Source organism: Pseudoalteromonas sp. SG45-2, assembly GCF_014164115.1.
GTDB classification, from domain to species: Bacteria; Pseudomonadota; Gammaproteobacteria; order Enterobacterales; family Alteromonadaceae; genus Pseudoalteromonas; species Pseudoalteromonas distincta.
Genome location: NZ_JACJEO010000004.1, coordinates 83012 through 140682, shown reverse-complemented (window position 1 = coordinate 140682; position 57671 = coordinate 83012). Strand labels below are relative to the sequence as shown.

The 57671-nt window shown below is 40.2% G+C and carries 41 protein-coding genes (1 of these 41 cut by a window edge); 22 read left to right on the top strand and 19 right to left on the bottom strand.

Annotated features, from left to right (window positions below):
- Nucleotides 1-709: the 3' portion of an outer membrane protein transport protein gene (locus H5116_RS03815; protein ID WP_182715598.1), read on the top strand. It extends 560 nt beyond the left edge of the window; only the last 709 of its 1269 coding nucleotides appear in the window; its start codon lies off the left edge, out of view; the stop codon is at nt 707-709.
- A gap of 113 nt (nt 710-822) precedes the next feature.
- Here the strand turns inward: H5116_RS03815 and H5116_RS03810 are convergent, their stop codons facing one another.
- From H5116_RS03810 to pepA, 3 genes are all read right to left on the bottom strand, one after another.
- Nucleotides 823-3678, bottom strand: a complete 2856-nt coding sequence (locus H5116_RS03810) for a valine--tRNA ligase (protein ID WP_182693182.1) — start codon at nt 3676-3678, stop codon at nt 823-825.
- 53 nt (nt 3679-3731) lie between these two features.
- Nucleotides 3732-4178, bottom strand: coding sequence for a DNA polymerase III subunit chi (locus H5116_RS03805; RefSeq protein WP_002962020.1), 447 nt, complete (start codon nt 4176-4178; stop codon nt 3732-3734).
- Between the two features lie 149 nt (nt 4179-4327).
- Nucleotides 4328-5839, bottom strand: a complete 1512-nt coding sequence (pepA, locus tag H5116_RS03800; RefSeq protein ID WP_024595639.1) for a leucyl aminopeptidase — start codon at nt 5837-5839, stop codon at nt 4328-4330.
- Nucleotides 5840-6148: 309 nt separating this feature from the next.
- On the opposite strand from pepA, the gene lptF reads away from it, so the two are divergent.
- Nucleotides 6149-7261, top strand: a complete 1113-nt coding sequence (lptF, locus tag H5116_RS03795; protein ID WP_002962016.1) for an LPS export ABC transporter permease LptF — start codon at nt 6149-6151, stop codon at nt 7259-7261.
- Complete coding sequence (lptG, locus tag H5116_RS03790) at nt 7258-8325, top strand: LPS export ABC transporter permease LptG (protein ID WP_182715597.1); 1068 nt, start codon at nt 7258-7260, stop codon at nt 8323-8325. Before lptF ends, lptG begins: the two co-directional genes overlap by 4 nt.
- A gap of 80 nt (nt 8326-8405) precedes the next feature.
- Here the strand turns inward: lptG and H5116_RS03785 are convergent, their stop codons facing one another.
- The 3 genes from H5116_RS03785 to H5116_RS03775 form a co-directional block, all read right to left on the bottom strand.
- Nucleotides 8406-8906: an RDD family protein gene (locus tag H5116_RS03785; protein ID WP_002962012.1), complete on the bottom strand. Its 501-nt coding sequence runs from the start codon at nt 8904-8906 to the stop codon at nt 8406-8408.
- Between the two features lie 170 nt (nt 8907-9076).
- Nucleotides 9077-9841, bottom strand: coding sequence for a DUF6515 family protein (locus H5116_RS03780; protein ID WP_182715596.1), 765 nt, complete (start codon nt 9839-9841; stop codon nt 9077-9079).
- A gap of 245 nt (nt 9842-10086) precedes the next feature.
- Nucleotides 10087-11226, bottom strand: a complete 1140-nt coding sequence (locus tag H5116_RS03775) for an alkene reductase (protein WP_182715595.1) — start codon at nt 11224-11226, stop codon at nt 10087-10089.
- An 80-nt stretch (nt 11227-11306) separates the two neighbouring features.
- On the opposite strand from H5116_RS03775, the gene H5116_RS03770 reads away from it, so the two are divergent.
- From H5116_RS03770 to H5116_RS03740, 7 genes are all read left to right on the top strand, one after another.
- A complete protein-coding gene (locus H5116_RS03770) occupies nt 11307-12224 on the top strand; it encodes a LysR family transcriptional regulator (RefSeq protein WP_220487425.1) in 918 nt (305 codons plus the stop codon).
- A 133-nt stretch (nt 12225-12357) separates the two neighbouring features.
- Complete coding sequence (locus tag H5116_RS03765; RefSeq protein WP_182715594.1) at nt 12358-13719, top strand: TolC family protein; 1362 nt, start codon at nt 12358-12360, stop codon at nt 13717-13719.
- The gene (locus H5116_RS03760) at nt 13716-14858 is read left to right on the top strand and encodes an efflux RND transporter periplasmic adaptor subunit (RefSeq protein ID WP_182715593.1); all 1143 of its coding nucleotides are present in this window, start codon (nt 13716-13718) and stop codon (nt 14856-14858) included. The genes H5116_RS03765 and H5116_RS03760 overlap by 4 nt, the downstream gene beginning before the upstream one ends.
- A 2-nt stretch (nt 14859-14860) precedes the next feature.
- On the top strand, nt 14861-18049 hold the full coding sequence (locus H5116_RS03755; RefSeq protein ID WP_182715592.1) for an efflux RND transporter permease subunit: 3189 nt from the start codon (nt 14861-14863) through the stop codon (nt 18047-18049).
- The gene (locus H5116_RS03750; RefSeq protein WP_182715591.1) at nt 18049-18732 is read left to right on the top strand and encodes a response regulator transcription factor; all 684 of its coding nucleotides are present in this window, start codon (nt 18049-18051) and stop codon (nt 18730-18732) included. The genes H5116_RS03755 and H5116_RS03750 overlap by 1 nt, the downstream gene beginning before the upstream one ends.
- Complete coding sequence (locus H5116_RS03745) at nt 18729-20021, top strand: HAMP domain-containing sensor histidine kinase (RefSeq protein WP_182715590.1); 1293 nt, start codon at nt 18729-18731, stop codon at nt 20019-20021. The genes H5116_RS03750 and H5116_RS03745 overlap by 4 nt, the downstream gene beginning before the upstream one ends.
- A 449-nt stretch (nt 20022-20470) precedes the next feature.
- On the top strand, nt 20471-21904 hold the full coding sequence (locus H5116_RS03740) for a DUF2971 domain-containing protein (RefSeq protein WP_182715589.1): 1434 nt from the start codon (nt 20471-20473) through the stop codon (nt 21902-21904).
- A 166-nt stretch (nt 21905-22070) separates the two neighbouring features.
- Here H5116_RS03740 and H5116_RS03735 read toward each other — a convergent pair whose 3' ends face one another.
- The 3 genes from H5116_RS03735 to H5116_RS03725 all read right to left on the bottom strand — a co-directional run bounded on the left by H5116_RS03735 (nt 22071) and on the right by H5116_RS03725 (nt 25449).
- Complete coding sequence (locus H5116_RS03735) at nt 22071-22304, bottom strand: hypothetical protein (RefSeq protein ID WP_182715588.1); 234 nt, start codon at nt 22302-22304, stop codon at nt 22071-22073.
- Between the two features lie 216 nt (nt 22305-22520).
- Complete coding sequence (locus H5116_RS03730) at nt 22521-23378, bottom strand: MBL fold metallo-hydrolase (RefSeq protein WP_024596687.1); 858 nt, start codon at nt 23376-23378, stop codon at nt 22521-22523.
- Nucleotides 23379-23565: 187 nt separating this feature from the next.
- Nucleotides 23566-25449 (bottom strand): propionyl-CoA synthetase, encoded by a 1884-nt coding sequence (locus H5116_RS03725; RefSeq protein ID WP_182715587.1) that lies wholly within the window; start codon nt 25447-25449, stop codon nt 23566-23568.
- Nucleotides 25450-25635: 186 nt separating this feature from the next.
- Here H5116_RS03725 and H5116_RS03720 point away from each other — a divergent pair, with 186 nt between their 5' ends.
- Entirely contained in the window at nt 25636-26037 is a 402-nt protein-coding gene (locus H5116_RS03720) for an NUDIX hydrolase (RefSeq protein WP_182715629.1), read from the top strand.
- Here the strand turns inward: H5116_RS03720 and H5116_RS03715 are convergent, their stop codons facing one another.
- The 6 genes from H5116_RS03715 to H5116_RS03690 all read right to left on the bottom strand — a co-directional run bounded on the left by H5116_RS03715 (nt 26038) and on the right by H5116_RS03690 (nt 31621).
- Nucleotides 26038-27135 carry a polysaccharide lyase family 7 protein gene (locus H5116_RS03715; protein WP_182696150.1) on the bottom strand — a complete coding sequence of 366 codons (1098 nt, stop codon included), beginning with the start codon at nt 27133-27135 and terminating at the stop codon, nt 26038-26040.
- A 252-nt stretch (nt 27136-27387) separates the two neighbouring features.
- A complete protein-coding gene (locus tag H5116_RS03710; RefSeq protein ID WP_024596684.1) occupies nt 27388-28152 on the bottom strand; it encodes an ABC transporter substrate-binding protein in 765 nt (254 codons plus the stop codon).
- Between the two features lie 206 nt (nt 28153-28358).
- Entirely contained in the window at nt 28359-30197 is a 1839-nt protein-coding gene (locus tag H5116_RS03705) for a DUF4105 domain-containing protein (RefSeq protein ID WP_024596683.1), read from the bottom strand.
- A gap of 79 nt (nt 30198-30276) precedes the next feature.
- Nucleotides 30277-30759, bottom strand: a complete 483-nt coding sequence (locus H5116_RS03700; RefSeq protein WP_002962856.1) for a DUF3015 domain-containing protein — start codon at nt 30757-30759, stop codon at nt 30277-30279.
- A gap of 170 nt (nt 30760-30929) precedes the next feature.
- Entirely contained in the window at nt 30930-31319 is a 390-nt protein-coding gene (locus H5116_RS03695; RefSeq protein WP_002962855.1) for a hypothetical protein, read from the bottom strand.
- The gene (locus H5116_RS03690) at nt 31316-31621 is read right to left on the bottom strand and encodes a hypothetical protein (RefSeq protein ID WP_182715628.1); all 306 of its coding nucleotides are present in this window, start codon (nt 31619-31621) and stop codon (nt 31316-31318) included. The genes H5116_RS03695 and H5116_RS03690 overlap by 4 nt, the downstream gene beginning before the upstream one ends.
- A gap of 273 nt (nt 31622-31894) precedes the next feature.
- On the opposite strand from H5116_RS03690, the gene H5116_RS03685 reads away from it, so the two are divergent.
- The 3 genes from H5116_RS03685 (at nt 31895) to H5116_RS20275 (ending at nt 33166) form a co-directional block, all read left to right on the top strand.
- Nucleotides 31895-32314, top strand: a complete 420-nt coding sequence (locus H5116_RS03685; protein WP_010554617.1) for a VOC family protein — start codon at nt 31895-31897, stop codon at nt 32312-32314.
- A gap of 437 nt (nt 32315-32751) precedes the next feature.
- Nucleotides 32752-32949, top strand: a complete 198-nt coding sequence (locus H5116_RS20280) for a hypothetical protein (RefSeq protein ID WP_240915878.1) — start codon at nt 32752-32754, stop codon at nt 32947-32949.
- Nucleotides 32950-33007: 58 nt separating this feature from the next.
- On the top strand, nt 33008-33166 hold the full coding sequence (locus H5116_RS20275; RefSeq protein ID WP_240915877.1) for a hypothetical protein: 159 nt from the start codon (nt 33008-33010) through the stop codon (nt 33164-33166).
- 2 nt (nt 33167-33168) lie between these two features.
- Here H5116_RS20275 and H5116_RS03675 read toward each other — a convergent pair whose 3' ends face one another.
- Nucleotides 33169-34773 carry a diguanylate cyclase gene (locus H5116_RS03675; protein ID WP_182715586.1) on the bottom strand — a complete coding sequence of 535 codons (1605 nt, stop codon included), beginning with the start codon at nt 34771-34773 and terminating at the stop codon, nt 33169-33171.
- Between the two features lie 75 nt (nt 34774-34848).
- On the bottom strand, nt 34849-35745 hold the full coding sequence (locus H5116_RS03670) for an AraC family transcriptional regulator (protein ID WP_182696153.1): 897 nt from the start codon (nt 35743-35745) through the stop codon (nt 34849-34851).
- Nucleotides 35746-35930: 185 nt separating this feature from the next.
- Between H5116_RS03670 and H5116_RS03665 the strand changes: the two genes are divergently transcribed.
- Nucleotides 35931-37076 carry an iron-containing alcohol dehydrogenase gene (locus tag H5116_RS03665; protein WP_002962851.1) on the top strand — a complete coding sequence of 382 codons (1146 nt, stop codon included), beginning with the start codon at nt 35931-35933 and terminating at the stop codon, nt 37074-37076.
- A 483-nt stretch (nt 37077-37559) separates the two neighbouring features.
- A complete protein-coding gene (locus H5116_RS03660) occupies nt 37560-38006 on the top strand; it encodes a DoxX family protein (protein ID WP_182715585.1) in 447 nt (148 codons plus the stop codon).
- Nucleotides 38007-38058: 52 nt separating this feature from the next.
- Here H5116_RS03660 and H5116_RS03655 read toward each other — a convergent pair whose 3' ends face one another.
- Nucleotides 38059-41145, bottom strand: coding sequence for a beta-galactosidase (locus H5116_RS03655; protein ID WP_182715584.1), 3087 nt, complete (start codon nt 41143-41145; stop codon nt 38059-38061).
- A gap of 112 nt (nt 41146-41257) precedes the next feature.
- Between H5116_RS03655 and H5116_RS03650 the strand changes: the two genes are divergently transcribed.
- The 5 genes from H5116_RS03650 to H5116_RS03630 all read left to right on the top strand — a co-directional run bounded on the left by H5116_RS03650 (nt 41258) and on the right by H5116_RS03630 (nt 48278).
- Complete coding sequence (locus H5116_RS03650) at nt 41258-42076, top strand: AraC family transcriptional regulator (RefSeq protein WP_024595140.1); 819 nt, start codon at nt 41258-41260, stop codon at nt 42074-42076.
- Nucleotides 42077-42157: 81 nt separating this feature from the next.
- Nucleotides 42158-42466 carry a hypothetical protein gene (locus H5116_RS03645; protein ID WP_182693098.1) on the top strand — a complete coding sequence of 103 codons (309 nt, stop codon included), beginning with the start codon at nt 42158-42160 and terminating at the stop codon, nt 42464-42466.
- A gap of 150 nt (nt 42467-42616) precedes the next feature.
- Nucleotides 42617-43879 (top strand): TolC family protein, encoded by a 1263-nt coding sequence (locus tag H5116_RS03640; RefSeq protein WP_182715583.1) that lies wholly within the window; start codon nt 42617-42619, stop codon nt 43877-43879.
- Nucleotides 43876-45123, top strand: coding sequence for an efflux RND transporter periplasmic adaptor subunit (locus H5116_RS03635; protein WP_182715582.1), 1248 nt, complete (start codon nt 43876-43878; stop codon nt 45121-45123). The genes H5116_RS03640 and H5116_RS03635 overlap by 4 nt, the downstream gene beginning before the upstream one ends.
- An 8-nt stretch (nt 45124-45131) precedes the next feature.
- Nucleotides 45132-48278, top strand: coding sequence for an efflux RND transporter permease subunit (locus tag H5116_RS03630; protein WP_182715581.1), 3147 nt, complete (start codon nt 45132-45134; stop codon nt 48276-48278).
- Nucleotides 48279-48365: 87 nt separating this feature from the next.
- Here the strand turns inward: H5116_RS03630 and H5116_RS03625 are convergent, their stop codons facing one another.
- Entirely contained in the window at nt 48366-49616 is a 1251-nt protein-coding gene (locus tag H5116_RS03625; protein ID WP_182715580.1) for a TMEM143 family protein, read from the bottom strand.
- 355 nt (nt 49617-49971) lie between these two features.
- On the opposite strand from H5116_RS03625, the gene H5116_RS03620 reads away from it, so the two are divergent.
- On the top strand, nt 49972-57671 hold a 7700-nt coding region (locus tag H5116_RS03620), incomplete at its 3' end, for an Ig-like domain-containing protein (RefSeq protein WP_182715579.1).

Below are 57671 nucleotides of genomic sequence, written 5' to 3'. Positions count from 1 at the left end.
TGCAAGCGGTATTGATTTTGGTGCTGATGCTGTAAACCTTCAAGGTGATGATACTGGTTTTGGTTTAAACGTTGGTTTAATGTACCAGCTAGATGATAACAGCCGTTTTGGTTTTAACTATCGTAGCGAAACAGACATCACATTTGATGGTGACTTCTCAAACGATCTACCAGCAGCTATTGGTGGTACAGGCGGCGCTAAGCTACCAGGAGCTGTTGATCTAACACTACCAGCTATTGCTGAGTTTTCTGGCTCACATCAGTTAGGTGATAAGTTAGGCCTACATTACAGTGTATTATGGACAGGTTGGAGCAGCTTTGAATCACTAGAAGCACAAGTAACGTTACCAACTGGTGATAAGTTTGTTGCGTTTGAAAAGCAAGAGCAGTTTGATGACTCTTTCAGATACTCTGTAGGTGCTGATTACCAATACAACGAAGATTTACTACTTCGTGCCGGTGTTGCATTTGATGAGTCTCCAGTATCACAAACGCACCTATCAATCTCTATTCCTGATACCGATCGCTTTTGGTTCTCGTTTGGCGGTAACTACACAATTGATCAAAACTCTAACGTTGATCTTGGTGTAAGTATCATCCGTGGTAAAACACAAACGTTCACAGAAGCTGATGACTCGGGCAGCCAGTGGGGCTTCGAATCTAAAGGCCACGCGGTATTACTTGGCGCTCAGTATAACTACAAGTTTTAATGTAGAAGTGTCTCGTGGTTAATCACAGGGCACAAAAAAGCCGCTCACTTTAATTAAAGTGAGCGGCTTTTTTAATGCATATTAAATAGTGTTAATAGGCATTTTATGAAAGCTTATAAGCTTTCTATTTTAGTTTTTTGCTCAAGTAGCTTAGTTTTAGCATCGCTAAACTCAGCCAGTTTTGCATTTTCTTTAGCAAGTACCGCTTCAGGTGCGTTATTAACAAACTTTTCGTTAGCGAGTTTGTTTTGCACTTGTGCTAGGCCTTTTTCTGCTTTTTCGAGTTGCTTATTAATACGTGAAAGCTCGGCTTCTACATCAATTAAGCCCGCCATTGGGATCATGATCTCAAGGTTGCCAACATAAGACGTTGCACATGCAGGTGCGTCGTCTTTGTTTTCAAGCATTGTAAACTCTTCAATTTTTGCAAGTGATGCTAAAAATGATTTGTTTTCTTCAATACGGCGCACGTCGTCGCTTGATGCATTAGCAAGTAATACGCTAAGCGGTTTACTTGGGCTAATATCCATTTCACCACGAATGTTACGAATAGCTAAAATGAATTGTTTAACCCACTCTAAGTCGTCCATCGCTTTAGCATCAACGCTTGCTTCATTATATACAGGGAACGGCTGAACCATAATGCTGGTGTTTGTTGTTTCAAGGCCTGCAAGAGGTGCAACACGTTGCCAAATCGTTTCAGTGATGTACGGCATCATTGGGTGCATTAAACGCAGTAAGCTTTCAAGTACGGTAATAAGTGTATTACGTGTACCACGTTGCTGCGCTTCATTACCTTTAAATAATACCGGCTTAGTTAGCTCTAAGTACCAATCACAGAACTGGTTCCAAGTGAATTCGTAAAGCGTGTTAGCAGCTAAGTCAAAGCGGTAGTTATCAAGGTGCTCAGTGTATGTTTTAACTGTTGACTCAAATTGACCTAAAATCCAGCGGTCAGCTAATGAAAGCTCTTTTTGTGCATCGTTTGCAAAACCACAGTCTTGCTCTTCTGTATTCATTAATACGTAACGGCTCGCGTTCCATAATTTATTACAGAAGTTACGGTAACCTTCAAGGCGGTTCATGTCCCAGTTAATATCACGACCGGTAGATGCCATTGCAGCAAGTGTAAAGCGAAGGGCGTCGGTGCCGTGTGCCTCAATACCGCCTGCAAATACTTTACGCGTATCTTTTTCAATTTTAGCGGCAAGTTTTGGCTGCATCATGTTACCAGTACGTTTTTGTACTAGGTCTTCAAGTTCAATGCCGTCAATCATGTCTAGTGGGTCAAGTACGTTACCTTTTGACTTAGACATTTTATCGCCATTGTCATCACGTATTAAGCCCGTTACATACACGGTTTTAAACGGAACTTGTGGTTTGCCATTTTCGTCTTTCACAAAGTGCAGCGTCATCATAATCATGCGCGCAACCCAGAAGAAAATAATATCAAAACCAGTTACCAGCACGTCAGACGGATGGAAGGTTTTTAAATCATCGGTATTTTCAGGCCAACCTTGTGTAGAGAAAGTCCAAAGTGCTGACGAGAACCACGTATCAAGTACGTCTTCGTCTTGGCTTAGTGTTACGTTATCTGCAATGTTGTTTTCACGGCGTACTTCAGCTTCGTCGCGACCAACAAATACATTGCCTTCACTGTCGTACCAAGCTGGAATGCGGTGACCCCACCAAAGCTGGCGTGAAATACACCAATCTTGTACGTCGTTCATCCACGAGAAGTACATGTTTTCGTATTGCTTAGGTACAAATTGAATGTCGCCGTTTTTAACAGCGTCTTTTGCAGGTTCAGCAAGTGGTGCAACACGTACATACCATTGGTCGGTAAGCAGTGGCTCAATTACCACACCAGAGCGATCGCCGTAAGGAACAGTTAAACCATGGTCTTCAATTTTTTCAAGTAAACCTAGTTCTTCAAATTCTGCCACAATTGCTTTACGCGCTGCAAAACGATCTAGGCCGTGCAAGCGCTCAGGTATTGGTGCATCAAACTCAAGCTCTTTACCGTCAAAGGTGTATGTTTCACCTTGGGTAAGAATAGCGGCGTCTTTATCGAAAATGTTGATCATAGGCATTTGATGACGCTTGCCCACTTCGTTATCGTTAAAGTCGTGCGCTGGGGTTATTTTTACACAGCCCGTGCCTTTATCTTTATCGGCGTGTTCGTCAGCAACAATTTTAATACGACGATTAACGATGGGTAATAAAATCTCTTTACCGATTAAATCTGTGTAGCGCTCATCATCAGGATTTACTGCAACACCTGAGTCACCCAACATGGTTTCAGGACGTGTTGTTGCTACTACTATGTAGTCTTTTCCGTCTTGTGTTGTAACGCCATCAGCTAATGGGTAACGTAAGTTCCACATGTGGCCTTGCTTGTCTTTGTTTTCAACTTCAAGATCAGAAATAGCCGTGTGTAATTTTGGATCCCAGTTTACTAGGCGCTTGCCTCGGTAAATTAGGTTTTCTTTATGGAGGCGTACAAACACTTCTTTAACAGCTTCAGATAAACCATCATCCATGGTAAAGCGTTCACGATCCCAATCAACCGATGCGCCAAGGCGACGAAGCTGCTTAGTGATAGTACCGCCAGATTCTTTTTTCCATTCCCAGATTTTATTAATAAAATCTTCGCGGCCTAAATCGTGGCGTGTTTTGCCTTCTTCGGCATGCAGTTTACGCTCAACCAACATTTGCGTTGCAATACCTGCGTGGTCAGTACCTACTTGCCATAATGTGTTGTTACCTTGCATACGTTTAAAACGCGTTAGGGTATCCATTATTGTATCTTGGAAGGCGTGGCCCATGTGTAAGCTACCAGTGACATTTGGCGGCGGGATCATAATTGAATATGGTACGCCTTGGCCAGATGGCTTAAAGTAGCCTTTTTGTTCCCAGTCTTGATATAGAGACTGTTCAATATCTTGCGGATTGTAGGTTTTATCCATTACACAGAACCTTAAATAAGTACTTAAATTAGTTGGTTAGTTTGCCTGATTGGCTAGCTATTAATATCTTGCGTGGTGAGATTGGCACCGAGTTGGCGTAGCTTTTTAAAACGCTCGCGGGCTGCTTGCTTAGCAGCTGGTTCTACGGGTACAAAATCAAAAACTTGGTTAAACCGACGAATATAATCCGGTAACTGAGTAGCCAAGTTAATTAAAACTTTACGATTGCCAACAGGTGGCGTAATACCAATTTCTACAGGTGCGCCGCCTTTAGGGCCTTCACCTTGTAAATTATGTGGCACAAAACTATCTGGATCGAATGCCCAAATTATTTCATCAATGGCACAGGCTGCTTCGTTATCGTTAACACAAATAAACACACGCTGCCCATTTCGATACTGATCGGCCGCAATTTGAGCTGCCAATGCAAAATGATCGTCAGCCTTCGCTTTAGACTCATCTTGTTGCTTTAGAACGAAAAATTTAGCGTTCATGTTCATTGTATCGGGGTTTCCCATGGCATTGAATGTATACCAAATTGATATACACAAATTAAGAGGCAGATTTTGCCATATAACGGGGTTTGCTTCAATTAATACACAAATAAATAAGGCGCCAAATGGCGCCTTATAAATAGCTAAATAGATTATTAATCGTGCGTAGCTTCGCTTACACCCGCTCGATTTAATAAATACTGAGTAAGCATAGGAACAGGACGGCCCGTTGCGCCTTTTTTAGCGCCACTGCGCCACGCTGTACCGGCAACATCTAAATGTGCCCAATTATACTTTTTAGTAAATTTAGATAAGAAACATGCCGCAGTAATAGTACCCGCAGAGCGTCCACCTAAGTTCGTAAAGTCAGCAAATGGGCTTTCTAGTTGATCTTGATAGTCATCCCATAACGGTAACTGCCATGCACGGTCGCCACTTTGCTCAGACGCTTTTAATAAATCGTGTGCAAGTGGGTTATGGTTTGATAGTAAACCAGTAGCATGCGCGCCAAGGGCTACAATACACGCGCCAGTTAGCGTTGCTACGTCAATAACCGTATCTGGGTTAAATCGTTCAACATATGTTAGTGCGTCGCATAATACTAAGCGGCCTTCAGCGTCGGTGTTTAACACTTCAACTGTTTGCCCTGACATTGTTGTTAAAATATCACCTGGGCGATACGCATTTGAGCCAGGCATGTTTTCACAACCCGCTAAAACACCAATAACGTTAATCGGCAATTGCATTTGTGCAAGTGCACGCATTGCGCCAATAACGCCTGCTGCTCCGCCCATGTCGTATTTCATTTCGTCCATGCCTTCGCCTGGTTTTAATGAAATACCGCCTGAATCAAACGTTAGACCTTTACCAACAAGTACAATAGGGGCTTGGTCATCAGCGGCGCCTTTGTAGTTAATAATCGACATAATCGATTCGTTATCACTACCTCGGCCAACAGCTAGGTAAGAATTCATACCAAGTTCTGCCATTTGCTTTTCGTCAATAAGATCAACAGTGATGTTGTCAAAATCAGTTGCCAGCTCTTGTGCTTGTTCACCTAAGTACACAGGGTTACAAATATTTGGTGGCATATTAGCTACGTCTTTACATAGCTTACTACCTGCAGCAATGGCTAAACCATGCTCAATAGCGCTTTCGCCAATAGTTAGTTCGCGTCGTGTTGGTACGTTAAACACCATTTTGCGAAGTGGACGGCGAGGGTCTACTTTTTTACTTTTCAGTTGGTTAAACGTATATAAGCAGTCTTGCGTTGTCTCAACTGCCTGACGTACTTTCCAGTAGGTGTCGCGACCTTTAACGTGTTGCTCTGTTAAAAAGCAGACTGCTTCCATAGAGCCCGTTTCGTTTAAGGTATTAATAGTTTTAGAAATGATTTGTTTATATTGCTTATCATCAAGCTCACGCTCTTTACCACAACCAACAAGCAATATGCGCTCGCTTAATACATTAGGTACATGATGCAATAATAAAACTTGGCCTGGCTTACCTTCTAAATCGCCACGGCGAAGTAAATTAGAGATATAACCATCACTAATTTTATCGAGTTGTTCACCAATGGGGGATAACCTACGTGGCTCGTAAACGCCAACCACAATACATGCGCTGCGCTGTTTTTCTGGGCTACCACTTTTTACGTTAAATTCCATTGTTACTCCTGGTTTTGAGTCGTTTAAGTTACTAAGTTGGGGCTAAAAAAGTATTTTCTAGTCTTATCTACGTAACTTATGTAAGGATAATTCTTATTTTAGCTGATTTTGTTAGACTCTTACTGTGTAATTGAACTTTATATGCTTAAGGGCTACTAATGCAACATTATATCGTGCACTTAGGTAGGATAATTAATTTTGATGGCTTATAATAATAGCCTATTTGCCGGTATTAATTGGGTAAAATAGCTATTTAACTATTCAATTCTCACTATCGTAGTGAAATTCCATGTTTAACAGGGGCGAGCATTGCTAATTTTCCGTTATTTGACCGCTGAGGTTTTAAAATCGCAGGTCGCCGTATTTTTAACTTTGATGACAATATTTTTGTCACAAAAGTTAGTTGGTATTTTAGGTGATGCCTCTGAAGGCAGCATTCCTGCTAAATTAGTGCTATCGATGATTGCACTAAAACTTCCACAATTAGCCTCGCTAATACTTCCGCTGAGTATATTTTTAGGCATTATTTTAGCATACAGCCGTATTTATGCCGATAGCGAAATGACCGTACTTAAAGCCTGTGGCGTAAGTGAATGGTATGTTGTGCGCGTAACACTTATATCAAGTGTAGGGCTTGCTATATTAGCCGCAGCACTGACTATGTATATTGCGCCGTGGGCAAGCGAGCAAGAGTATCAATTAAAAGAACAAGCCAAAGCCGATGCGGGGCTATCCGCACTCAGAGCTGGGCGGTTCCAAGAAACCGGTAACGAAAAAGCCGTGGTGTTTATTCATAATATTGAAAAGGGTGGCAAAGAGCTCAATAAGGTATTTGTTGCACAGTTACCCGATAGCGAAAAAGGCAACCTAGCGCGCTTAGTATATGCAGAGCAAGGTGTTGTGGTTGAAGCCGTAAATGGTGAGCAACAGCTCGTGCTTACTGATGGAAAGCGCTACGAAACAGATGGCACAACGCCTGCACTTAACTTAACAGAATTTGATGGTTACAGCGTACAAATACGAGAACAAGAAATAGAGCATCAACGCCGTAAATTAGAGGCTGTGCCTACTAATCAATTACTCGCCATTAATACTCCTGAATCTATTGCTCAATGGCAGTGGCGACTCGCTATTCCATTATCAATTCCGTTACTTACCTTACTGGCAGTACCGCTAAGTGTGGTTAATCCTCGCCAAGGTAAATTTGCAAAACTAGTGCCTGCTATAAGCTTGTACTTAGGCTATTTTATTTTACTAAATGCCGCTAAATTTGCAGTTGAAGATGGCAAAATTCCGCCTTCAATTGGCTTGTGGTGGATTCATCTAAGTGCCTTGTTTATAGGTGGATTATTAATTATAAAAGGGCGGCCGTTGGGCGCTTGGCTTAAAGCCGTTGTAACTAAGCGGGAGTTAGGCTCATGATGAAAACGCTTGATTGGTATTTAGGCCGCAGTATTTTACAAACTACCGGCTTTGCATTGTTGGTACTTGTTGGTATTAGCACCTTAATTAAGTTTATCGACCAGCTAAAGTCGGTAGGGCGTGGCAGTTACGATTTAATGACCGCAATGCTTTACACGCTTTACACAATACCTGGCGATTTAGTGGTGTTTTTTCCGATGGCTGCGCTAATTGGTGGCTTAACGGGTTTGGGGGCACTTGCCTCAAACAGTGAGCTGGTAGTGATGCAAGCGGCTGGTATGTCGCGCTTACAAATAATTGGCTCTGTAATGAAAACGGCTATATTTATGGCTGTATGCATGATGGCACTTGGCGAATGGGGTGCACCTGAAGCGCAATTACACGCCAAAGAAATGCGTAACCAAGCAATACATGGCGGCGATGTATTTAACACACAAAAAGGTGTATGGGCTAAAGACGGCAGCAATTTTATTAATATTGAAGATGTTGACGAAAACGGCAGGCTCAATGGGGTACACATGTACCACTTTGACAAATCGTTAGAGCTTACCCAAATCACTAAAGCAAAAGATGCACTGAGCCGAAAAGATGGCTGGCTACTTCGTGACGTAAATAAGGTTATTATTACTAGCGAAAAAACCACAACAGAGCAATTACCTGAAGAGTTTTATTCTTCGCAATTGACCGCTGAAAAGTTAGGAGTTGTGTCGGTAAAACCAGAGTCACTTTCATTTACTGGGCTTTGGTCGTATTTAACTTACTTAGAGCAAAACGAACAAGACACTAGTACCTACGAGCTTGCACTGTGGCGTAAGCTTATGCAGCCTGTATCTGTAGCGGTAATGCTGCTGGTGGCGCTCTCGTTTATATTTGGCCCACTGCGTACCGTTACTATGGGCGCACGTATTATTATGGGTGTTGTAACGGGGATCGTGTTTCACTTAACTAATGAAATATTTGGCCCTGTAGTTATGGTTTACCAAATACCTGCCATTATAGGGGCGGTATTACCTAGTATTATATTTATAGGCTTTGCGACATATTTGATGAATAAACGGGTATAGAGTACCTATTCAAAGCATTAAAAAGGGTGACCAGTGGTCACCCTTTTTGCTTTTTAATTACCAGTTTTGGAAAGCAGGTATTAATCAAGCTCACTATAAATACGTCTGTTTTCTTCTTTAGTAAGCGCAATAACTTCTGTTTTAGAGATGTAGTCTTGTAGTGCTTTTTTGTTTTTAAAATCGACTAACACCACCAAATTACCTAAACCGAGTAAAGCGCTAACGCTGCGGATAATTGATTGCGGCCAGCTAATTAAATTACCTTCAAGAGTTTGTACTTTTAAACGCCATGCACGCATGCCAATGGTTTGCCCGCTTTTAGTCCAAAAGTAGCCAAAAAATACTAAGCTAACAATAATTAAAAGAGCGGTACGAATACCCGAAAGAAGATTTGAATTTTGAATAAATGCAGATACATCCTCTGCGCCATTTAAACTAATTACATCGAGAGAAATAAGCCCCTGTACTGCAAATAAATACAGCACTACAGTTAACATCGCAAACGCAATAATGGCTAACGTATCGTAGACCAACGACGCAAAACGGCGCCAAAAACCAGCACGTGGAAACTCACCCGACATAAATACACTCTCACTATTAATATGCGAGCTAGTTTAACAAAAAAGCTTACAAATACTAAGACATGTTAATGTTTAGAGAGAATTGATTTTATTGCTGTAAATTACTACCTACGGAGGGGAATGAAAAAGACCCTACTATTTACAGTAAGGCCTTTTAATTTATAGCGAGTTTAACCTAGCTTAATGGCAAGGTATTTTATGTCGTCACCACTTATTTGCGGTAAAAAATAAATATCGCCGTATTTAAAATACTGCTGTGAGTTAATTATTACGGCCTGTGCAGCCTGAGGCAATGAATCGTAAGTTTGGCCCAAGCTATAGTCATTCACATTACCCACTTTTACTGCCTGATTAAGGCGAGTTGATGGCTCATCAACAACCGTATAACCATCATTATCCGCAATGTAGTACACATTTTGATAAGTGTAGTAAGTCGTATTATGGTGTTTAAAATGCCTGTAATTTCTTGGTAGCGTATTTATACGCAGGCCTCTAGGTGGTTTAACAACATGGTAGCCTCTTTTAGCTTTACGGTAATAAAGGCCGTCGTTAAACGTAAACGAAATACCATTAAATCTGATTGATGCGCTATTGCGTGGTAAATGGTTTATAAATCGATTTTTTCTGTAAGTGACTGAATTGTGATGGCTTGTTAAGTAGTTATATTTTCGCTGGTTGTAGCGGTGTAGTTCACGCTTTTCCTGTTTGTACTTAGCAAGCTTACGTTTTTCTTGCTTACGGTCTTCTCGTTTTTCTTTTTTATGCTCAATACGCTGCTTTTTTTCATGGCGGCGTTCATCGCGTTTATATTCAACACGTTTGTCGTGATCGCGTTTAAAGCTTTTATCATTCTCTCGCTCGTTTTGTGCTCCAAGCGCAGAGCCTGATACTGCGCCAATGGCGAGCAGGGCAGGTAGTAAAAAAGTAAGTTTCATAGTATTGCCTCGTTTATGTTTTTACATAACTGGGTTCAATACTAGCGGCTCAAACTGAATGTTAACTGACATACAACAGCAAACGGAGTTATGCTTACAGCTTTTTACATTTTACTGACGGTTCTCGACATAATCTCTAGTTTTTGACGATTTTAGGAATATTTTGATACACCAAAATGATTAGTGGTATCACAAAAAATGGATACGAAATTAGTAATTAAGCCTTCCTTGGCTTTGCAGATTAATTACTTTTGATAAAAAGGATAATCGCTATAACCTACTTCAGTACCGCCATACATAGTGGCTGCATCGGCTTCGTTAAACGTCCAATTATTTGCTATACGCTCTGGTAAATCAGGGTTAGCTATAAATGGGCGACCAAATGCAAATAAGTCACCGTAACCTTCACCTAAAATACGCACTGCTTTTTCTACTGTGTATTTACCTGCATAAATAATGCGCCCTGAAAATTCAGCTCGGACTGCTTTATAAAATTCTTGTGGTAAATCGGGAGCGTTATCCCAATCAGCTTCCGCAATCGATAAGTAAGCAATACCTGCTTGCTCAAGCACTTTAACGGCCTGGATATAAGTGTGATGAGGGTTTGATTCAACAAGTCCTAAATACACTCGTGTTTCATCTGTGCTTTCAAATAAAGGAGCAAAGCGAACACCTAAACGATCAGAGCCTACAACGTCACTTACCGCTTCAACTATCTCTTTTAAAAAGCGCAGGCGATTACTAAGCGTTCCACCGTATTGATCGTCACGGTTATTAGTATGCTCAGAAATAAACTGATTAACTAAATAGCCGTTAGCACAATGAAGCTCCACACCATCAAAGCCAGCTTCTAAAGCATTGCGTGCAGCTTGAGCGTACATGTTTACCAGTTCACCAACCTCAGTAGTACTTAATGCACGAGGCTCACTTGGGTCAGCCAATGCGCCTTCACCAGGTGCGGTTTCAATAAATACTTTTACATTGTCAGCTGCAATGTTTGAAGGACCAACCGGTTTACCTGAATTTGGTTGTAGTGTGGCGTGCGATACGCGCCCTACATGCCAAAGCTGAGCAAAAATAACACCGCCTTTAGCGTGTACCGCGTGTGTTACTTTTTTCCAGCCTTCAATTTGTGCTTGCGAGTGAATACCTGGGGTCCAAGCGTAACCTTGCCCACGAGGTTCTATTTGTGTGCCTTCGGTAACCATAAAACCAGCCGATGCCCGCTGCGAGTAATACTCAGCCATTAATTCATTAGGAATATTGCCAGGCTGAGTGCTGCGAGAGCGAGTAAGAGGAGGCATCACAATACGGTTTTTAAGTGTAAAAGGGCCAAGCTCAATTGATGAGAATAAAGGAGCGGTATTAACTAAATCTGATTTCATTTTAAATTCTCTTATAAAGCAAACAAAGGCTTAAATAGTGGTTAAGCAACATTGGCAGCATAGAGATTTAAAGATACAATTTGAAACAACACTTTTTTGTGCAGCATACAATTATGAATGGTATCAGTCGGCTCGATATAAAGCAGTTAAGAGTACTCAGTAGCTTATTAGAACTGCAAAATCTTTCACAAGTAGCCAAAAAAATGGGGTTAACGCAACAAGCTATTAGTGAGCAACTACGAAAACTACGAGACTTATTTGACGATCGCTTGTTTATTCGCCAAGGCAATAACATGGTTGCTACTCCTAAAGCGCAAGGGCTCAAGGCACCTGTTAATAATATTTTAAAGCAATTAGAGTTGTTACTAGAGCCCGAGCAGTTTAGCCCGCAAACTTATAAAGGTGTGTTTACCATAAGCGCAACCGACTACGCCACGCAGGCTTTATTGCCACAATTATTTAATATTACCCGCCGCGAAGCGCCAGGTTTAAAGCTGATAGTGCGCGACTTTGCATCCGACAACGTTAATCAACTTATAACGGCAGGCGAGCTTGATTTGCTGATAAGCTTTCCAGAATTTATACCCGACAACCTTTCTTATATCACTTTGTTTGAAGAACAGCATTTGTGTATTACCGGTATAGGTAACACGACTTACACTGAACCTTTGAGTTTGGCGCAATTTGCAAAGCATCCACAGCTAGTGGTGTCGCCATCTCGTGCAAATTTGCGCGGATCGCACGATCAGTGGTTTGAAAGCCAAGGGCTAAAACGTAATATTGTAATGTCGGTACCAAGTTTTTCTGCGGTGCCCGACATTTTACATACAACCGATATGCTCGCATTTTACCCATCAAGATTATTACCTAACAGCAAAGTTAAACAGTTAAAAATAGAAGCTCTGCCCCCTACATTTAAAGTAATAGCCGCATGGCATCCGCGTACTAATAACAGCCCTATTCATAAATGGTTGATAGAGCAATTACAAAACTTATAACGATATAAAACATCTAAAGTGACTACTTTTTACTGTTAAATTAGCAACCCAATATTTAGATTAAATCATTTAACCCCTCCTTAACCCTCGACCTAATAAGCTATGTGTAATAGTACGAATTAGGCATAGTTAAATGGTTTATTTTAAAAAGCACTCAACCGGTTTTTTACTTGCACTTAGTTGTACGCTTGCTGCATGTAGTAGTCAGCCAAGCTATCAAGGTAATAGTACTGAGCAGTCGCTAAAACAACATACAAACTGGCAGTACACGCAAAGTAACGCACAGCACGTAAATTACATTACCGATTTGGTGAATATAGAAGGGCTTGATTCGCTTATTGAGCAAGCTGTTACTAATAATCCATCGTTTAATCAAGTGCATGTTGCATTAAAACTAGCTTATGCGCAGCGTGGTGTAACCGCTGCAAGTCAGTGGTTTAGTGTAGATGCGGGATTTGACGCGCAGCGCAGTGAAACCGAAGGCACGCAATATAGCTCATCAGTAGGTATAAGTTGGGAAGCTGATATATGGCAAAAAATTGCTGACAATGTAGCCGCGCAAGATATGACTATTGCCAGTAACCAAGCTACTTATCAAGGTGCTAAAGACACATTAGTAGCGAGTGTTATTCGTACTTATTTAAATATTATTTTGCAGCAAAATTTGCTCGATATAGAGCAGCAACGTTTAGTTGTTTTACAAAATAATGAGCAAAGTATTGTAGAGCGCTACCAATATGGGTTAGGTGATTTAGAAGCGCTTGATACCGCCCGTACTAGCACGGCATCTACCCGCGCGACCATTGCCGATTACAAAGAACAAATAGCAAAAGCAAAGCGTGCTTTAATGCTAATTGTAGGCACTGATAAACTTCAAAACCTGCCAAGTACATTAACTCTACCAAGCGTTATTGAGCCATTAAGTACCTTACCAGAGCAAGATTTAGCGCGCCGACCTGACTTACAAAGTGCCTATTACAACATTCAGGCAAAGCATTACTTGGTTGATGTATCGTACAAAGAGCTACTACCGAGTATTTCGCTTTCGGCATCACTGAGTGATTTAGCAAGCACGCCAAGCCAATCATTATTAACCAGCCCAGTGTGGAGTTTATTAGGCAGTTTAAGTGCCCCTTTATTTGAAGGTGGAGCACTGCGTGCGCAAGTTGATATTGCAAAATTAAATGCCGAGCAAGCGTTTTGGCAGTACCAAGATACGCTGCTAAGTGCTGTAAACGAAGTTGAAAATGCACTCGGGCAGGAGCAATCATTAACCGAGCAGCAACTGCAAATTAGCAATGCACTTGCTAGCGCTAAACGCAGCTTTAGTAACTATCAAAGTAAGTATCAACAAGGTTTGGTTGATATTTTAGATTTGCTAACAGTGCAACAAAAAGTATACGACCTGCAAGCCCAGCTTAGCCAAATAAACTACACCCTTTTAACTAACCGCATAGATTTAGGCCTCGCTTTGGGTCTTGGAGTATCGTCATGAAAATTTCGCCAACACCGGTTGTTGTAACGCTTGTTGCTATTGTTTGTATAGGGCTTGCTATTATGTATAACGGTCAAAAAATGGCTGAAAAAGCAAATAGTCCACAACCAGCCGCTATTAAAGCTATTGCCCCAAATGTATCGGTAATTAATGCAGCTCCGAGCACTTATCAGGCTTATGTTAGCGGCCACGGTGAAGCTAAAGCGCATTGGTCACTTAGCTTAAAAGCACAAGTTAAAGGCGAAGTAACCAGTATGAGCGAGCAATTTTCGACCGGTAACTTAATAACTAAAGGGCAGGTGTTTGCACAAATTGATGACACCGAATACTTACAAGCTCTAGCTAGCGCAAAAGCAACATTGGCTGATGCAAAACTAGCACTGCAAGAAGAACAAGATTTAGGTAATCAAGCAAAACGTGAATGGGATCGCTCAGGCGTTACGCAAGCGCCAAGCTCGCCGCTTGTATTTAGAACGCTGCAGTTAGAAGCCGCGCAAGCTACGCTCGATAAAGCACAATATGCACTTAAAACCGCACAGCGTGATGTAAATAACACCCAGTTAAGTGCACCATTTGACGCTGTTATTTTATCGCGCGATATAGATTTAGGTACTTATGTGAGTATTGGCGATACGCTTGCCACGCTAAACAGCACTGACAAAGTAGAAATAACGGTACCGCTTTCATTAAGTCAGTGGCAAAACCTAGCAAATAATAAATCAGGCGAGGTTATTTTAACTGATGTAACCACTAATACTAAATGGAACGGTTATATTGCACGTTTTGAGCAACATCTTGATGACAGCTCGCGTCAACGCAGCGTAATTGTTGCCTTAGATAAACCGTTTGAGCAAACAACGCCGTTACTGCCTGGCACATTTTTAGCGGTAGAAATTGCCGGTAAGCAGTTAACTAACGTAATAAAACTGCCTGCTTCGGCGGTATCTCAAGATGGCTTAATTTGGTACGTAAATGATCAAAATAGCTTAGTAAGCACACACGCTAATAAAGTATTTGAGCGTGGGAATTACGTATATATTACGCCAGTAGATGGTGCTAAAAATCTAAAAGTGGTGGCGCGCCCACTTGTTAGTTACTTAAACGACATGAAAGTAAATCCAATAGTTGAGGAGATATAATAATGAGCCCTCATCAACCACCTCAAATACCCAGTAATAATAACCCGCTGCACGGTATTATTAATTGGTTTGCAAATAACTCTGTTGCCGCTAACTTATTGTTAGTTAGTGTGATTGTAATGGGTATTATGTCGCTTACGACTTTACGTAAAGAGGCTTTTCCGAGTTTAGAGCCAGATACTATTTCGGTATCGGTGGTTTACGACAGTGGCGATGCATTGCAAGCCGAAGAAGGAATAGCGTTAAAAATAGAAGAAGCGCTCGAAACCGTATCGGGTATTAAACGTATTACCTCTACATCCGATGCTAGCGGTAGCCATGTAAGCATTGAAAAAAGTACTGATTACTCACTCGATGAGTTACTTGTTGACGTTAAAAACCAAGTTGACGCTATTAATAACTTTCCGGCAGATGCTGAGCAACCTGTTATTGATAAAGCCCGTAGGCAAGATCATGCATTAACGCTGCAACTTTTTGGGGATGCAGATCGCCATACATTACAAAACTTGGGTGAAAAACTTAAAGCCGATTTATTAGCGCAATCAGGCATTAGCGACGTAGAGCAATCGGGTGTGCTCGACCCGATGATGTCCATAGAAATCGACGAAGGTAAATTACAAGCGTATGGCTTAACTATTAGTGATGTAAGTGAGGTCATTAATAATGAGTCATCAAGCCCGCTTTCGACTAGTTTGCGCGATAGCAGTAAAATTATACGCTTAAAAGCCGCTGACCAAGCTTACTGGCAGCGCGACTTTGCCAATATTGTATTGTTAACAACCGCATCAGGCACACAAATTAAGTTAGGAGATGTAGCCACAGTTACCGACTCATTTGCCGAAGATAGCAACTCATTAAGCCGTTATAACCAACAAAATGCCGTAGGCGTTGAAATTTTAATGGGCGATAACAGCGATATAACTACCATTGTTAAGCAAGCTAATAGCGTAATAGATAAATGGCACGAAAGCGGTTTATTACCTCAAAACGTAGAGCTTGAAAGCTGGCACGACAAAAGCACCATGATCACCGAGCGTTTATCGCTACTTACTAAAAATGCCGTGACCGGTATTATTATGGTGTTTGTAATACTTGCCATATTTTTAAACGTACGCGTAGCGCTGTGGGTTGCTGGTGGCTTGCCGTTTGTATTTTTTGGTACGCTTTATTTTATGACCGATGGCTACACCGCACTAACCATAAACGAAATGACCACCTTTGGTTTTATTATGGCGCTGGGCATAGTGGTAGACGATGCCGTTGTTGTAGGCGAGAGTATTTACACCACACGTAAAAAGCATGGCGATACATTAAATAATACAGTTTTAGGTACCATGAAGGTTGCTGTGCCAACAATATTTGGGGTGTTAACCACGGTGGCTGCGTTTGTAGCGCTTTCGAATGTGTCGGGCAACTTAGGTAAAATTTATTCTCAATTTGCCACTGTAGTGACCATTTGTTTACTGCTTTCAGTTGTTGAATCAAAACTTATTTTACCCTCGCATTTAGCCCACATTAGTACTAAACGCCAAGTTAAAAAAGGCTTAGCAGGTCTGTGGTCAAAAATACAACATGGTGCTGATAGCGGCTTAAGCTGGTTTAGTAAAAACATTTACTGCAAGGTTATTGAATTTTCACTGCGCTTTAGATACGCCGTAGTGGCTGCGTTTATCGCCTTTTTTATATTAGTTATTGGCATGCCGATGACAGGCACAGTTAAAGTTGGTTTTTTCCCAAGTATTGCAGGCGATACCGTAACAGCCGATTTGGTTATGCAAAACGACGCCGCTTATGGGCAAACAAACACAAACTTACTAACGCTTGAGCAAAGTGCATTACAAGCTGAGCAAAACTTAATGACTAAGTTGAACTCTGATAAAAGCGAAATAACCAGCCTACAAGTCATTAGTAGCAGCGACACCAGCGGTGAAGTAAGCGTTGAGCTATTAAACGAAGGCGCTTTTACAGCAAGCGAATTTGCTCAAGAGTGGCAGCGCGTAGCAGGTAGCCTTGAGGGCAGTAAAAAATTACAAATATTAGCCACGCGTAAAATGGTTGATAACTTTAAAGTTGAGCTTAAAGCGTGGGACGACGAAACCGTAATGGCGGCGGGCGCACTATTTAAGGAGCGCTTACAAAATACCGCAGGCGTTAACGGAATAGACGACAACTTAAACCCAGGTCAGCCACAACTTAAATTTACCCTAAATGCACAAGGGCGCGCGCTTGGCATGGATACAGCTAGTTTATCAAAGCAAGTACTGCAAGCCTTTGGTGGTGCAGTTGTACAGCGCTACCAACGTAATAAAGACGAAGTTAAAGTACGTGTACGCTACCCAGAAGATGCTCGTAAAACACCTGCCGATATAATGCAGTCGCGTATTCGCCTGCCTGATGGCACCGTTGTCCCTTTAGTTAACGTAGCCACAGTAAGCAGTGAATATCAGCAAGATGAAATAACCCGCATTGATGGACTTCGTGCAATTTATTTAAGCGCCCAAGTGGATAAAAACGTGATTGCTCCAAACGAGTTAGTTTCTAACTTAAAGCGCGACTTAATTCCAGAGTTAACACAGCAATTTCCTAACTTAAGTGTGTATTTTGCAGGAGAGGCAGAGCAACAAAGCGAAACCACCAGCTCAATGAGCACTATGTTTGTAGCCGCTTTATTAGTTATTTACGTGTTGCTGGCTATTCCGCTTAAATCGTACATTCAACCTATGTTGATTATGGTAGCAATTCCGTTTGGCATTGTGGGCGCTATTTTAGGACATTGGTGGAACGACTTAACCATTAGTATATTGTCATTAAATGGTATTTTGGCGCTCAGTGGGGTAGTTGTAAACGACAGCTTATTACTTGTTTCACGCTTTAACGAACTAGTAAAAGAAGAGGGCATGAGCACGCACGATGCGATAGTTGAGTCGTGTACGAGCCGATTACGTGCGGTATTACTTACCTCAATTACGACGTACGCAGGCTTAGTGCCGCTACTTAGCGAAACCTCAATGCAGGCACAGTTTTTAATTCCTGCTGCGGCATCACTTGGCTACGGTATTTTGTTTGCCACGGTTATTACCTTAATACTTATACCGGCATTATTGATGATTCAAACCGATGCTAAACGCGGTATTGATGCTGTGCTAATATCGCTAGGTGCTAAAAATAAAACGCAGGAAGTAGCCTCTTAATGATAAACGTACTACTGGTTGAAGACGACATAGATTTGGCAACCACCATTGTTGATTATCTCGAAATTGAGTCAATAGAGTGTGACCATGCAAGCAATGGCGTAATGGGTTTAAATTTAATAGAACGTAATCAATATCAAATGATTATATTAGATGTAAACATGCCCAAAATGGACGGTTTAACCATGTGTAAAACTTTACGTGAGCAAGGCATTGATATACCTGTATTAATGCTGACAGCGCGCGATAGCCTCGACAATAAGCTTGAGGGGTTTGCAGCCGGTAGTGACGACTATTTAGTAAAACCATTTGCGATGAAAGAGCTAGTAGCGCGGGTTCAAGTATTAGCAAAGCGTAAAAGTGGAGAGGTTAAGCGACTTACATTTGCTAATTTAACACTTAATTTAACCGCGCATACAGCAACAGTGGCAGAGCACAGTTTAAAGTTATCACCCATTACTTTTAAGTTATTAGAAGTGCTTGTGCGAGAGCAGCAAAAACCGGTAACCCGACAGGTAATTATGCAAGTAATATGGGGAGACGATCAGCCAGACAGCAATAGCTTAAAAGTGCATATTCATCATTTGCGTAAACAGCTAGAGCAAGCGCATTGCCAAGCCGTACTAGAAACAATACCTAGTGTGGGGTTTGCGCTAAAATTAAAAAATGAGACACAAGCATGAAAATTAGACCCAGCCTGAGGTTGTATTTTTTTGCCACCATGGTGCTTTTAAGTTCATTAATGGCAATTGGTTTTTCGTTTTTAAGTGTTAATTATTTTATTGATGGCTTAGACCGAGGGTTAAATGGCGTAATGCATGCGCTTTCGCAATCTACTGAGGTTAAAAACGGTGAACCTGCAGAAATGATTGGCTTTAAAATAGCGAGTCGCTGGGAAGACATGCCAAGCGAAATTCAGCAACGCTTTACAAAGCCTACAGAGGTTGGCGTACTACAAAAAAGCAAAGTCAAACCATCGTTTTTTTCAATGCCGGAAGACCTCTATTTTGTAGCGTATTTTCAAAACCCTGCAGGGGAGCCCCGTTACGTATCACGTATTATGCTTGAAAAAGAGCGCCTTAAAAAACAAAGCTCACCCGATAAACCTATAAAAAAGTTGGCATGGATAGCGTTAACAGGGGTTACGGCAATTGCTTTATTTACCTTCTTTTTGTTTATGGTAATGAAAAAAATAGCTAAACCAGTAGAGTCACTACGCGGTTGGGCTAAGTCGCTAAATCAAAATAATTTACAAAACACGCCGCCCGACTTTACCTATAACGAACTAAATACCTTGGCAACGTTAATACGCAGTAGCTTGCTTTCTGCTCACGACAGCCTTGAGCGAGAACAGCGCTTTTTAAGTTATGCGAGCCACGAGTTACGTACACCAATTTCGGTTATTCGTAGCAACGTTGAATTACTTAACCGCTTAAGCGAAAAAGCGCCTTTAAGCGATAAACAGCAACTTACACTGCAGCGAATAGAGCGCGCCGGTTTAACTATGAGCGATTTAACTGAGACGTTATTGTGGCTTAGCAGAAATGACGACCAGCAAAGTGCACCAGAGCCTGTAAACCTAGCCGAAAAAATAACGACCTTGAGTAACGAACTCGATTATTTACTCAATTCAAAACAAGTTGATGTACTTATAAATACCGATAACCAAAATACGACTATTAATACCGAAGCCACCGCATGCCACATTGTGCTTACTAACTTAATACGTAATGCGTATCAGCATACGCAACAAGGGCAAGTGCGAATTACTCAGCAGGGTAGCCGTGTGATTATAGTAAATAGCAGCGAACAAACTGATACGCCACACACTGTTAATAACACAAACAAGCCTGCTAACATTGGCTACGGTTTAGGATTGGAGTTAAGCGAAAAAATAATAAAACGACACGGTTGGGTATACGAAGTAAACGACATGCCTGGGCGTTATGAAGTGGTGGTCGATTTTAGTTGATACGCTTTTTTAATACTTAACCTGAACTCTGGTTAAGAGATTTACTAACATATTAAATCATAGTGATATTTAAATTTATTTTATCTAGCCAGAAATTTTCAGTGAAAACAAGGCGAATTTACGCGTCAATAGCTGGTCTATTGCAAGTAGATTCAACGCGGTTAGCGCTGAAAATAGCTGCTTGAGATAGATTTATTATCCAGAGTTTAGGTTACTTGGATTTGAAATATAAAAACCGCGCTAAGGCACTTTTAAAAAAGCTTTAGCGCGGTTTTTTTATATTCAAAAATATTTAATTTAACGCTGAGAATATAAAAAACTTAGTGATAGTAATGTGTTAAGTAATTTGCTAAAACTGTATAAAGTATAGAAATGATGGCGACGGTAGTAGGAACATGTACGATTCGTGACTATTAAATTATACCCCTAATGAAATTGAGTTTTAGTATATGAAAAAGGAATTTTATAGATTCAGGCGCATCAATAGCTTGATCGGCGAATTTAAAGAATTAGAAAATCAAAGCATATATTTTGCAGAGCCGGAGTTATTAAATGATCCGATGGAAGGTTTTCGAGATATGTACTGGAAAGGTGATTTCATAGTATGGAGAAACCTATTCCAACATTATCTATTATGTCTTGAGAGACTTTGTTCTTTGTTGTTGATTTCAGGCGAGGATCATCCTATATCTAAAGCTGATATACCGGTTTTTTCTAGTGAAGATGATTTTCCTACACCAATATATAAAGAGTTGTTCTCCAGTATTACAAACAAATTCTTCGATAATAAAAGTTTAGATAAACTTATTCTTTCAATTTCTAAACGAACAACTCCTGTTAGAAGAGATGAGTTGTTTTTTTATTTTCGAAATACACATAGTTATGCGCTGGAAGTTATATATTCAGAATATGAGAAAAATGGTCTTATTCCAAAAAGAGATTGGATAAATTCTGAAGCAGATAAACCGATTATTGATCTTTTAAATAAAGATTTTATAGGTACTCTGGAAAAAAGCTTGAATGAAAATGGAGGTGACGAAAAAATAGCAAATACTATATTTTCAGCACTCCAACATAGTAACCAACAAATGGATCTTATACATCGATATAATGGAAGAGTCGATAATGATAGTAAAAATAGAAACTTAGTAATTATTGAGTTTCCTAAAGAATATATTTCACAAATTGAAAAGTTAGTTTTTCCTGATTGGTATACAGCATGCTTTATGTCTGAGTGTAAGAGCTCTTCAGTATGGGGACATTATGGCGATAATCATTCTGGTGCATGCTTAATTTTTAATGCCGATGTAATTAATGATAAATCCTTTCTTAAGTTGAAGGGGCGAAATGGTTACAGCTCAACATCTGGTCCTACTTATGGGTTTAGTAACATAATGTTTTTCCCTGTAAATTACATACAAGGTTATGGTCAAATCGACTTCTTTCGCATGCTAGGTCGTCTTCCCATTCCGAAGTTGAATTCAGTATGGTACTCGTTAGATGAAGCTATGAGTGAATGCGCAGATGATATGATTAAATCTGAAAATAGTTGGCGTAAAAAATACTGGGAAAATTTCTATAGAGATGTGACCGTTAAATCTAAAGATTGGTCGTATGAAAACGAACATCGCCTGATTCTTACTAGCTCATCAGATAGCTTCTCAGCCCCCAAGGATAGGTCATTAAATTATGAATTCTCTTCTCTTAAAGGCATTATTTTTGGTATTAAAACGACAACCGAAGATAAATTGAAAGTAATAAAAATAATTGAAGAAAAATGTAAAAAAATAGGTAGAGATGATTTCAAATTTTATCAGGCGCAATACTCGTCGGATGAAAAATGTATAACCCATTTTGAAATGAGCCTACTTAGCCTCACATAAAGTTTCTAGGCGATCTTAGTTTAGTGGATACCTCCTCAGCACATTGAGGAGGCTAAAATATCTAAGTATATCAAACATTAGCGCTGCCAATATCACTCAACTCTATATTAATAAAAAGCGCAATTTACTTCTTTTACCTAAACGAGTTTACTTAGCAAAGCGTTTTTTATCGAGCCTTACAATGCCAATGATCATCGTGTTTAGTGCAGGCTTGTTTTGTGGGCTTGGCTTTTACGATCACAATGTTGGGAGAGTTGTGCTCAGTTACTAAAGCAGGCGTAACTACTTTAACTACTTTTTTATGTGGTTTATGCGCACTAGGACCATGTTGATATACAGTGCAGCCGCTCATAATAAGCGCGGTCGTCATTACTAAAACTATTTTTAAAGATAAGTTCATGTTTATTAGTCCTATGTAGCTTAACACAAAGCCTAGGATAAACTTTTTTTTGTATAGTGCTGTAAGCAAACGTAAGGATATTGTAAAGGTGACTTATATGGCTTTTGACGTCTATTTAACTAATTAATAAGTACATTGGTACTGCGTTAAATACGCCAATACCAATGCTTACAATATTGAGTTTAGAGCTCAGAGCTTAGTCCACTGAGTTCAAACTTATAAATCGCTGCGCCAACCCATACCAGACTCTTCCATTAAACGCTCGTACACGCCTTCTATGTTAAGTGGTAACCATGCATCAAACTGTTTAAAGTCACTAAATTGGTCTAATTTTACATTTTGTTTAATTTCGTCAAGCGTATTACCGGCTAAAACGCCTGCGGTTACTTGGCTATACAAAAGCTCTAAATAACTTAAGTAACGCGCTACATCTGCTTTACTGCCAATATCGGCATGTCCGCCTACAAAATTATTAAAGTCATATTTGAGTACCGCTTGAGTTGAATTAATCATGCCTTGAATATCGTAACTCCACAGTTTTTGCCACGGCATTCTGCCAATAACAATCCAATCAACCACAAACAAGGTTTTTTGCTTTTCGAATAATATACTAACCGAACCACGACCATCGTTTGGACCATGGTAGTTAAGCTTTACTGTTGAATCACCAAGGGTAAGTAGTAGCTCGTTATCAAAAGTAAGGCTGGGCATTACCGTTTTCATTTGTGTGTTTTTAATATCTTGCGCGGCGAGTTTATGCGCCACAAAAGTGGTGTGCGGGCTTTTGAATACTTCGGCGCCGTAAATATGATCGCTGTGATTATGGCTATAAATTACATACTTTACCGGTACGTTATAGCGAGTTTTAATTTGCTCGTTTAACCAGATGGCGGCTTTTTTGTTAAGCGGGTCGGTAACAATTGCACCCTCAGGAGTGATTAAAAATACTGAGCGGTGTCTGTCGTCTATAAAGCGGTGTAAGCCATCTCCTAAGTCTTCTATTTCATAGGCTTGTGTGGCAAAGCCTATAAACAATAGGGCTGTGGTTAATAGTTTTTGTAGCAAGCGGGGCATACACCATTCCTTTTTAAATTGATTAAATTAATAACGCTATTAAAAGAAGAAAGCATTAAGCAGTAAAAAATTTCAGCTATTGGTAAAATTAAAGCTTAAGCTTAAGCTTAAGCTTAAGTAAAAGGATCAAATATAAGGATGAAATAAAAAGCCATTATAAAAATGGCTTTAGATAGCTTGGTTGGGTTTATCTTTGTGTTAGTTGTTGGTTTATTTCTTCAAAGATACTGGCATCGTCTATGGTTGAAGGTATTTGTAGCTCTTCGCCATCAACCAATTGGCGCAAATTTTTACGCAGTATTTTACCCGAGCGAGTTTTAGGTAACCTATCTACGCTAACTATATTTTTAAGGCACGCAATAGCGCCAATCTGATTACGAACACTTAAAACAAGCGCTTGTTCTACGTCGGTACTTGAGCCCATAAAATCATTTTTAAGCACGATCATGCCCATAGGAAGTTGCCCCTTTAGAGGATCGTTCACACCAAAAACAGCGCATTCAGCAACAGCAGGGTGCGCGGCTACTATCTCTTCCATTTCGCCGGTAGAAAGCCTATGGCCTGCTACATTTATAACGTCGTCGGTTCTGCCCATAATAAATAGGTAGCCGTCTTCATCAATATAACCACCATCGCCAGATAAATAATAACCCTCGTATTCATTTAGGTAGCTTGCTTTAAAGCGCGGGGTATCTTGCCAAATTGTTGGTAGGCAACCCGGTGGAAGTGGCAGTTTAATTACCACGGCGCCTTGCTCGTTAGCTGCGCATTCATTGCCATCCATATCTAATATTCGCACGTCAAAACCTGGAGTAGGCACGGTAGAACTACCAGGTTTTGTTGCTAAGTACTCAAGCCCTACAGGGTTACAAGCAATAGCCCAGCCGGTTTCGGTTTGCCACCAATGATCGAGCACTGGCAGTTTGGTTTTTTCTTTAAGCCACTCGTAAGTGGGAGGATCTAACCGCTCGCCTGCTAAAAACAAACGTTTTAAGCTAGAGGTATCGTATTGATTAAAACCATCGGCATTTGGGTCTTCTTTTTTAATCGCTCTAAATGCAGTGGGGGCACTAAATAATGCATTTACTTTATATTCTTCAACCATGCGCCAAAATGCACTGGCGTCGGGTGTTTTAACCGGTTTACCTTCATATAATACGGTCGTGCAGCGATACATTAGCGGCGCGTAAACTATATAAGAGTGCCCAACTACCCAGCCAATGTCAGACGCTGCCCAAAATACGTCGCCGGGCTTCATACCATAAACGGTTTCCATGCTGTATTGCATTGCCACTGCGTGACCACCATTTTCGCGCACTACGCCTTTGGGTGTGCCTGTCGTGCCTGAGGTATATAAAATATACAGCGGATCATCTCCATTTACAGGCACCGGATCTGCGCTTGCAGCCGTTTGCATTGCCTGAGTCCAATCTATGTCTCGTTTAGGCTTAAGAGTGGCGGTTACTTGTGGACGTTGATAAATAACGCAGTGTTCTACTTTGTGCGCAGCTAAGTCTATTGCGTTATCAATAAGTGGTTGGTATTCAATAACGCTGTTTACTTCAACACCGCATGAGGCGCTAAGTATAAGTTTGGGCTTGGCATCATCAATGCGTACAGCTAATTCGTGTGCAGCAAACCCACCAAATACCACCGAATGAATAGCCCCAAGACGAGCACACGCCAACATACCAATAACAGCTTGTGGGATCATTGGCATATAAATAACAACGCGGTCGCCTTTTGTAACACCTAACGATTGTATTACGCCTGCAAATCTAGCAACTTCTTGTTGTAGTTGTGAGTAGCTATAAGTTTGCTTTGTATTAGTGACTGGGGAGTCGTAAATCAGTGCAGTTTGCTCGCCAAATCCGGCAATAACGTGTTGGTCTAGTGCTAAAAAACTGGTGTTTAATTGCCCGTCACTAAACCAATGGTAAAGCCCGTCGTCGTCTTGTGTGTATGCTTTTGTGGGGGGGTTATACCACGGAATATTTTTACTTTGTTCAAGCCAAAATTGGGCTGGGTTTTGTTTAAAACCATTATATTGCTGTTTATATTTGCCTGACATGTAAGGCTCCTAAAACTAAATTTGTGTGTGAGAGACCTTACAAAATGTAGGCTTTTTTTAGCAAGCAAGCTATTCGACCTTGGTCGGCTAAAAGTTAATCAATACACTGGTTTTAAAAATACAAAATTGACAACACAAAGCGTGTGGTTCAGCATGGCGGGCAGTAAAAATAAGAGAAAATACGATATGAGTAACGTAGTAAGAGTAGGGGTTGCGGTTATTATAAAGCATCAAAACACAATTTTACTAGGTGAGCGCATTGGCGCGCATGGTGCTAATACATGGGCAACACCTGGTGGACATTTAGAGTTTGGTGAAAGTGTTGAACAATGTGCAATACGAGAAGTGTTTGAAGAAACAGGTTTAGAGGTAAGTAAAGTTACTAAGCTTGATTTTACCAATGATATTTTTACAGCAGAGAACAAACACTATATTACGTTGTATGTAAAAGCTGATTTTGAAGGCGGAGAGCCTGAGCTTAAAGAGCCTAATAAATGTTTAAAGTGGCGCTGGTGCGATATTAATAATCTACCAACGCCACTGTTTACATCACTAAAAAATTACTTATCTGAGGCTGTACTAGCCTAGTTATTTTGTTGGCGGTGTCGCTGGGCTTAACTCTAGTTTACTAAAGCTTACTTGAGCGTAATCGCCATTTTGTTTATCTGTAGTCCAATCGCCAGTACCTAAACAACCTGGGTACCAAATACCTTTCGCGCTTTTAGTACTACATTGGTTATAAGCGCCGGCTTTAAAGTAATGCCAATCTGCAGCGTAACCATGTGGATGATCTTTTTCGTCCACTTTGCCATAAGCATCTACGTTATTACCTAAGTTAATAGAGTAGTTAACGTCTTCTTTGCCTTGTGCGCTAAATGTAAGGTGCATAACATTTTTATACACATTGACCGTGTAGCTAAATTCTTCACCTAGTGCAATACCGGCACTGCCAGGCTCGTTAGGGTTTTCCCATGTATTACCCCAAACTGGGTAAGTAATGTCTTTACGGTCAGGATTGGTTTTAGGTAAATTACGTTCGTAGTTCCAAAAAACTGAGCCTGTTTTATGCCCTGGCCATTTTTTGTAATATATTTTAAGTGGCTCATTGCCCCAGCCATAACCAAGCTTGGTATCAATAAGTGCCTGATCTTTACCTGCGTGAATTTGCCCTACAACAACCGAGTAAGCCGCTTTTTTATCAGGATCAGTAGCACGTAGCGCAACGTGATCTACTTTTAACGTTGCTTCCATTTTTCCACCAACAGAGCCAAATCGGTCAGATAGCGGGTGAACAGCTAAAGCAAAGTTGTTTTTAGAGTGTTTAGTTTTAATTTTAGTATTTGATCCACGGATCATTTGTCTAAGTTCACTACGGGTATTAGTAGAGTTAGCACTTGTAAGCGCTTTATTAGGCGAGGTAAATACCATGTAGCCTTTATCATCAAGATAGAAAAAATCAGGGTGTGCGTAAGTCTGAATTTCTTCTACATCTATTTCATCAATTTTACCGTCGTTGTTTAAATCCACTGGTACATTTATTTTCCAGTGTGATAAATCAAACTTTGTTGCAGGTACCGGCGCATCGCTTTGCTGATTAGTGCTTTGGGTACTTGAACAAGCCGTAAAAAGTAGAGGTGTGATAACGGCTAAAGCCGTAAGTTTAAATGTGGATGTATTTTTTATCATTATTGTCTCTGTGTGATGAAGTAAAAATTGCGCGGTACAGGCGTCGCTTAACCTCAATCTAACATACCAATTTAAAAATTAAAACTTACCAATTTGTAGTTTTTTATAATTAATTGTTATTTTAATGACGGTGTTTTGGTTAACCAATAGGGTTGGTTAACGTTATTATGTTATTTAAAATTGTTAAACAGAGGTGTTTTTCATCATATTTGGTAGCGCTTGATGTTTGCTAATATACTTATTTAAATAGGTTTAATTTATAGAAGGAGGAAGAGGGAGTTGCCACTTTTTTAAAATGGCTTGGTATTCGCCACTTACTTTTATAGTTTTTAATGCCTGCGAGATTAAGTTTGCTGTTTTATCGTCAAGCTGATTATTAGCAGCAAAATAGAGTATTGAAGGAAAATCAGCTAAATGAAGTCGTTTAGTTATTAAGTCTGGGTCGAGCCCTGACATTTTTAGTTCATTATCTAAGGTGAGTGTATTCATAAGGACAAAGTCAGTTCTACCCTTATAAAGCATTTGCCATGCCTGCTGATAATAACTAGCTAGTATTAAATTTTTATCTTCTTCAAACCCCATCTTTATTAAATATTTGGCACTCAAATATCCACGAATAGTGCCTACTTTATAAAATTTTGCATGATTTAAATGAGTTACTTCGTCTTTATGGCTTTTTAAACTAACTAGGTAGGCATCAGTAAAGTATACCGCTCCTAACCATTTAAACTGACTTTGCCTAGCGGGAGTTTTTAATAAAGAGAGCATAATTGTGTTTGGATTAGCTGCTAGCTGATGAAAGGCTCGTGCCATTGGCATTATTTCAAATTTAGCTTGTAGCTTTGCTTCTCTTAAAACAGCCTTAGCAATATCAACGGAAGCTCCGTCAGCTTCACCGCTTTTGTTTTTAAAATGGTAAGGGTGTAAATCTTCGGCAATAAAAGTAAGAGAGCTTACTGCCCTTACATTACTGCAAAAAATAAAAACGAAAATGAAAACTACAACACGCAGATACATAAGAGAATCTTTCTAACTACAATACTTTGAGTTTAAAGGGTCTTGTCTGAAATATATACTCAAATGTATAAAATAAGTAAATGAATAGGTATGTAGAGAGTCTATTGCATAATTAAAGAAGTGAAAATTGAACGTGTATTGAGTAAAGTTTTATATACCCACAAGCGCTGTAAAAATAATTGAGCCCTTGTGGGTATATGCAATGATTAAAAGTAGTATTGAATTGCAAATTTAGCCGATGTACTACTTGTATACCAATGTTGGTTTTTAAGTTCAGTACGTATAGATAAATTACGTGATAAGGAGTAATTCCACTTTATTGCAAAGTCACTGTGTTTATCTGCTTGGCCATCTATTAACCATGTTATGTTTGCTGTAAGAGCGAGTTTATGACTGTTATTTATTTGCCATATTGCACCAGCTTCACTACCAATGCCTGTTGTTAGGTTGTCTGTTATGTCACCATTATTAAATTCAACTTGGCCAAGTAAATAGCCGTGTAACGTGTTTGGGTTACCGATTGATTTTCCGTATCCACCTTTAGCAAACCAACGACCTTGTTGAATATTATTATTAGGCTGACGATCAAAGCCCATTTTAAAGTTCCAAGACCAGCTATCAAACACGCGGTTATCGGGTGCAAGTGACATAGCATCTAATAAATAAAAATGCTCAAGTCGCGTGTTACCCTTATCGCTTATGGCTCCTTCAATATCAAAAAAGCTAATTTGAGCACCAGGAATAAATCCAGCTGAGCTATCTAATAAATCATGGTATGCAAGGCGATACGCAAAGCTTGTTAAGTCACTTTGATGGGCGTACTCAGTTCTTCCAAGCGTTACTTTAGAAGATCCATGACCTTGCTCTGGAGAAGCAATAGGACGACTTGGCTTAGTAAATGGCGAAGCTACTTTATATTTGCTGCGCATTAGTAGTAGCTTAGTTAGTCGCGGTGCAATTTCTTCACGCTTTAATGCTTTATCGTAAAATTCAAAATTTAACCATTCATACGCCATTTCTAATATTGCGACTAATTGCGACTGTGAGTAATTACGAGTATTGAGGGAGCCACCTTGCATTAACTCTCTTGCATCATCAAGTTGTTCGTTAGTCATTTGAGTAGAGTAATGGTAAAGCTTAGTGCCAAAAGCAGGGCGGTAATTAGGAGTTTGTAGTAAGTTGTTATTTCTTAGTACTGCGACGGTATCTGATGGAATAGCTTGCATATTAAATGACGATGTTAAATCAAGGTCCTCTTGTGCGAGTTGTAATAATGCAAGTAATTGGTAGGAGCAGTTTTCATCAATAAAAAAGTAATCAAATGTAGCTGATTGTAGCTCCCATAAGTGCAATAAAATAAGCTCTACTTGTGGCTCAGATAAATTAAGTTTGTATTCCCAAATATCACGAGATTCTAAATCATTATATTCGCGTACTTTTTTATAGTACGGCATAAGCGAAAATTTACCAGGATAGCTGCCAATCAGGCCTTTTAGTGCGTACATAGCTGCATTGTCTGAGCCGTTTGGTTCTGCTGCAAAATTAACTGCGAATGCGAGCAACTCTTTATGGCGGGTCTGATCTTTTGCATCAATACGAAGTAAGGTGTGACCAAACATTGATGATGGGCTATTCATAAATGCAGTAGGAAAAACTAACGTAACCCCTTTTGGGTTGATTATTTTTTGCCACGCCTGAAGCTCTGGGCAATTAAGCGCGGGCCAGTTATTTTTAATTTTTGTTTTTAGCCATTTATAGCGTGCTGGAAACCGACAGCGAGATTGTGTTGTTTTTGGGTCAGTATTTTTACCACTAAATGCGGCTATAGTGGCTTCAAGTTCGTCCAGTGGACTTGTTTTACCTATAGGAGATAAAAAAAACTCAGCACTATCTACTTCACTTTTCCAACCACCTAATGTGGCCCCACGGTAATGACCTAATTTGAGCCAGTAAGGGTCGGTTGCTAAGGTGTCATTTTTAAAACTTTGAGCGTTTACGTAAGTACTAAACAGCGCAATTGATAAAACAAAGAATATTTTTTTCATAATCACTAAACAATAAAAGCCGCTAGAGAAATACTCCAGCGGCTTTATTTATACGTATAAAACCGGCTAATTTAGCTGATTAAGAAAGAGTATAAGAAGCAAGTTGTGCGTTACTTGCAAGAACAGTGTTTAGGTTTTCTAAAACTGTTTGCGAAGTTACGTTTTCAGAAGTAAATACTGAAGAAAACTGTGCTTGAGCAAGCGCGTTGAATGCTGCTTTATCTTGATCTGCAACACCCCAAGCTTCAGCTAGAGTAGCTAAAGTTTCGCCTTCACCTTTTGACATATCACGAGCAAGTTGCTCCATGTTACCGTCGATGAATAAAGCAATTTTTTCTGAAGACGTTACTGTACCAGTACCATCACAACCTAAAGTACCAAAAGTGATACCAAAAGTTTGGTTACCAGAAGTACCGTTTGTTGTAGCGCCTAAAATTTTAACGCCTTTACCTTGCTGACCTGCAAATAACATAGAACCAAGACCACAACCAATATCTTGGTCAGCCATAGCATTTGAGAAAGGTAGTAAAGATAGTGCAGCTACTGCGATTAGTTTTTTCATTTTCATAAATCCATATATGATTGTCTTTATTTAGGGTAAATAAAGTTCGCGAAAGATTCTAACAGACTTGCAGAGAAAAAGAACAGCTTAAAACATGAATATTTTACACTCTAATTTCTCTACTATATTAAAGCGAATGCAGGGAGAAACTAGACCAGTTCAATAATTTTTTATTGAACTGGTGGTGGTTTTTTACTTCTTGGGGCACCTAACAAAATACAGGTATGGCAAATACATACAGATAAAAATGCACTAATACCTAGTGCACCACCGTAGCCGTCAAGTTTTGGTACAAGAAATTCAAATAATATTGAAAACAAAACAGATGAGCTTGCTACCGTATAAATACCAAAACGATGCGGGGCGCTCATGCCAATAAATGTACCGCCAAAAAATATAATCGCGTATAAATCGGGGTTTAAATTCAATGCGCTAAAAATTAAGTAAGCAATAATAGAAAGTGAAGAGGATGCTCTTATACCATCAAAGCGACTATGTTTAGCTAAGTAAAACGTTAAAAAAGCACCAAGCAGTACAAGTAATGGGTATTCAATACTCATAGTACTATTCCTTTAGCTAATACAAAAAGTGCCACGCTTGCAAAAGCGACACTGCCAAGTTTGCCACCAAAGCCTGTAAACATATTCATAGTAAGCACATACAAACTTGAGCCAATAAGCGAAATAATACCAATTTCCCAGTAACTGGTAATTAAATGGGTTGAACACATACCGGCAAAACTACCAGCATAAATTGCAGCATAAGGATGGTTTTTATAACGCGCAGGAAAAGGAATAAAAGAGCCAATAAGCCCCGTTAGCGCGGCAGAAATTACTAAAGGCAGTGCAAAAGTAGTGTGCATAGCAAAGCAAGCTACAAAGCCTAAAAAGAAAGTAATGAATTTTAAAAGTAAGAATTTAATCATAGCGGCGCATTTTAAACTAATCCTTTTGCGCTTTCTAATACTCTCTAACAAATAAATGTTATAAGTAATTACACATTTAAAAAGCGTGTTTTTTAAACGACTCTTAGGTATTAAATATGCTTAATAGCGTTGCTGTTAATGTTCTATAAATCATAAATTATGTATAATGGCGATAATTTAATGTATTAAAGTGTTAACCAAGGGTTATTTATGTCTAACTGTTTGCATCTGGCTATTCCGGCTGGCGATTTAAAAGTGGCTAAAGCGTTTTATTGTGACGTACTAGGCTGTAAAACGGGTAATAGTGAAGAAGGTCGCTGGGTAGATATAGATTTTTGGGGCAATGAACTTACCTTACACCAAAGCGTTGAGCGCCTACCAACAGTTCGCCATGATGTTGATATGGGAGCCGTAGCAGTACCTCACTTTGGTATTCACTTATCTGAAGATGAATTTAACGGGTTAAAAACACGTATTGAAGATGCGGGTATTGAATACCTAGATAAACCATACCGCCGTTTTATTGGTGATGAGTTTGAGCAAGAAACGTTTTTTATTGAAGATCCAAATGGCAATGTGCTTGAAATGAAAACCATGGTAAACCCAGAGGTTTTATTTAAAAAAGTATAAATGCTGTTGTTTAAGTTAAGCTAAAAAACCACTTCAATAAGTGGTTTTTTTATAACTATTAATCAGTGTTTTGATAAATTAGTTAATATTTACAGGTAAAAAAATTACGCTACATACATGATTTTTATTCACTCTACAATATAAGTATAGACACCTAGACTTAATTTCAGCTCTCATATTTTATTGTTATTTATGCTGCTTAAACTCATAATTGCACCTTTGCTTATTTTACTAATAACATTCGCCCAAAAACGCTTTGGTAGTTTTGTTAGCGGCATAATTCCTGGTTTGCCTATTACCTCTGGCCTATTTCTTATTTTATAGCATTAGAACAAGGTAAATTATTTGCAGCTAACTCAGCGGTGGCCTCTCTTTATGGTATGAGCGGTATAGGCTTATTTTGTTTTAGTTACTTGGTTGTTTCACAAAGATTTGGAATGCTTAAATCGCTTTTTACAGCGTTGAGTATTTGGTGTGTATTTAGCGTTATTACTTTATTTTTACCAGTGAATATTATTGTGGCGAGGGTGATTTCGCTTTGTATTTTACTCGGTTTAGCTATTATCTCTACAAGGCTAAATATATCAGTTGATGCAAAACCATTAAATGCCCGCTGGGAGCTTTTGGTAAAATGATATTAGTGACGGGCTTTATCGTACTTGTTACGTTTATATCACAGCATATAGGGTCTGCGTGGAGCGGTTAATCTCTACCTTTCCGGTTATTTTAGCGGTAATGGGTAGTGTTGCCCACTTTATTGGCAAACAAGCCTCAACGTTATTTACTATTATTTTTAGCCACTATATAAACCGTAAGCAGTTTGCTAAGCCAGCTACGGTTTTAAATACTTAAAGCTAGCTATCAACTAAAGTGAGCGGCTTTACTTTACGCTGTAGTTTTTCATGATACATAGCGGTGTCGCCGGCTTTTAAAATTTCGTCAATATTTTTAGGAGGCTCACTAAATACGCTGCTACCAATGCTTGCCTTTATAGCAATAGGCTGGTCGTTATGCGTGATGGCGAGTTTATCTAACTCTATTTTTAGATGGTGTGTTTTTGGGCTTACTTGCGCTTTGCTGTAAAAGTGGGCAAGTACTACAAATTCATCGCCGCCTAAGCGGCCGACTGCATCGCTGGTGCGTACAATACTTTTTAAACTGGCGGCTACTTTACATAAAGCTTCATCGCCTACGGCATGCCCATAATTGTCGTTTATCTGTTTAAAGTCATCTAAATCTATATACATTAAACATAAAACTCCGCCTTTTTTTGCATGCAGCTCAATCAGCTCTGATGATTTTTTACCCCAGCCACGGCGGTTTAAAATGCCACAAAGGTGATCGTAATCGGCTTCGGTTTCGGCGCGTTTTTGTGCGATTCGCATACGGCTAATACGCCTAGAAACAGCTACTGCTAGTAAAAATGACTCCACAGCGAAAGCCAAAATAAATCCGTAACGTTGCATAAATGGGCTTTGATTAATAAGTAATACTCTAAATATCATGCTTACGAGCACCAAGCTCAATGCTACAAAAACAAGCGTTGCTTCGCGTATTCCTTTGCGAGCCTGTTGTGCCGCTAAAACAAAAATAACAGTCACAATAATTAATGAGCCGTAAGCCATGATGTTGCCAGCTATTTGCCAAATCAAAGTGTTACTGAACAATATTTTTATTAAAGAAAAGCACATAACAATACCGGCCATAATTTTTAAAATCTTACTTGTTTTTGGCCATCTATTATTTAGTTCAAGTAATGCGCACATAAACCATGTAGCACTGAGTACTGTTAAACCTATGCTGAGTAAGTATAAATCAAATAGGAGTGATGAAACGTGGTCAGTTATAAATAAATAGAGTTGGCCTTCTTGAAGCAAAATAAAGCTGCCAATACAAAAAATATAAGCGCTGTATAGCTTAAATATCTTGTCGTGAAGCCTGTAGCCCATTATAAATACGTAAAAAATGAGTGTGATACACAGCCCATAAAAAGCACCCATAATGAGATTATGTTGCTGTGTTTCTTTAAAAAAAACTTGTGTATTTTGCCACTTAAAGCGTGGTGTATAGTTAAGTTTTGACTCAACTGTAATAATGGCTGTAAAGTTTCCTGAGTCCATTAAAAATGCCACTTGTGCCGATTTTAATGGCTGCTTTATTACACCGTTTTGCTGCCATGTAAAATCATCAAGACCTGGGCGCAAAAACGAAAGTACGCCGCCACGCTTTAACAAGCAGTTAAGCTGAAATTGGTTTGTACCGCGTTTTGCCTGAAGTTCAGAAGTTGTATTAGGTTGTAAAGATGATGGAGGGGACTGACTATTTAAGGGGGTAATATCGCAAAAATCGCCTGCATTGCTATTAAATGCTATTAAGTAAATAAAAAAAAGAAATACGTATTTAGCACCTCCGTGTAAAATATTAGGAACTGTATTTTTATGATGTTTTTTGTCAGCCATAAGCACTTCCAAGCTCAACTACATTTTTTTATACTAGCAGAGCCCACCTATTTAGCTATTAGTTAATTAGTTAAATTAACTGTGTAATTGAGTTAATACTTCGCTAGGTGTTTTATTAAAGTGGCGTTTAAATTCGCGGCTAAATTGCGATGGGCTGGTATAGCCAACCTTTAATGCAGCTTCGTTGGCTTTACTTCCACTAGTGGTTATAAGCTCTTTAGCCTTAGCTAAGCGTACTTTTTTTAAATACTGTAGAGGGGATTCAAACGTTACTTGCCTAAAAGCACGATGAAACGACGATACGCTCATGTTTACATCTTCAGCTAACCCTTCAACCGTAATTTGATTGGCATAACTACTGTGCATAGTTGAGAGCGTGCGGGCGATACGTGCATAATGCCCATCATGCATAGCAAGCCCTATTAAAGTATGTCCTTGTGGACCACAAAGTACGCGATATACCAATTCTTTTACTATATCCTCGCCAAAAATGTCAGCCTCAATGGGGTTATTTAAAACAGCTAATAACCGGTGAGTAACGAGCTCCATTGCTGTATCTAAAGTTGCCGACTGTACTGCGCCAATTTGTGCAGAAGACGATGATGCTGAAAGAGGCTTATGCTGCATTATTTGATTAACGAGTTTGTGTAGCATTGCAGGGTTTATATCTATGGCAATGCCCATAACGGGTAAGTCGTTATCAGTAAATGCTTCACACTCTAATGGCACCGGTACGCCAAGGACTAAGTAGTCGCCTGCGCCGTATTTTATTTGATGTTCAGGAAAGTGAATTATTTTATGACCTTGCCCAACAATAATAATACCTGAGTTATATATAAGCGGCTGGCGCGGCGAGCTTTTAGTTGCTCGATGAAAATACACGCCTGGAATGATAGTTTCCATGGTGCCTTCAAAGCTGAGTAATTGATTATGCTCGGCGTATTGTTGCAACATATTGGCTATGGTGGGCATAAAAGGCATCTTTAATTGAGTGTATTTTGCGTAAAATAACAACGTTGGTAGTTTTAGGCAAGCTTTTGCGAGTTATTGGGCTTTTTTTATGTTTGTTTTGCTACTAATATGCACTCATTGAAATTTGGCTTAGCTAGTAACTAAGCATTCTATTTAGTATTTAACCGTCACCTAGGAGCAAAATAATGAAATTTAGCTACGTAAATCCAACTCTTATCCAATTCGGTCAGCAACAAATTGCGGCACTATCTGATTTGATCGCAAAAGATCAAAAAGTACTTGTAGTGTACGGCGGCGGTTCAATTAAAAAGAACGGCGTGTACGACCAAGTTGCAGCAGCACTTGAAGGCTTTGACTGGGTTGAGTTTTCGGGCGTTGGCGCTAACCCAACAATTGAAGTGCTAGACCAAGCAGTAAAAATTTGTAAAGAACAAGACATCGACTTTGTATTAGGCGTAGGCGGCGGTTCAGTGATCGACGGCGTTAAATACATTGCCGCATCAGCCGTTTATGATGGCGAAGGTTGGGATATTCCTACTGGTAAGCATACTATTACTAGTGCATTACCAATCGGTGCAATATTAACATTGCCTGCAACGGGTTCTGAATCTAACCAAAACTCAGTTGTGAGCAAAGAAGCAACGAAGCAAAAACTACCGTTTGCATCACCAGAAGTACTTCCTAAATTTGCGATTATGGACCCTGATGTAATGAAAACATTACCGCAGCGCCAACTTGTGAATGGTTTAGTAGATGCATGGGTTCACACCTGTGAGCAGTACCTAACATTCCCTGAAACAGCATTAGTTCAAGAAGGTTACGCTGAAGCACTTTTAAGAACGCTTAAAACTTTAGGTGATAACTTTGAAAACCAAGATGATGCATGGCGTGCAAACCTTATGTGGGCTGCTAACCAAGCACTTAATGGTTTAATTGGTTCTGGTGTATCGCAAGATTGGGCAACACATATGATTGGCCACGAGCTTACAGCGGCTTACGGTGTTGATCATGCACGTTCACTTGCTATTGTTCAGCCTTCTTTATTACGTAACCAATTTGCAGTTAAAAAAGCAAAGCTTGAGCAAATGGGTAAAAACGTATTTGGTCTTGAGCAATCTGAAGACTTAGCAGAGAAAACAATTGCAGCAATTGAAGCGTTTTACCACAGCCTTGACGTAGCGACCCAGCTTACTGAACATGGCGATGATAAAGCCGCTGCTATTGACAATATTATTGGTAAACTTGAAGCTCACGGCATGGTTGCTCTTGGCGAAAACCAAGCTATTACGCTAAAAGAAAGCCGCGAAATTTTAGAGCAAGCGGTTGCTTAATTTTCAAAGCTAAGCGCTTACTTAAATATACTAGGGCGTGTTGATCTTTGGTGGGTGAATTTGCAGCAGTATGTTTGGTTTTTAGGCAAGGCGGAGCCTATGTAGTGTGGTTATTCCCCATGAATAGGCGATAACGCAGCATAAATACCAAACATGCGCTGCCCTTTGGGTTCTTTCTAGGGACGATTAACTCTTTGTTGCTCGGTTTTTACTTAGCCCACTAGGTTACAAACCTCGCGCCGCGATTTAATCGCCCCTAGATTGAAAAAATTTCAATCCACAAAGATCAACACGCCCTAAGTAATACGTTAATAAAAAACCGTCAACCTTTGGGTTGGCGGTTTTTTTATGGATTATTATAAATACTGCGTTGCTAATTAACCAATAAATTTCGTATTAATGTTTTTTAATGATGATAGTAAACTGTGCTCAACGGTTAGGAAAAACCTAACGATTAAATAAATTTAAACAGGACTAAAACTCATGAAATTACTAAACACATTACTTAGCTCAAAAGCAGGCGTAGCAGCATTAATTTTACGAGTACCAGTTGGCCTTATTTTAGCGGCGCATGGTGCACAAAAGCTATTTGCTTGGTTTGGCGGTTACGGGCTTGAAGGTACAGGCCAATGGTTGGCGAGTATTGGTTTAGAGCCTGGCTATTGGTTAGCAATGATGGCAGGTAGCGCTGAGTTTTTTGGTGGCATTGCATTAGCAATTGGTTTGTTAACTCGCCCAGCCGCTGTAGTTGCCGGCTTTACTATGCTGATTGCTATTTTTAGCGTACATATTAGTAATGGCTTATTTATGGCAAACAATGGCTATGAATACGCATTAACTTTACTAGTAGTAACTGTAGTTTTAGCAATTCAAGGAGCGGGAAGCTTTTCTCTTGATAACGTATTAGCTAAAAAGCTCGCTAATAAATAGAGTGTGTTAATTAAAAAAATAGCGGCCAATTTGGCCGCTATTTTTGTTTAAATTATTCAGCAGATAATGTTAAAGAATAACTGTACTGCTTTTGCTCAAGTAAATATTCTTTATGGGTACTTGGGCTCCATGAATCATCGCCACCAACCCCCATATGTTGATGATCAATGTGTACATGTACGCAATCATCAGCAATGAGTTCGTTAGTGTGTTTCGCTTGCGTTAACATACTTTGCGAATACTCACTGGCGGCAAATAAAAACGCACCGGTTACGGTTAAATTATTAATACTCAGTAATTGGCAATCACTACGCACGCCGTTATCGGTTGGGAAAATATACGGGGTATGTAGCTCATTTAAACTCAAGCTGTAATAACCTAAACGTGCTGCGGCTTTGCGATCTGGGTAGTTTTCAAAAGGCCCTAAACCACGCCAGTTTACTTTTGTATCGCTTTGCTTGTTAAGCGTTGTACTTAGCCCTATACGCGGCACTGGCGGAAGTGTATCGTTTAAGTGCACATCAACATTTAAGCTAATATTGCCGGTATTATTTAGTGTATATAGCCATTGTGTTTTTGCTTGTAGCACGCCATTAAACTCGTAATTAAATACACAAGTAATACGTATATCAACACTTGATTGCACTGCGTGAATTGAGCTGCATGTGCGCTGCCATTGCCCTATACCTGCACGTAACCAACGTGCCTCCCATGCATTAGGGTCTAGGTTATCTACTTCGCTTACGCCTATGTCGTTATCAAGCGGGGCGCGATAAAAGTTATCAACCAGTGGGCTACTAATAACCTGAGTATCGTTTTGTAACCACTGCTCTATAAGCCCTGATTGCTTGCTAAAAACAAGTTTAAACTTATCGTTTTCAATACTTAGTTGAGAGTCGGTTTCGTTAACACTTGTAGCGCTTTGCTCTGTAGTTGGTGCAAATGATTCACTGTTTAAATTATTACTATTTATAAGCTTAAACTGCTCGGTGTTTAATACATGCTCGGCACTTGCAAAGCTACAATCGTTAATTAGTGCTACATCTAAATTAAGGTGGTATTGCGCACCTTGCTCAAACGTTGTTTTAGTTTTAATTGTTAACGTGTGTGTACTTTGCGGAGCAATATTAAGTACATGCTCGCCTTGTTCAACACAGATGCCATTTTGCATTAACTGCCAAACGAGCTTTTCGTTATCTGTGTGTCTAAATACGTAATCGCTAAATATATCAATGGTGTATTGATTTTTAGTTTGCTCGCGCAGCGTAAATTGTAAATGCTGCTGGCTGTATTTTGCTTCAAACAGGCTAGGGTGCGGCGTGCGGTCAGGGAATAATAAGCCGTTAATACAAAATTGGCGATCGTTTAGTTCATCACCAAAATCACCGCCGTAAGCCCAATAATGCTCACCATTTTCATCAGTTTTAGATAAACCTTGGTCTACCCAATCCCAAATAAAGCCACCTTGCAGGCGAGGGTATTCTCTAAATGCTTGCCAGTAATCGTCAAAGCTACCTAGGCTGTTACCCATTGCATGGGCGTACTCACATAAAATAAGCGGGCGAGTTTCACCCGGTAGGCTTAGCCATTTTTTTATTGAATATTTTGGTACGGCGTCATCGGCAACATGTGTATCTACACGGGCATACATAGGGCAAATAATGTCGGTTGCTGTGGTATTTGCGCCGCCACCTTCGTATTGCACTGGGCGAGAAGGGTCAAAGCTTTTTGACCATCCGTACATAGCATCGTGGTTGGCGCCGTGTCCGCATTCGTTACCCAGTGACCAAATAATAATAGAGGCGTGGTTTTTATCGCGCTCAACCATTTGAGTATAGCGCGACATAAATGCACCAGCCCACTGTGGATCGCTGGCAAGCCTACCCATTGGGAACATGCCATGGGTTTCTATGTTTGCTTCGTCCACTACGTATAAACCTAGCTCGTCGCACAGCTCGTAAAAACGCGGGTGGTTAGGATAGTGAGCAGTACGTACAGCATTAAAGTTATTTTGCTTCATCAGCTTAATATCTTCAATCATGTCGGCGGTGCTTACTGTGTGGCCGTTTTCTGGGTGGTGTTCGTGGCGGTTAACACCGCGAATAAGTAGCGGTTTGCCGTTTAAGCAAAGCTGTCCGTTAAGCATTTCCACTTTTCTAAAACCAATGTTATAGGCTTCAACATCTACTGTGTTGCCTTGCTCATCTAGCAGGCTTACAACGCAGCGGTATAAGTATGGGGTTTCGGCGGTCCACTTTTTAGGGCTTTGTATATCAATTGTTTGAAATACAACATCGCTCCAGCCGCCTTTTTCATCAACGCGTTTATTGTTAGTGCTTTGTATGTGTGGCTCGCAGAGTGCTTGCTCATTATCAAAAACCTGTACTGCTACTTGGTAGTTATTTGGCGCATTTATCGCCGTTTTTATATGTAGCGTTGCATCGCGATAGCAAGCGTCTAAATCGGGGGTTATAAACACATCACGTATTTGGTTTTGTGGTTTTGTAAGTAAGTTAACATCGCGAAAAATACCGCTTAGCCACCACATGTCCTGATCTTCTAAATAACTGCCATCGCTCCAGCGAATAACCATAACCGCAATACGGTTGGTGCCTACTACTAACAGTTCGCTTAAATCAAATTCGCTTGGTAAGCGGCTATCTTGCGAATAACCCACCCATTGACCGTTACACCAAAGGTGAAATGCCGAGTTTACGCCTTCAAAAATAATATGGTTACGCTGCGCTAATTGATCCGGTGTAATAGTAAACTCAGTGCGGTAGCAACCTGTTGGGTTATCGCTTGGTACAAATGGCGGGTTAACTGCAAATGGGTATTTAACATTACAGTAAATTGGTTTATCAAAGCCGTGTAACTGCCAGTTAGAAGGCACTGGAATACTTTGCCAATCTTTGCTTAGTGTTTCACTTAGTAATGACTCATCAACCGCTTCGGGTTTATCGAATAATTTAAAATCCCATTGGCCGTTTAAACTTTGTTTTTGTGATTGTGTGTTAGTACGGGCATGGTCAACGCTTTTAAATCCATTGAGTGGGCTGTGCGCTTTTACTTGATTAACTTGTACTGAAATTGGGTTTTCCCAATCACGGCGGTTAATTATGTGTTGTAGTGAGTTCATTAGTGTCCTATTGCATGTATGGCAATTATAGTGGCTTAAATATAGCTAAAATAATGCGTTGGGGTTATGCTTAAAGCTCTCTTTTATTTGTCCAAAACTATCATTTTAAATTATGCGCAACACTATTGTAGATGTACTCGATATTGGCCCAGAGTGTACAGAGCGGTTTATTGATTTAACCACGCTTTCGCAAATGCCAAACCTTGAAATAGAGCTGGCAGGTTGCTCTAATTTATTGGGTGACTATTGTGTTGCACGTACTAACCCGCTCGAACACACTCTTTTTTATACTTTGGCTGGTCAGGGCACACTTAAAACAGTTAATAACCAATACTCATTAACTGAAAATAGCTTAGCTATATTGCCTGCAAGGCAAAGTTTTGAGGTTAAAATAGCAAGCGAAAAGTGGGATGTGATTTGGCTAAACCTTGCAAACACTAAACGTTGGCAACATTTAAATTTAGCACAGGCTAAGGTATTAACTAATCAGCAATTAGCGCCATTACATTTAGCTATGGAGCTTTTATATAGCGAGAGTAACGCTACTTTGCGCGAAGGTGTTATGCCTATTTTAAGCCACTACTTAAACACTACGTTGCAAAGCGAGCCGCAAATAGGTGGGCAAAACAGATTAACCAGCTTGTTTTTAGAGGTAGAAGAGCGCTTACAGTTTGATTGGACTATAGAGGTTATGTGCGAGCACGTGCATTACTCAGCACCGCATTTACATAGGTTATGCCAAGCGCAATTTGGTAAAAGCCCTATGCAGCAGCTTATTTATTTACGCATTAAACGAGCTAAAAGCTTACTACTAAATACTCGCTGGCCTGTTGCCCATATTGCTGCTTACGTGGGGTATCCTAATATATTTAATTTTTCTAAACGGTTTAAAAAATCAGTGGGTATATCACCAAGTGAATTTAGAAAATAACGTAAGCGGCTCTCTACATTTGAATAAATTTAAGGTATTGTGCGATTTCTTAAATTGCATTTTAGAGTTTTTAGGTAGGTAATGCGCTCAAACTACTTTTTAGTCGTGATACTTTTAGTGCTTGTGCACAGCTTTATTAGCTGTGATGCGGCGGCGTATCATCTGCAAGAAGAAGTTGATCATGCTACGCATGTTCATTCTCAAGCAAATGTAAACGATGAAGATGCGCAATCACCTACTGAAATACATGCCCATCAGCATTGCCACTGTGGTTACTACAGTACGCTAAATCACTCTATAAGCCCTGAGCAAAGCCAAGCTACACTGCCTGCGTGCTATAGCGGTTTAAACTATCCACCAGATGTTCCGCCACCAAATTTTTATAGCTAGTTTTTAATTTTAAACACTTTGTAAATAACTGCCTGCGCCTGTGCGCTATAAGGCTAGTTATGTACATATTTAGGTTGCTTAATTGCGCTTGTTTTTAAAATAGGCGTAGTGATTAAGTCAACTCTGTTTGTTAAAAAACGGACATGCTATATGAACAAAAAACCACTTATGCTGGTGGCGCTACTGTGCGCATTACCTGCAATGAGCGTTTTGGCAAAAAATGAGCCTCAATACGTATTAACGCTAAAGCAAGCGCTTAAAAATACCGAGCAGCAAAATGCTGAACTTAAACGCTACCCGTATCATCAAAAAATATTAACGGCGCTTAAAACCCAAGCTGCGCTTTCACCTAATCCTGAGCTGAGTTTTGAAGCTGAAAATTTTTTTGGAACTCACGGCTCTCATGCGTTTTCGGGGGCGCAGTACACGCTGGCTTTAAGCCAATTAATAGAGCTGGGTGATAAACGCCAAAACCGCATTAACTACGCCACGGCAAATATAAAAGCGCAAACAATTGAGTATAAAAATACTCGGTTAGCACTTTTAGCAACCACCGCTGAGCGCTATTACCAAATACTTAAATTTCAGGCGTTAATTGCTTTAAATAGTGAGCGTAAAAACACCGTTAAGCAGGCACTTAACGCAATTGAAAAACGCGCTAAAGCGGGTGCAGCCTCAAGTGCTGATGTAACCCGCATGCGTTATGCATTAAGCCAAGTAGATTTAAATACGCTGATGCTAAATAGCGAATTTGAGCGTGCGCGCTTAGCTCTAACCGAGCTTTGGCAAGAGCCGCAAGTGAGTGATTACTATGCTGGCGATTTATCACAAATAGCTGCTGTTAAAAGTGAAGCAGTGCTACTTGATGCGGTAAATACAGCACCTGAATTTGCACTGCTGCAGCAGCAATATATGCAGCAAACGGCTAATTTGTCGCTGCAACGCTCAAGCGGGCAAAGCGATTTAACCCTGGGTGGTGGCGTGCGATATAACCAGCAAACTGATGCCAGCTCGTTGGTGTTTTCTTTTTCAATGCCACTGCAATTAAGCAATTCTAATAGCGGTAATATTGAGGCTGCAAAGCATCAACTTACGCTACTTAATGAGCAACAAGGGCAATTACGTGTTCAGCTACGCCAGCAAATACGCACTTTGTATGCGTATTACCAAGGTAAAACTGCGCAGGCACAGCTATTAACACAGCAAGCTATTCCACAAGCACAAACGCTTATAAAACAAAGTTTAAAAAGCTATCAACAAGGGCAAATATCGGTGTTGCAATTACTCGACGCACAGCAAGCTTTATTTGATTCTAAACGCGCACTTATCAACATCCATAGCGAGCTATATCAAGTACTGCTTACCCTTGAGCGTTTAACTGGCCAACCTTTAATTGAGACTCATCAATCATGAATAACACTCTTATCGCATTATTTATAACGCAATTATTTGCACTCCCATTATTAAGTAGCACGGCTATGGCATCAGATAGCCATCACGAAAAAGGCCACGAAGAAGGCCACAAAGACGAACACACACAAAAAGGCCCACACGGCGGATTTTTACTAACCAATAACGCGCTTGATTTAGAGCTTAAGTTAACCCAGTTTGCAGGTAATACCGAGCTGCGAATATATGGCTTTAATAACAATAAAGCCATTGATATAAACCAGTTAGACGTAACCATAAACGTGCAGCGTTTAAGTGAAGAGCCACAGCTTATTCGTTTTAAAGCTGAAGATGACTATTTAGTAAGTACCGTGAGCGTAAACGAGCCGCATTCTTTTAAGCTTGATGTAATGGCACGCTATAAAGGCGTTGAAATAAATTATCATTATGAGCAAGAAGAAGGGCGTACAACGCTAAGCTCCCAAGCAATTGAACGCGCAGGAATTAAAACCGACATTGCAAAAGCAGGTAGCGTTGAACTAACAGATACTTTATTTGGTGTTATAGCACCCACCGCGCACGGCACCGTTGAAGTAATGGCGCCTTATACCGGCTTAGTTAACGATATCTTTGTAAGCATTGGTCAAAACGTTAAAAAAGGCGATAAACTTGCCAGTATTACCAACCGCGAGACCCTACAAAATTACACCATAAAAAGCCCAATTACAGGCGTTATTACCGAGCAATATTTAAAGCGCGGTGAGCTTGCCAACAGCGCATTAATGCAAATAGTAAACCTTGAAACCGTATGGGTCGAGCTCTCGGCTTTTCCTGAAAATATTGAAAAGCTCGCCATAGGACAAAGCGCAAAAGTGTACGATTTACATCATCATTTAAATGCGCAAGGTGAGGTGTTTTACATAGCCCCGATGATGAGCGGCGGGCATATTGCGCGTGCGCGAATCGAGCTTACAAACCCTGATGGTCATTGGCGTCCTGGTATGCATGTTAATAGCGACATTAGTACTGCAAAAGTAGATGCTGCAGTGCGAGTAAAGGCTACAGCTGTGCAGGAATTTAACGGCAAACCTAGTGTGTTTATTAAAAGCGGCAATGTATTTGAAGTACGCCCTGTAAAGCTTGGTGCTAAAAACAGCGAGTGGGTAGAGGTACTTGAGGGGCTCTCGCCAAATAGTGAGTACGTAACGCAAAACAGTTATGTAATTAAAGCCGATATATTAAAAAGCGGCGCAAGCCACTCACACTAGGAGGCAGCATGATTAACTGGATAGTTTCTTTTGCGGTTAAGCGCCGCATGATGGTGCTTGCGCTCACACTTTTATTTGCTGGGTTTGGCGTATACAACACACAAAATTTAGCCGTTGATGCCGTACCCGATATAACTAACGTGCAAGTTCAAATAAATACCAAAGCGCCGGGCTTTACCCCGCTTGAAGCCGAGCAGCGCATTACATATTTGATTGAAACTGCAATGGCGGGTATTCCTAAGCTTGATTACACCCGCTCAATTTCGCGTTATGGGCTTTCGCAAGTTACCGTTATTTTTAATGAAGGGACCGATATTTACTGGGCGCGCCAGCAAATATCAGAGCGCATACAAAGTATTCGATCAGACTTGCCAGCCAATATTGAACCAAACTTAGGGCCAATTGCCAGCGGGCTAGGGGAGATTTTTACTTATTCTGTGCATGCAAATAACGGTGCATTAAAAGATGATGGTACGCCATTTAATGCAGAAGATTTACGTACCCTGCAAGATTGGGTTATTCGCCCGCAGTTATTAAAAGTAAAAGGCGTTACCGAAATAAACAGCCAAGGAGGCTTTGAGCGCCAATATCAAGTAGCGCCCATGCCAGAAAAACTACTCGCTTATAAGCTCACGCTAAGCGATGTAATTACTGCACTTAAATTAAATAACAGCAACCAAGGCGCAGGGTTTATAGAACGCTTTGATGGGCAATATTTAGTGCGCTCGCCAGGGCAATTAAAAACCATAGATGATATAGCTAACACGGTTGTTGCTAAGCGCGATGATGCACCAGTACGGATTAAAGATGTAGCAAATGTGCGTTTAGGTAAAGAGCTTAGAACCGGCGCTGCTACTTATAACGGTAAAGAAACCGTGCTCGGCACCGCCATGATGCTAATTGGCGAAAACAGTCGCGTAGTGGCAAAAGCCATGGCTGATAAACTCAAAGACGTACAGCTAAGCTTGCCTGAAGGTGTTGTGGTAGAAGCAGTTTATGACCGCACAACCCTTGTTGATAAAACCATAGCAACCGTAAAAACCAACCTGTTCGAAGGCGCGGTGCTAGTGATTGTTATTTTGCTGCTGTTATTAGGTAATGTAACTGGTGCGCTTATTACGGCAATGGTTATTCCGCTTAGTATGTTATTTGCCGTTACCGGCATGGTAGGTAATCGCGTATCGGGTAATCTAATGAGTTTAGGCGCAATCGACTTTGGTTTAATAGTTGATGGCGCTGTAATTGTGGTTGAAAACTGTTTAAGGCAACTTGGCCTTGCGCAGCATAAACATGGCCGGCTACTTACATTAAATGAGCGTTTAAGTGTTGTAACCGCCGCTACTAAAGAAGTATTTAGCCCAGCGGTGTTTGGCATTTTAATTATTATGCTGGTGTATTTGCCGCTGTTTGCGCTTAGTGGTGTAGAGGGCAAAATGTTTCAGCCAATGGCATTTACGGTTGTAGCCGCACTAGTTGGCGCACTTATTTTTGCTGTTACCTTTGTACCTGCCGCTATTGCGGTATGTGTACGTGGCAAGGTGAGCGAGAGCGAAAATGCGGTTATGCGCGGTATAAAAAGAGGCTACAAACCACTACTTGGTTTATCGCTTAAGTTGCCATGGGTAATGTTAAGCATTGCTGCTGTGCTTGTAATTGCACTTGGCTTTAAAGTTAAAAATATGGGCGCTGAATTTTTACCGCAGCTTGATGAAGGCGATATAGCCATGCACGCACTGCGCATTACCGGCACCGGTATTGAACAATCGGTAAAAATGCAAAAAGAGCTAGAGCAAGCCATTTTAGACATACCTGAAGTTGAAAAAGTATTTTCAAAAATTGGCACTCCAGATGTAGCAAACGATCCTATGCCACCTAACGTTGCCGATACCTTTTTAATGTTAAAGCCGCGTGAACAATGGCCTGATCCCGCTTTAAGTAAAGAAGAGCTGGTTAAGCAAATTCGCCATTTAGTAAATGAAGTACCAGGTAATAATTATGAGTTTACGCAACCTATAGAAATGCGCTTTAACGAGTTAATAGCTGGTGTGCGCGCCGATGTTGCAGTGCGTATTTATGGCGATGACTTATCAACATTAAAACAGTACGGCGAAAAAGCCACAGCCTTGGTGCAAAACATAACAGGTGCAACCGATGTACGCCTTGAACAAATGGAAGGTTTGCCAACGCTTTCTGTTACGCCGCTTCGCGATCATATGGCGCTACTAGGTTTAACCGTAACCGATATACAGCAAAGTGTGAGCGCTGCGGTAGGCGGTGTACAAACCGGGCTTATTTATGAAGGCGATAAACGCTTTTCGTTATTAGTGCGTTTGGATGAACGCTGGTCAAACGATGTATCACAGCTTGCACGTTTGCCGGTGGCAGTGCCAAAAAGTGCTAACCCAGACCTTGCATTTGTACCGCTTGGCGAAGTGGCGACAATTAGCATTGAAAAAGGGCCTAATCAAATAAACCGTGAAAGCGGCAAACGTAACGTAGTGGTAACTACAAATGTAGAGGGGCGCGATTTAGCAAGCTTTGTAAGTGATGCGCAGGCGGCTTTAAATTCAGATCTTAATTTACCAAGTGGTTATTGGATTGAATATGGCGGCACGTTTGAGCAATTAGAATCAGCAAGTAAGCGTTTATCGCTGGTGGTGCCGGTTACTTTACTGCTTATATTTGGCTTACTGTATAGCGCCTTTGGATCGCTTCGTGATTCGTTAATTATATTTAGCGGCGTACCACTTGCGCTTACCGGTGGTGTGCTTGCGTTATTGCTGCGCGACATGCCGTTATCAATATCGGCAGGCGTTGGATTTATCGCACTAAGTGGCGTAGCTGTATTAAACGGTGTGGTTATGCTGTCGTTTATTAAACAATTAAGAGCCGATGGACTTAGTTTAATTGATGCGATACAAACCGGTGCACTTTCGCGCTTGCGTCCAGTATTAATGACCGCTTTAGTGGCAAGCTTAGGGTTTATTCCTATGGCGCTAAACACCGGCACAGGCGCTGAGCTACAAAGACCACTGGCTACGGTTGTAGTTGGCGGTATTATTTCATCAACTCTACTTACGCTATTAATATTGCCTGCACTTTATAAATTAGTGCATTCTAAATTTACTAAAAAAGCAGAAGCTGAATTAGCTTAAGTATTAGCTATTAATAATGTAATCAAAAAAGCAGCTGTACTTACAGCTGCTTTTTTATTTGGGTAATTATTTAGCAAAAATACTACATTAATTATATTGAAACAGATTATCCCAACGCTCATCAAGAATAGCTTTTGCATGGTCTAAACTTAGCGCGCTATACACTTCATTACCTTCTATTTCGTTACTACACGTTACTAAACGCATACGTACCAGCTTTTCAAGTGCGTCGCTAATTTCAAAATCAAGATTGCACTGGTATTTGCTTTTAAACCAATGCTCTATTTGTTCATCAAGTGTTTGTGCGGTTAAGCCGCTTTCTGATTTGAGTAAAAAAGTATACGCAAGCAGGGCTTCTTTTATGTCTTCTTCTTCGGCAGCATCAATAAGCGTGTGAAAAACACCCGCGTTGTTATCGAGGTTTTTAAAGTAGAGATTATCGCTAAGCGCTTTCATAAATTTAATTTTACGGTTTTTAAACTTACTCCATTCTTTAAAAATAAAGCTGCCAAATACTCCCATGCCAATAGCAAAGGTAATAAAATGTTGTTGGGTCATTTCTACAGCTTCACTTCTAAAGCCACCCCAAAAAGCAAACAGAGCAAGCAATAATACAATTGATGCACCAAGTTTGGTAATAAGTACCACTGCACCGCCAACTAAAGCCGATGAGCCAATAATTGCTTTATCGATAGGGCGCATACGTACTTCACTATTAGGAAATAGCATTTCGAGATCGGCCTTTGGCACATTTTGAAACAGCTTAACTATGGTCGAACTTGGCTCAAACCCTAAAGGCGTTTTATTTTTAGCTTTAAAATAAGCGCTATCTTTAAAGCGAATAAACACAGCAACACGGTCGTAATTAGTAAAGTGCAGCGGCTTTTTACGAAGGCCCCAAAAGCTGGTAATCGTTTCAGTGAGTTGCGACTCGCCACGGCGATAAAATACCACTTCTTCAAAGTCGTCAAATTCAACTTCAAGGCGCACCTTAAATAGTGACTCTTCATTTAATGCATCTTGTAAGTCTTCATTGGTGATCACTTCAAAATTAGCGGCATTTAAAACCTTAGCAAAATCTTTTGCAAACTCACGTTGGCATTGTGCTTTTTGCTCAGCAGAGACTAGAGTAAGTATGCGGGTATCACTATTAGGGTTAAATGGCGCGTAGTTATTTTTAAGTGTTTCAAGTACCGTGTGGTAGTCGTAATGAATAAGGCTAACTAATAAATCACAAAACTGTTTAAACGATGTCTGTTGTGTGCTGCTATTAAGCTCTTCGCTACATATATCAACAATATCTTGCTTTCTGAACGGAATAAAACGCGAGTTTTGCATATTTTTTTGACTGCTTTCATACATATTAAATTTAAAGATCGTTATTATTATACTTTGTTAACTAATTGAGCTCGATCTATTTAATTTAAATGTTAGTAGTACAAGTAAAAAATTATAAAGTATGTTTTATTTTGAATTAAAGTAAGCTTTTAGTTTTGTTTTTTTGTTAGTGATAAAGAATTACTTATTCTTGTTTGTTAATTATGTAATACTGGTTATATATAAATATATAGCAATAACTATGTTAAATTAATGTAATTTAAAATTGTTTTTTTGTAATGCTTTATCATGTATTATAAGACAAATAAATTGTCGTTTAATTTAACCTAATTTTGTAAATTGCCTAGGATCTATTTTGGAAAATATAAATCAAGCTGTTGTAATTGTTGAACTACTAAATAATATTTGGATCGTTATGGAAAATGGTGACTGGGTTAAAGTTGACTCAGTTCCAGAAGAATTACGAGACCTACCAATATTAAATAGTAGCGCTATTGAACTTGAAGGTAACGAACTTATATTTCCTGAGAGCGATCAAAATTTTATCGTTCCAAAAGATATTATAGCACAGCTTGTTACAGATTTAGGGCAAAATGCTTCGTTTGAACAACTCAGTGTTGACAATAATGCTACTCAAACTAGCCGAGTTGATGGAAGCCAAGCAGCAATGGTGCTTCAATTAATTTCGCGTCAAGCGCAGGAATTAGTACCTGTTTCTGGTTATGAAACCACACCAGATGCAACGGCTAAAGAAGAAGATCCAAATTTTATTGAGTTTACGCGAGATCCTGTATTTAACGTGGGCCGTTTAGGCGGTGACGGTATATATATAAATAAATATGATGCTGTTGCTTTAGAGTTTTCAGGCACTGTTGAAAATGTTGCCGATGGTACGTTGATTCAAATTATATTGAGCGACCAAGACGGTAATGAAATAACAATAACAACCGAAGTTCAAAATGGTTTCTGGTCTGTAGAAAATATTGATATTACAGGACTCAATGACGGTGAAGTAACCGCAAGGGTTTCTTTAGTCGGCGGCAGTGAAGATGACTCAGCTAGCGAAACAAAAATTAAAGACACGCAAGCAAGTATATTTATTGATTTTGAAGATGGTTTAAATACAAATACTCCATTAGAAATTGCTGGTGAAGTTATAGATGTTCAAGATGGACAGTTAGTAACCGTTGATATAATTGATTCTGAAGGGAATGTAGTTGCAACCTATGAAGCAACAGTAGTTAATGGTCAATGGAGTATTGGTCCTGAGCCATTTATAGATTTAGCAGATGGTAGCTTTACTTTACTAGTCAGCACTATAGATGAAGCTGGAAATGATACTCAAATTCAAAAAACTTTCTTAAAAGATACCACCGCGATTATTACTATTGAAGTAAACGAAACTGAAGATGGCGTAATAAGTGGTTCAGAAAATTTAGTTAATATAACTGGTACTGTCGTAGGTATTGAAGACGGTCAAACAGTATCAGTTATTCTAAAAGATTCAGAGGGTAATGAAGTTATTGTTGAAGCTGTCGTAATCGATGGTCAATATCAATTAGATGTTGATATTTCGACTTTAAATGATGGTGAAATTAGCGCAACGGCCGAAGCTCAAGATTTACTTGGTAATGCCGCAACAACTACGCAAGTGATTACTCAAGATGCAACGGCTGCGATTACGGTTGAAATAGATAAAACCGAAGATGGTGTAATAAATAGCGAAGAAGATACAAACGTTACTATTAAAGGTACCGTCAGTGGTATTGAAGATGGCCAAACAGTCACTGTTGTTTTAAGTGATGGTGTAAATCCTCCAATCACAGTAACAGCGATTGTTGTTAATGGTGCTTATGAACTAACGGGTGTTGATATTTCATCATTAAATGATGGAACAATATCAGCCACTGCAACAGCACAAGATTCTGCTGGAAACCCAGCAAATGCCTCCGATGAAACTCAATACGACAGCTCGGTTGCTGCTAACTTAATAGCGCAAGATATAGACGGTATTATTAATAGTGCGGAACAAAATAATGTAACTCTAAGCGGCTCTGTTTCAGGTATTGAACCAGGACAGTTAGTTACTGTTACATTTACAGATAGTAACAATGGACAAGTAGTTGTTACTACACAAGTTGATGAAAATGGTAACTGGCAAATTAGCGGCGATATTGAGTCACTTCTTGATGGTGAAATTTCAGCTGAAATTAGTATTTTTGATGCAGCAGGAAACGAAGCAACGCAAAGTGTTAATTTTTCAAAAGATACACAAAGTACTCTTACCCTAGAAATTGATAAAACTGAAGATGGCATTATTAATGGTAGTTCTGAAAATACTGAATTATCACTAAGCGGTATTGTAAATGGTGTTGAAGATGGTCAAGAAGTTACTATTATCTTTACAGATTCAGCAGGCAATAAAGTAGAAGTTACAACTATCGTTGAAAATGGTAGTTATGAATTATCTGATGTTGATATATCAGCATTGGTAGACGGTGATATATCAGCGACTGCAAGTGTTGTTGATTCAGCCGGAAATATTTCGCAAGCTACAGATTCTTTTGAGCAAGATAATACAGCAATTATTACTGCCAGCATTGATAAAACCGACGACGGTGTTATTAACGGTAACGGCGAAAGTGCCGCAATTGTTGTTCGCGGTACCGTTACCGACGTTGAAGACGGTCAAACAGTTACCGTTACAATTAGTGATGGTGTTAACCCGCCAGTTGAAGTACAAGCAATTGTTCAAAATGGCGAATATGTAACAGATTCTATTGATGCAAGCGCATTAAATAACGGCACACTCACAGCTACCGCCAGCGTGTCCGATGTGGCAGGCAACCCAATTTCTGCACAAGATTCAGTTGAATTAGATAACACCGCTGCCATTACCACCAGTATTGATAAAACCGACGACGGTGTTATTAACGGCAATGGAGAAAGCGCCGCAATTATAGTGCGCGGTACGGTTAGCGACGTTGAAAACGGTCAAACGGTTACCGTTACAATTAGTGATGGTGTTAACCCGCCAGTTGAAGTACAAGCAACCGTTCAAAACGGTGAATATGTAACAGATCCTATTGATGCAAGCGCATTGAACGACGGCACATTAACCGCCACTGCAACGGCGTCTGATTTAGCAGGTAACCCTGTTAGCGCTGAGGATTCAGTGGAGCTAGATAATACCACTGCAATAACCGCCAGTATTGATAAAACAGCCGATTCAGTAATTAACGGTAACGGTGAAAGCGACGCTATCATTGTGCGCGGTACGGTTACTGACGTTGAAGACGGTCAAACGGTTACAGTAAGCATTAGCGATGGTGTTAACCCAGCAGTAACCACAACGGTAATAGTGACCAACGGCGAATACGTAACCGATCCGATTGATGCAAGCAACCTTAACGATGGCACATTAACCGCGACCGCAACAGCGTCTGATTTAGCTGGCAACCCGGTAACAGCGCAAGATTCAGTAGAGCTTGATAACACCGCTGCAATAACCACAAACATTGATAAAACAGCCGACGGTGTTATTAACGGCAATGGTGAAAGCGACGCTATCGTTGTGCGCGGTACAGTTACGGATATTGAAGATGGTCAAACGGTTACCGTTACAATCAGTGATGGTGTTAACCCGCCAGTTGAAATACAAGCAACCGTTCAAAACGGTGAATATGTAACAGATCCAATTGATGCTAGTGCATTGAACGACGGCACATTAACCGCTACAGCTAGCGTATCTGATAAAGCAGGCAACCCGGTAACAGCGCAAGATTCAGTTGAATTAGATAACACCGCTGCCATCACCACCAGTATTGATAAAACAGCCGACTCAGTTATTAACGGTAACGGCGAAAGTGAAGCTATTGTTGTGCGCGGTACAGTTACCGATATTGAAGATGGTCAAACGGTTACGGTAAGCATTAGCGATGGTGTTAACCCGCCAGTTGAAGTACAAGCAATTGTTAATAACGGCGAATATGTCACAGATCCAATTGATGCTAGCAATCTAAACGACGGCACATTAACCGCTACAGCTAGCGTATCTGATAAAGCAGGCAACCCGGTAACAGCGCAAGATTCAGTCGAGCTCGATAATACAACTTCACTTTCTATTAATATTGATAAAACCGAAGATGGTGTCATTAATGGAAATGGTGAAAGTGCCGCAATAGTGGTGAGTGGTTTAGTTGACGACGTTGAAGATGGGCAAGTTGTTACCATAACAATCAGTGATGGTGTTAACGATCCTATAGAAGTTTTTGCAACTGTTACAAATGGCGAATATGTTACAACATCTATTGATGCAAGCGCACTTAATGACGGCACACTTACTGCTACAGCAAATGTGTCAGATAAGGCCGGTAACCCGCTAAGCGCACAAGATACTGTAGAGCTTGATAACACCGCAGCTATTACAACAAGTATTGATAAAACAGCCGACGGTGTTATTAACGGCAACGGCGAAAGTGAAGCAATCGTTGTGCGCGGTACAGTTACCGATATTGAAGATGGCCAAACGGTTACGGTAAGCATTAGCGATGGCGTTAACCCACCAGTTGAAGTACAAGCAACCGTTCAAAACGGTGAATACGTGACCGATCCGATTGATGCAAGCAACCTTAATGATGGCACATTAACCGCTACTGCGACTGCATCTGATAAAGCAGGCAACTCGGTAACAGCACAAGATTCAGTCGAGCTTGATAACACGGCTGCCATCACCACCAGTATTGATAAAACAGCCGATTCAGTAATTAACGGTAACGGCGAAAGCGCGGCAATTATTGTACGCGGTACGGTTACCGACGTTGAAGATGGCCAAACGGTTACGGTAAGCATTAGCGATGGCGTTAACCCAGCTGTAACTACAACTGCAACAGTGACCAACGGCGAATACGTGACCGATCCGATTGATGCAAGCAATCTTAACGATGGCACATTAACCGCTACAACTAGCGTATCTGATAAAGCAGGCAACCCTGTAACAGCGCAAGATTCAGTTGAATTAGACAAGCTAGCAGAAATTGATATTGCACTGCCTGATGACGATCAAGTAATTAATAGCTTAGAGCAAGCGAGTGCTGTGTTAACGGGTAATACTGTAGATGTAGAGCAAGGGCGAGAAGTTACATTAACGCTTACCGACAGCAATAGTGTGTCTAAAGTAATAACTGCTATCGTTAGCGATAATGGCACATGGAAAGTTACTACTGATCAAATTGCTGACTTAGCCGAAGGTCAAATTAACGCAGTTGTAGCAGTCACAGATTCAGCTGGGAACTCTGCAAATTCAGAGCTTACTTTTACAAAAGACACGCTAAGCAGCGTAACTTTAAATATTGCACAAACAGACGACGGTGTTATTAACGGCAGTAACGAAAACTCGCAAATAACCATAACCGGCGCAGTTGAAAACATAGAAAATGGTCAATCAATTACAGTAACCGTATCTGACGGTGAAAACCCAGACATTGAATTAATAGGCACTGTTACTAACGGTCAATACAGTTTTGAAAATGTAGATATATTGGGCTTAAATAACGGCACAATTACAGCCACTGCCATTGTTTTAGACTTAGCGGGTAATACAGCCACAGCAAACGACACTGTTTTATTAGATCAGCTAGCCAGTGTAACTGTAGATATAAACGATACAGGCGATAATGTAATTAATGGCAACTCAGAAAATACAGTTGTTAGCATTACAGGTGATGTAACTAACATTGAAAACGGTCAAACAGTCTCAGTAGTTGTGAGTGATGGCACAAATACTGAAACATTTACTGCTGAAGTAATTAACGGCGCTTATACAATTACAGATGCTGATGTATCAGCTTTAAATGATGGTACATTAACCGCAACAGCTACTGTAACCGATGTAGCAGGTAATACCGCTACAAGTAGTAACGACACTGCCGAGCACGATAAGCTAGCCAGTACCACAATAGAAGTCGCTGAAAACGATGATGTAGTGAATGCAGTCGAGCAAAGCAATGTAATTATAAGCGGTACAGTTACCGATGTTGAAGCTACACGAGAAGTAACCGTTACATTTAGTGACGGCACCAACTCAGTTACTGCAAAAGTTGATGTAGATAGCGATGGCAACTGGCAAATAAACCCAAGTGACATAAGTACACTTACCGATGGCGAAATTGCAGTAAGCGTAAGCGTATTTGATAACGCAGGCAACGAAGCTGTAAACAACACTACATTTAATAAAGATACACAAGCAACTACATCGTTAGAACTTGCCGATAATGTAATTAATGCAGCAGAAGACGAAGCCGTAGCACTTAGCGGAAAAGTAGATGACGTAGAGTCAACCAACAATGTAACGGTTACCTTTACCGATCAAAACGGTAAAACAGAGACAATTGAAAACATTGTTTTAGACAGTGATGGTAATTGGTCTGTTACCGCTGCAAATATTAGCGAACTAGCCGATGGTGAAGTAATCGCAAGTGTCAGCGTATTTGATAACGCAGGTAACGAAGCGGTTAATAGTGCAGAATTTATAAAAGACACCCAAGCAACTACCACCATAGAGCTTGCAGATACGCTTATTAATGCAGCCGAAGATGAAGCCGTAGCACTCAGCGGAAAAGTAGATGACGTAGAGTCAACCAACAATATAACGGTTACCTTTACCGATCAAAACGGTAAAACAGAAACAATTAAAAACATTGTTTTAGACAGTGATGGTAATTGGTCTGTTACCGCTGCAAATATTAGCGAATTAGCCGATGGCGACATTACAGCAAGTGTAAGCGTGTTTGATAACGCAGGTAACGAAGCAGTAAATAGCACAACATTAGTTAAAGATACCCAAGCCACAATTAACGTAAATGTAGGTGATGACGCATTTATTAATGAACAAGAGCAAGCAACAGCAAAAATTGGTGGCACAATTAGTGATGTAGAGTCAGGACAAGAAGTTGATATTGTACTAAAAGACAATAACGGTGATGAGTTGTTTACCGCTACAACCACCGTAGATGCGCAGGGTAACTGGGAGCTTAATAGCTCTATTTTACGGGTTTTATCAGATGGCGATTACACAGTAGATGTAAGCACGCAAGATATAGCGGGTAATCCAGCAACAAGCACCCTCAACTTTACAAAAGACACCCAAGCCAGTACAACGCTAGTGCTTGAATACTCAGTAATAAACGCAGCAGAAGAAGAAGCGGTAAGTGTAAGCGGTAAAGTTGATGACGTAGAATCAACAAACAGCATTACCGTAACCTTTACAGATAAAGACGATAAAAAAGTAACCGTTGATAATGTAACCATAAATGCCGATGGCACATGGGAAGTAAGTGACGAAGATATAAGCTCACTTGCAGATGGCGACGTAACAGTAAGTGTTAGCGTATTTGATAACGCCGGCAATGAAGCGGTAAATACCGAAACACTAACTAAAGACACCAACGCCAATGTAACCGTTGAAATACAAGATACAGCCGATAACGTTATTAACGGCAATGGCGAAAACACAAATGTAACCATAAACGGCACCGCATTAGGTGTTGAAGATGGCCAAACGGTTACCGTAGTAGTTAGTGATGGCACAAATACTAAAACTTTCAGTGCACTAGTTACTGATGAAGCGTACACAATCACAGGCGCAGATGTATCAGACCTAAACGACGGCGAATTAACCGCCACAGCCACAGTAAGTGATGTAGCAGGTAATACAGCAACCGATACAGATACAGCCACTCACGATAAAACCGCTGTAACCAGCATTGATGTTGCAACAGGTGATGACGCTGTTATTAATACTGCAGAGCAAAGTAATGTAGTTGTAAGCGGTATAATAGAAGAGGCTGATGCTAACCAAACAGCCACTGTGGTATTTACCGATGTGAACGGAGATAAAGTCACGGTTGAAGACGTCGCGATTAATGCAGCCGGTGAGTGGGCAATAAATGCCACTAATATTTCAGGCCTTGCTGATGGTGAAATTACAGCAAGTGTTAGCGCACTAGATGTTGAAGGTAATTTAGCCACAAACGAAACCAGCTTTACCAAAGACAC

Bases quoted from the DNA above. Each gene is read 5' to 3' on its own strand.
- H5116_RS20280 (WP_240915878.1), top strand. From the start codon at position 32,752: ATGCTTAAATCGCTTTTTACAGCGTTGAGTATTTGGTGTGTATTTAGC.
- H5116_RS03715 (WP_182696150.1), bottom strand. From the start codon at position 27,135: ATGATAAAAAATACATCCACATTTAAACTTACGGCTTTAGCCGTTATC.
- H5116_RS03735 (WP_182715588.1), bottom strand. From the start codon at position 22,304: ATGAACTTATCTTTAAAAATAGTTTTAGTAATGACGACCGCGCTTATT.
- H5116_RS03720 (WP_182715629.1), top strand. From the start codon at position 25,636: ATGAGTAACGTAGTAAGAGTAGGGGTTGCGGTTATTATAAAGCATCAA.
- H5116_RS03710 (WP_024596684.1), bottom strand. From the start codon at position 28,152: ATGTATCTGCGTGTTGTAGTTTTCATTTTCGTTTTTATTTTTTGCAGT.
- H5116_RS03780 (WP_182715596.1), bottom strand. From the start codon at position 9,841: ATGAAACTTACTTTTTTACTACCTGCCCTGCTCGCCATTGGCGCAGTA.
- H5116_RS03685 (WP_010554617.1), top strand. From the start codon at position 31,895: ATGTCTAACTGTTTGCATCTGGCTATTCCGGCTGGCGATTTAAAAGTG.
- H5116_RS03695 (WP_002962855.1), bottom strand. From the start codon at position 31,319: ATGAGTATTGAATACCCATTACTTGTACTGCTTGGTGCTTTTTTAACG.
- H5116_RS03625 (WP_182715580.1), bottom strand. From the start codon at position 49,616: ATGCAAAACTCGCGTTTTATTCCGTTCAGAAAGCAAGATATTGTTGAT.
- H5116_RS03665 (WP_002962851.1), top strand. From the start codon at position 35,931: ATGAAATTTAGCTACGTAAATCCAACTCTTATCCAATTCGGTCAGCAA.
- H5116_RS03640 (WP_182715583.1), top strand. From the start codon at position 42,617: ATGAACAAAAAACCACTTATGCTGGTGGCGCTACTGTGCGCATTACCT.
- H5116_RS03805 (WP_002962020.1), bottom strand. From the start codon at position 4,178: ATGAACATGAACGCTAAATTTTTCGTTCTAAAGCAACAAGATGAGTCT.
- lptG (WP_182715597.1), top strand. From the start codon at position 7,258: ATGATGAAAACGCTTGATTGGTATTTAGGCCGCAGTATTTTACAAACT.
- H5116_RS03670 (WP_182696153.1), bottom strand. From the start codon at position 35,745: ATGCCCACCATAGCCAATATGTTGCAACAATACGCCGAGCATAATCAA.
- H5116_RS03725 (WP_182715587.1), bottom strand. From the start codon at position 25,449: ATGTCAGGCAAATATAAACAGCAATATAATGGTTTTAAACAAAACCCA.
- H5116_RS03765 (WP_182715594.1), top strand. From the start codon at position 12,358: ATGGTTTATTTTAAAAAGCACTCAACCGGTTTTTTACTTGCACTTAGT.
- H5116_RS03785 (WP_002962012.1), bottom strand. From the start codon at position 8,906: ATGTCGGGTGAGTTTCCACGTGCTGGTTTTTGGCGCCGTTTTGCGTCG.
- H5116_RS03635 (WP_182715582.1), top strand. From the start codon at position 43,876: ATGAATAACACTCTTATCGCATTATTTATAACGCAATTATTTGCACTC.
- H5116_RS03760 (WP_182715593.1), top strand. From the start codon at position 13,716: ATGAAAATTTCGCCAACACCGGTTGTTGTAACGCTTGTTGCTATTGTT.
- H5116_RS03700 (WP_002962856.1), bottom strand. From the start codon at position 30,759: ATGAAAAAACTAATCGCAGTAGCTGCACTATCTTTACTACCTTTCTCA.
- H5116_RS03660 (WP_182715585.1), top strand. From the start codon at position 37,560: ATGAAATTACTAAACACATTACTTAGCTCAAAAGCAGGCGTAGCAGCA.
- H5116_RS03655 (WP_182715584.1), bottom strand. From the start codon at position 41,145: ATGAACTCACTACAACACATAATTAACCGCCGTGATTGGGAAAACCCA.
- H5116_RS03645 (WP_182693098.1), top strand. From the start codon at position 42,158: ATGCGCTCAAACTACTTTTTAGTCGTGATACTTTTAGTGCTTGTGCAC.
- H5116_RS03705 (WP_024596683.1), bottom strand. From the start codon at position 30,197: ATGAAAAAAATATTCTTTGTTTTATCAATTGCGCTGTTTAGTACTTAC.
- H5116_RS03745 (WP_182715590.1), top strand. From the start codon at position 18,729: ATGAAAATTAGACCCAGCCTGAGGTTGTATTTTTTTGCCACCATGGTG.
- H5116_RS03675 (WP_182715586.1), bottom strand. From the start codon at position 34,773: ATGGCTGACAAAAAACATCATAAAAATACAGTTCCTAATATTTTACAC.
- H5116_RS03650 (WP_024595140.1), top strand. From the start codon at position 41,258: ATGCGCAACACTATTGTAGATGTACTCGATATTGGCCCAGAGTGTACA.
- H5116_RS03775 (WP_182715595.1), bottom strand. From the start codon at position 11,226: ATGAAATCAGATTTAGTTAATACCGCTCCTTTATTCTCATCAATTGAG.
- H5116_RS03750 (WP_182715591.1), top strand. From the start codon at position 18,049: ATGATAAACGTACTACTGGTTGAAGACGACATAGATTTGGCAACCACC.
- H5116_RS03730 (WP_024596687.1), bottom strand. From the start codon at position 23,378: ATGCCCCGCTTGCTACAAAAACTATTAACCACAGCCCTATTGTTTATA.
- H5116_RS03630 (WP_182715581.1), top strand. From the start codon at position 45,132: ATGATTAACTGGATAGTTTCTTTTGCGGTTAAGCGCCGCATGATGGTG.
- H5116_RS03810 (WP_182693182.1), bottom strand. From the start codon at position 3,678: ATGGATAAAACCTACAATCCGCAAGATATTGAACAGTCTCTATATCAA.
- H5116_RS03755 (WP_182715592.1), top strand. From the start codon at position 14,861: ATGAGCCCTCATCAACCACCTCAAATACCCAGTAATAATAACCCGCTG.
- pepA (WP_024595639.1), bottom strand. From the start codon at position 5,839: ATGGAATTTAACGTAAAAAGTGGTAGCCCAGAAAAACAGCGCAGCGCA.
- H5116_RS03690 (WP_182715628.1), bottom strand. From the start codon at position 31,621: ATGCACACTACTTTTGCACTGCCTTTAGTAATTTCTGCCGCGCTAACG.
- H5116_RS03740 (WP_182715589.1), top strand. From the start codon at position 20,471: ATGAAAAAGGAATTTTATAGATTCAGGCGCATCAATAGCTTGATCGGC.